Genomic DNA, 56,872 nt, shown 5'->3' with positions numbered 1-56,872 from the left:
GCGGAAGTAGTTCAGTGGTAGAATACAACCTTGCCAAGGTTGGGGTCGCGGGTTCGAATCCCGTCTTCCGCTCCAATAAAATTTAATATGGCGGCATAGCCAAGTGGTAAGGCAGAGGTCTGCAAAACCTTTATCACCGGTTCAAATCCGGTTGCCGCCTTTTCTTTTGTGCCGATGTGGCGGAATTGGCAGACGCGCACGACTCAAAATCGTGTTCCTTCGGGAGTGTCGGTTCGACCCCGACCATCGGTATCATGAACGTCGTAAAAAAACTCTATACAATTAGTATAGAGTTTTTTGTTTTCTTTTCATTACATGACAAAATAAGCACAAAAAGTGTACGGTGAGTAAACTGCGAAACATTAAAAGGATAAAAACAAACATTCAATTTTATCCTTTTAATTGCGGTATTTAGAGAGAATTTCTCCACCCGGTGACATGAGGTTAAATCCGACACCACCAGTAGATATTAGTACATTATCAACGGTTAAGTTTGTAATTTCTAAAAACTTCTTTTTAAACTCTTCTCTGTTGTACTTATACATTGTTGAGTGGCACGCCCACATTTGCGTTGAAGTACTTAACCAGTCCCCTAATTCCTTCAATTCAGGAAACGCCTCAAATTGGATTGGTTCATCTAATTTCATGAATCTTACTTGATAGATAGTTGGGTTTAACTTTTCTCCTATTCCTTTAAAAGCATGTGATTTTTTTTCATTTGAATGTGTCATAATTCTCCCTTCATCTTTTCTTTAAATTTTTTCCTATTTTTATTATACAACAGTAGAAAGTAATTATAGGGATATTATGGAAATAAGTATCAGCAATATAAAAAGACTCTAATAGAAATCTTAGAGTCTTTTTTGTTAAATTATATTATGTGATGCTAAAATTCGTAATAAACTTAGGAATTCATGTATAATATAACTTGTCGAAAGAACAAAATGATAGTGATTTATATTATGTCTGTAATATGAATCAAAAATGAACTTTTTATATTTCTTTTAAAAATGTGTTGAACACACATTATATTTCATATTAATATTTTTATGTAGATTTAAAACGAGAAAGAGAGTGGAAAGTATGGGCCGTAAATGGAACAATATTAAAGACAAAAAAGCATCAAAAGATGCAAATACAAGCCGTATATACGCGAAATTTGGACGTGAAATTTATGTGGCGGCAAAACAAGGCGAGCCAGATCCAGAATCAAACCAAGCGCTTAGAGTCGTATTAGAACGTGCGAAAACATACAATGTACCAAGAACAATTATTGATCGTGCAGTTGAAAAAGCAAAAGGCGGTTCAGAGGAAAATTATGACGAGCTTCGTTATGAAGGATTTGGACCAAATGGAGCTATGGTTATTGTAGATACACTTACAAATAACGTAAACCGTACTGCAGCAGATGTACGAGCTGCATTTAGCAAAAACAGTGGTAACATGGGTGTAAACGGTTCTGTAGCTTACATGTTTGATGCGACAGCTGTTATCGGCCTTGAAGGTAAAACATCAGATGAAGTTCTTGAAATTTTAATGGAAGCAGATGTAGATGCACGTGACATTCTAGAAGAAGAAGATGCTGTTATCGTGTATGCTGAACCAGATCAATTCCATTCAGTACAATCTGCACTTAAAGGTGCTGGTGTTGAAGAATTTACAGTTGCAGAATTAACAATGCTTGCACAAAGTGATGTTACACTTCCTGAAGATGCTCAAGTACAATTTGAGAAAATGGTTGATGCATTAGAAGATTTAGAAGATGTACAACAAGTTTACCACAACGTAGACTTAGGAGAGTAATACGATGAAAGCCCCTTTTCGTTTAACGAATAGGGGCTTTTTTTATGAAGTTAATTAAGGTGATGAATTATTAAAGGTATTTTGGTGTAGATAGGGAATATGCTTATAGGGATATATGAAATAACCATTATTTCTAGGAGGCTTAGTATGGAACATAAGACACCAAAGCATATAGTTGCCGTAGCAGGTTATTTAACAAATGAGAAAAATGAAGTGTTATTAACAAAGGTACACTGGCGAGCTGATACGTGGGAAATGCCAGGAGGACAGGTAGAAGAAGGAGAAGCACTCGATCAAGCTGTCTGTAGGGAAATAAAAGAGGAAACAGGGTTAACGGTGAAGCCTATCGGAATTACTGGGGTTTATTATAATGCCTCTATGCACATTCTAGCTGTTGTTTTTAAAGTAGCATATGTGAGTGGCGAAATAAAAATTCAACCTGAAGAAATACAAGAGGCTAAATTTGTTGATTTAAATGAAGAGAACATAGATGAGTATATAACGCGTCCTCATATGAAATCCAGAACGCTTGATGCAATGAGAGTAACACATTGTATTCCGTATGAAACGTGGGAAGTACAGCCATATAATTTAATAGGAAGATTGTAAAGAAAAGAGTAGCTGATTTGAGATACATTCAAATCACTACTCTTTTTTGTATACTGTTTAAGAAAAAGGTCAAAATAATAATAGTGTTAGTATTGATTTATAGAACGTTCGTTCTTTATAATGTATATGTTATATACATTAAGATTACTAGATAGTCAAAAGTATATATATTTGTAGATGATATAATTAAAGTGTAAAGTGAAAATATAATAGCTTTAAGGCTTACTCTGTTATTGGTTATTCGTGATTGAATATAATCTATATTCAATATTTCAGATGAATAGTAGATAAAAAAGGTCTGTGATACAATACTTTTTTACCCCGCTATTTGCCGGGAACGTGATTGGTGAGGGGTGATTAAAGTTTCACTTTATACCTTACAATGATGTAAGGTACGTGTAAGAGAAATCGATGGGATATTTTTTTACAACAATGTATTCTTAAAGTAAGAGTTATATGCTGTGTGGAAAAGAGGTGTTCAAGATGAAAGAACGAGTATTATCTATGGTGAACTATCATCAAAAAGTTGCATTAAATCCAATGACTAAACTTTTTTATAAAGCCATTATATTATTATTATTGTTAAGTTGTACGTTATTATTCATTGGAAATGTAATGATTGAGAAAAGTGACATTAGTAAATTACATGTACCGGCTAATTTAGAGGTGCCAGAATCATTAACACATGCATTTATTGCGACAGAAGATAAAAGATTTTATCATCATAACGGTTTAGATTATATAGCAATTATTAGGGCCTCTGTTGAGAATATAAAGGCTGGTGGTGTCGTGCAAGGAGGAAGCACGATTACACAGCAGCTATCTAAAAATGCTTTTTTAACTAATGAGCGTACATTTTCTCGTAAGTGGAAAGAGATTTTTTATACGAAAAAAATTGAACGCACATTTACGAAGGATGAAATTTTAAAATTATATGTAAGTAACATTTATTATGGTGAAGGAGCATGGGGAATTGAAAAAGCAGCAAACCTTTACTTCGGTAAAAAGGTGAACCAATTAACGTTGGCTGAAAGTGCAATGATGGCTGCTGTAGTAAAAGCACCTGCTTATTACTCACCTGCCCAAAATTATGATAAAGCAGTAGAGAGACGAAATGTCGTTTTGAGACTAATGGAGAAAGAAGGCTATATAAGCCATGATGAGTATGTTCAAGCAGTTAGTGAGAAATTAGTAATTCGTCATGATATAAAAATAGAGCAGTCGATGTTAAATAGTGCGCGTAAAAAAGCAGTAAGTTAAGAGAAGTTCCTACAGAGGAGCTTCTTTTTTTTGAATAAATTGTGACAAATTGTGACACAATATCGTCACAATTATTGTGTTTTTGTAATTTATGTGAGCGTGTTCATTGCGTGACGTATATAAGTGTTGATATTATGTGTATTGTGTACAATGCTGTATACAGAATATGAAATTAAAGAGGAATGTATATGAAATCAAATAAACTCATGGCTCTTGGTATAGTTTTTTCTATCGCAGTATTGATTGTAATTGGAACAATTGCGTATAGCATCATAAATGACAAAAAAGATAAAGGGAATGAGATGTTTGCTTATTCCACGCAACAATCTTTAGGGAAAGATGATGCTCCAGTTAAGGTAGTTGAATTTGGAGACTTTAAATGTCCTGCTTGTCGTACTTGGGATGTAACAGTATTACCTCGATTAAAAGAAGAGTATATTGATAAAGGCAAAGTGCAGTTATATTTTATTAACTTCCCATTTATCGGAAAAGACTCGGATTTAGGTGCAGCAGCTGGTGAAGCAATTTATAAACAAGATAAAGATTCATTCTGGATTTTCTATGATGAGATTTATCAAAATCAAAAGAAAGATACGGAAGAATGGATTACAGAAGATTTGCTTCTTAGCATTGTGAAAGAGAAACTTCCAAAAGTTGATGTAGAGCAATTTAAGAAAGATTTACACAGTAAAGAAATTACAGAAAAAGTACGTAAAGATTCAGATCGTGCTCAAAAATTAAAAGTTCAAGGTGCTCCTTCAGTATATGTAAACGGAAATCTTGCAAACCCTGATTTCGATAGTATGAAGAAGGCCATTGATAAAGAATTGAAAAAGTGATGAGGTCTCTCATCACTTTTTCGACTTTTTTCGATAAAATTCTTGCCTCTATTTTTTTAACATGCTATACTACTTTACATAAGTTATTCTAATATCTTATATGTAATTCATATTTGCGGGTGTAGTTTAGTGGTAAAACAAGAGCCTTCCAAGCTCTGGTCGAGAGTTCGATTCTCTTCACCCGCTCCAAATTTTATTAAATGTTTTTCTATAAATTGTGATCAACGCAGTGTTTCGTTTCCGAGATAAACGAGGCATTGCGTTTTTTAATGTTTGAAAAATATAATTACATGCGAAAATAGAAGTGAATAATAGTATTCCAAAAGTGAATTACTAACCAATAAAGTCGTTACATAAGGGATGATGGATTCATCTGAGGAGGCGATTAAGAGTGGATTTTGAAAAATTAAAGCAAGATGTAATTGCGTATAGTAAAACAATTGGCATAGATAAAATAGGCTTTGCGAGTGCTTCTCCTTTTGAGGAATTAAAGCAGCGCTTAATCCAGCAACAACAATTAAATTATCAATCTGGATTTGAAGAGCCTGATATAGAGAAGAGAACGAATCCGCAACTTTTATTACCGGGTGCTAAATCAATTATTGCGATTGCTTTAGCATATCCTTCAAAATTAAAAAATGCACCATTAAGTAAGCGTGGAGAACGCCGTGGAATTTTTTGCCGTGCTTCTTGGGGACAAGATTATCATCTTGTTTTACGAGATCGTTTGCAAAAATTAGAAGCATATTTAATTGAAAAACTTCCAGATATAGAAGTGAAGTCCATGGTTGATACAGGTGAATTAAGTGATCGAGCTGTATCAGAGCGTGCAGGCATTGGCTGGAGTGGGAAAAACTGTGCTATTATTACACCTGAATTCGGTTCGTACGTATACTTAGGGGAAATGATTACAAATGTTCCATTCCCGCCAGATAAGCCGATAGAAGATCAATGCGGGGGCTGTACGAAATGTATCGATATTTGTCCTACAGGTGCTTTAATACAGGGGGGACAGTTAGATTCGAAGAAGTGTATTGCGTTTTTAACACAGACGAAAGGATTCCTACCTGAAGAATATCGCGATAAAATAGGAAATCGTATATATGGATGTGATACGTGTCAGACTGTTTGCCCGAAAAACAAAGGAATGGATTTTCATAATCATCCTGAGATGGAGCCGGATCCTGAGCTAGTTAAACCATTATTAACGCCACTTTTAACAATTAGTAATCGTGATTTTAAAGAGAAATATGGGATTATGTCAGGGTCATGGAGAGGGAAAAAGCCACTGCAAAGAAATGCGATTTTAGCATTAGCACATTTTAAAGAAGCATCGGCAATTCCTGATTTAATTGGTGTTATGAAAGATGACCCAAGACCGGTATTGCGCGGAACGGCAGCATGGGCACTTGGGAAAATTGGGGGAGATGGAGTAGGCGAAGCGATTGAGAAAGCGATTGAACGTGAGAAAGATGAAGAAGTACTTCATGAAATGAATCGCGGGCTTGAATTGTTAGCACAGAAAAAAGAGTAGATAATATTTCCCTTTTTCATATTGTAATATGGGAGGGAAACGAAATGGCTGTAAAAATGAATATTGAAAAGCAAGTACAACAGTTTTTAGCATATATCACAGAGAAACGAACAGACGTGGATGGTATTGCTGAGGATTTACTACAAATGGCACAGAGAAAGAAACAATTGTTTCAAAGGCGTAGTGCACATATAGTGAAAGCAATTGCGGATGTTTCTTTCATTAGACAATTAAATAGTAATGACCATCAAGAAATTGATTATCAAATACATTTTAAATATTTAATTAAGCATAAAGAATTATTTTATATTGAAGAGGAACAATTAAAACGAAGAGTTTGTTTAAATAATAGTCGGATTATAGGCGATTATGATATTGAAGTGTCAGAAGAAATTAGAATGGGTGAGACATTAGAAAGGGAAATTACGAAAGAGAAGTACGGTTCTTATCAGTATAATCGTTTAGAGGCAGTGAAATATGCAGAGCGTTGGTGGGATGACCGAAATCCTATGTATCGTAATTTCCCTGATAATTGTACGAATTTCATTTCTCAATGTCTTCATACTGGAGAAGTACCTATGAACGGATATCCTAATATTCGTAAAGGATGGTGGCAAAGGGAGAATCAGTGGAGTTGGAGCTGGGCTGTTGCACATTCTTTTTATTGGTATTTGTCAGGTGCTACAACAGGACTTCGAGCAGAGGCGGTAGAGAGGCCAGAAGAACTTATTCTTGGAGATGTAATTGCTTATGATTTCGAGGATGACGGAAGATGGAATCATACGACGATTGTAGTAGCAAAAGATGCAGATGGTATGCCGCTTGTAAATGCACATTCAGCGAATAGCCGTCGACGTTATTGGAACTATGAAGACTCTAGTAAATATACACCACAAATGAAATATAAATTCTTTCATATTATTAATGGGTAGAGATTTTTCGCTCAAGTGGTATAATACGTAGTAGACAAAAAACAGAGGTGAATATCGCGTGGGAGTACATGTTGTTTTATATCAGCCAGAAATTCCAGCAAATACAGGAAATATTGCTCGTACTTGTGCAGCAACTGGAACAGAATTACATTTGATTAGACCGCTTGGATTTTCAACGGATGATAAAATGTTAAAGCGTGCAGGATTAGATTATTGGCAGCACGTGAAAATTACGTATTATGATTCAATTGAAGAATTTTATGAAAAAAATAAAGACGGTGAATTCTTCTATTTAACAAAGTATGGCGAGAAAGCTCATACAGCGTTTGACTATAGCAAGCGCGAGAAGGATTACTATTTTGTATTTGGAAGAGAAACAAACGGCTTACCAGCTAATGTAATCGAAGAAAACTTTGATCATTGTTTACGTATTCCAATGACAGATAAAGTACGTTCATTAAATTTATCTAATACAGCAGCAATTTTAATTTATGAAGCGTTCCGTCAACAAAATTACCCTGGATTAGATTTAGAAATCGTTTATTAAAAGTCGCCATATGGCGACTTTTTTTTATAAAATAAAAATAATATATAATCATACATTTAAAAGAGAGGACATAATCATATAGAATGGGATATATGATTAAAAATAGATAAGACGGGTTGAGATAAATATGAAGGAAGAATATAGTAATCAAAATACCTTTTTAAGTATGATAGATATGGATTTAATTAGACAAGGATTATTACATGCTATTCAAGATTTAGTATTTATATTGAAAGTTATTGATGATGAAACGTTTAAATATATGTATGTGAATAAAATAGGAATGGATTATGCTAGGTTAAGCGAAGAGTGCTATGGAAAAACTTTTGCAGAAGTATTACCAAAAGATATAGCGGGGATATTGCAAAGGCAATATGAAAAAGTAGTGAGAGAAGCGAAAGCACACACTTTTTGTGATGTAGTCAAATTACCAAAAGGTGAGATACATTATGAATCTTCACTTAATCCTGTCTGCGATGAAGAAGGAATATGTCAATTTGTTATTTGTATTACAAGAGATATTACAGCTCAAATTGAGGAGAAGACAGAGATAGAGGAAAAACAAATGTTATTTAAGTCGTTACTGGAATATAATAATGACTCAATTATATCTATAGATTCTATAGGGAGAGTTACATATGCAAACCCGGCAACGTATGAAATATTTGGATACCGGTATGAGGAATTAAATAATAAATTTATTTTTGAATTCATTAATAAAGAATATGAAAAAGATTTTCAAATTATATTTAAGGGATCGATGCAAGGAAAAGCAAAACAAATTGTTTCAAAGAAATATATTCATAAAGAAGGGTACGAGCTATATATTTCTTTGAGAACTATCCCGATTATTGTGAACGGTGAAATTGTTGGAGTTTATATTGTTACGAGAGATGTTACAAGGCAAGTATTAAACGAAATGCGAACAGAATATTTAGCTTACTATGACCAGTTAACGGGATTAATGAATAGAATTTCATGTGCAAATAAGTTAAATACTTTTTTAAATGAGAGTATAAATTTTGCGCTTGTATTTATAGATTTAGATGAGTTTCATCGTATTAATGATACATTTGGTCATAAAGAGGGAGATAAAGTATTACAAAAAGTTACAGAATGTTTAAGCAATCTAAAAATAGAAGGTATGCACTTATTTAGAGAACACGATGATCAATTTGTTATGTTAATAGAAAATATAACGAAAGAATGTGTAGAGGAAGTTGCAAAAAGCATACTGAAAAATATTAGTGAATATTTTGTAATCGAAGAAGAAGATGTATATTTAAGTGCGTCAATTGGAATTGTAATGGCTCCAGCAGATGGAGAAGATGAAAAAATACTATTTCAGAGGGTCGATGCTGCTTTAGAAAAAGCAAAAGAAAAAGGAAAAGGACATTATCATTTTTATTGTAGTGGATTAGACTGTGAGCGTGAACAAAGGTTTATAATAGAAAACCAGTTACATCGTGCTATAGAAAAAAATGAATTTTTCTTATATTATCAGCCACAAATTAATATTGAGACGAAAAAAATAGCTAGTATGGAAGCTTTAATAAGGTGGGAGAATAAGGAATTAGGATTTGTTTCTCCAAACCAATTTATTCCGTTGGCAGAAAGAACAGGATTTATTATTAAGCTCGATGAATGGGTAGTAAATCAAGTGTGTCAGCAACTGCGCGAATGGTTAAATAAAGGATATGAAGTGGTCCCAATCGCAGTTAATATTTCAGCTAGACACTTTCGCTCTATTACATTAATAGAGATGATTACACGGGCTTTAAATAAGTACAATGTACCAGCTCATTTATTAGCGATAGAGGTTACAGAAGGAGCTCTTATACATAAAGATATATCGAAGAGAGTGTTACTACAATTAAAAGAACAAAATTTAAAGATTCATTTAGATGATTTTGGAACAGGCTATTCATCTTTAAGTTACTTAAAAACATATCCAATTGATACTTTAAAAATTGATCGTTCTTTTATGGAAGGTATACATATAGATGAACGTGATACGAATATTACAGCTGCAATTATTCATTTAGCTCATACTTTAGAATTGAATGTAATTGCAGAGGGAGTAGAAAAAAAGGAGCAAATACAGTTTTTGAAAGAAAAGAATGTGAAGCTTGTACAAGGTTATTATTATAGCCGACCACTATCCAAATATGATATGGAAAATATGTATTATAAATAATGCATAAAAAAATGATGTGCTAAAAGCACATCATTTTTTATGTGTACCTGGTTTGTCATTGTAACCGGATGTAAAAATCGCTGTAAGAAATGTGAGTGATACACCTAAAATTAATAATAATTTCATACTAATATCCTCCTTACTTTTTTCGGTTCACGAGTTTTATTTATTACCCAAAATGTATGTAAGGTTCTTAGAAGAAAAGAATTTATTTATAATGAATAGCAGTGTAAAAACGTTAATACCTATATTATACAGAATTTTCTTTGAATTTTGGAGAGAATTTTAGCGTGCTATTATATATTTCGTTTTGATTTAAAGAATGTTTAAGGACATCCTAGCATACCTTTTATAATAATCCGATTGAACAAGGAGATGGGGGAGGAGCTATAATGGATATTCTAAAAAAGATTGAACAGCATCGAGCAGCAGAAGAACGTTTACAATGGGAAGGTACGTTTGCGGAGTATTTGGAGCTTGTGAAAGAAAGACCATGGGTGGCTCAAACAGCACACTCTCGCATTTACAATATGATAAAAGATGCCGGAATTGAAGAAGTTGATGGTAGAAGAAAGTATAACTTCTTTAGTAATCAGCTCTTTGGATTAGAGGATGCTCTAGAACGTCTTGTAGAGGAATATTTTCATCCATCTGCAAAACGATTAGATGTTAGAAAAAGAATTTTATTATTAATGGGTCCTGTTAGTGGAGGGAAATCAACGTTAGTTACGATGTTGAAACGAGGATTAGAAACATATTCAAGAACAGATCGCGGAGCAATTTTTGCAATTAAAGGATGCCCAATGCATGAGGATCCACTGCATTTAATTCCACATCATTTACGAGATGATTTCTTTGATGAGTATGGAGTTAGAATTGAAGGGAATTTATCACCACTAAATGTCATGCGTTTAGAGCAAGAATACGGATCAAGAATTGAGGATGTAGTTGTAGAGCGTATTTTCTTCTCTGAAGATCGCCGTACAGGGATTGGTACATTTAGCCCGTCTGATCCAAAATCACAGGATATTGCAGATTTAACAGGTAGTCTGGACTTTTCTACGATTGCAGAATATGGTTCAGAATCAGATCCGCGTGCGTATCGATTTGATGGAGAATTAAATAAGGCAAACCGAGGAATGATGGAGTTCCAAGAGATGTTAAAATGCGATGAGAAGTTTTTATGGCACTTATTATCGCTTACGCAAGAAGGGAATTTCAAAGCGGGAAGATTTGCGCTTATTTCAGCAGATGAATTAATTGTAGCGCATACGAATGAAACAGAGTATCGCTCATTTATAGCAAATAAGAAAAATGAAGCATTACACTCAAGAATTATTGTAATGCCAGTTCCTTATAATTTACGAGTAAGTGAAGAAGAACATATTTATGAAAAAATGATTCGTGAAAGTGATGTGTCGAATGTTCACATTGCACCACATACACTTCGCGTTGCAGCAATGTTCACTATTTTAACTCGTTTAAAAGATCCGAAGCGTCCGGATATTGATTTAATTAAAAAGATGCGTTTGTATGATGGAGAAACGGTAGAAGGTTATAATGCGATTGATGTAGAAGAATTACAACGCGAATATCAAGATGAAGGCATGAAGGGTATTGATCCTCGTTATGTCATTAACCGAATTTCGTCTACAATCATTCGAAAAGAGGTACCATCTATTAACGCGTTAGATGTACTTAGATCTTTAAAAGATGGGCTGGATCAGCATCCATCGATTAGTAATGAAGACCGTGAACGTTATATGAATTTCATCTCATTAGCGAGAAAAGAATACGATGAAATCGCGAAGAAAGAAGTACAAAAAGCGTTTGTTTATTCATATGAAGAATCAGCTAAGACGCTTATGGATAATTACTTAGATAACGTCGAGGCGTACTGCAATAAATCGAAATTACGTGATCCGTTAACAGGGGAAGAAATGAGTCCAGATGAAAAACTAATGCGCTCAATTGAAGAGCAAATTGGAATTTCAGAAAATGCTAAGAAAGCATTCCGTGAAGAGATTTTAATTCGCATTTCTGCTTATGCCCGTAAAGGAAAACGCTTTGATTATAATTCACATGAACGTCTTCGTGAAGCGATTCAGAAAAAACTATTTGCTGATTTAAAAGATATAGTGAAAATTACAACATCAACGAAAACACCGGACGAAAATCAGCTTAAGAAAATCAATGATGTTGTTGCGCGTTTAATTGATGAGCATGGCTATAATTCTTCTTCAGCAAATGAATTACTACGCTATGTAGGTAGCTTGTTAAACCGATAGTTTGATAACAAAACGCTGTCTCTTGTATTTTGCGGGACAGCGTTTTATTATCCGTTCATATGTGTGTAAAGTGTCATACCTTGTCCAAATGTAATAAATTAAGATGCAATTTGATGAATTTATTGTCAATTATTTTTACAATATGCATATGATAGAGTAACCAACCATTCATACGAAAAAAGCCAACACAATACAATATGTTGCAAAGTAAAAATGTGTGCAACAATGCATTGTGTTTCTTTCTTATCAGTGGCTGAATATTTCTTTCTATTATGTGAGTGGCAAAATTTTGTTTAGGATGCTCGGGGTATTGTATGAAAAACGTTATAAATGTTTATGGGATGATTTTCTATGGGCAGTTACCTTTCAAATATTCTAGCTTGCACATTACAGAACAAAATTTGTAGCTTGCTGTTCATACAGGAAGACAATTACAGTAAGGAGGGAAAGGAATGGGCGAAGAAAATCAACCAAATTATACGATTTCACAGGAAAACTGGTCCCTCCATCGCAAAGGATATGACGACCAACAGCGCCATCAAGAAAAAGTACAAGAGGCAATTAAGAATAATTTACCCGATCTTGTAACAGAAGAAAGTATAGTTATGTCTAATGGCAAGGATGTTGTAAAAATACCAATTCGTTCTCTAGATGAATATAAGATTAGATACAATTATGATAAAAATAAACATGTAGGGCAAGGAAACGGTGACAGCAAAGTTGGTGATGTCGTTGCGAGAGATGGATCAGGTGGTCAAAAACAAAAAGGGCCAGGAAAAGGGCAAAGAGCAGGAGATGCAGCTGGGGAAGATTACTATGAAGCTGAAGTCTCTATTTTAGAATTAGAGCAAGCGTTTTTCAGAGAGTTAGAACTGCCTAATTTAAAGAGAAAAGAAATAGATGAAAACCGGATTGAACATGTTGAATTTAATGACATTAGAAAAACAGGATTATGGGGAAATATCGATAAGAAACGAACAATGATATCCGCATATAAACGAAATGCGATGCGTGGTAAAGCATCTTTCCATCCAATTCATCAAGAAGATTTAAAGTTCCGCACTTGGAATGAAGTATTAAAGCCAGATTCAAAGGCTGTTGTCTTAGCGATGATGGATACGAGTGGATCGATGGGAATGTGGGAGAAGTATATGGCACGTAGCTTCTTTTTCTGGATGACAAGATTTTTACGCACAAAGTATGAAACAGTTGATATTGAATTTATTGCTCATCATACAGAAGCGAAAGTCGTTACAGAAGAAGAATTTTTCTCAAAAGGAGAAAGTGGCGGAACAATCTGCTCCTCCGTATACAAAAAAGCACTCGAGCTAATCGATAATAAATATTCACCAGACCGCTATAATATTTATCCATTCCATTTTTCAGATGGTGATAATTTAACATCAGATAATGCTAGATGTGTAAAGCTTGTGGAAGAATTAATGAAGAAATGTAATATGTTTGGATATGGGGAAGTGAATCAGTACAACCGCCATAGTACCCTCATGTCAGCCTATAAAAATATTAAAGATGAGAATTTTAGATATTATATTTTAAAGCAAAAAGCAGACGTATTCCATGCGATGAAGAGCTTTTTTAAAGAAGAAACCGGAGAAAAAATGGCATAACCCCCTTAAAAAGGGGTTATTTTTTTGTAAACTTTTTATTTTTCCAGTTGACAATAATAATGAAAATCATTGTCATTTGTTCGAGAGATGATTACATTTCGAATTATATATTTCGGAGGAGATGTAAAGTTGAAACAAAATAAAAGAAAACGTATAAATGCAATAGTTATAGCTGCCTGAAAGAATTTTTATTAAAGGAAAATTAAAATATCTATTTTTTATCTTTAGTCAAGAATGCTTGTAGTTAATTAAAAAAAGAGTCAATCTTTCAATTGATGTTTAGAAGTCGTAATATAAATGATTAAATAGATTTTAGTTAATTATAATAGTTTTTTGCCACTTGTTTGTTGTGCGTAAATAGTTTTTTCGTAATATCTCGTAAAGTAAAAAGGATATAATAAATCTTAAACTCTTTTGGAACAGAGTTGTAATTTTTCATTTAAAATAAGAAAGTATGTTTTTTTCAGGTTATTAACATTGGGGAAATTTTGAAATTAAAAAAGTTCGCCGAATCATCATGGGATAAATTTGGGGTGGTGAGGTTATGAAGAATGTCATTCTATGTATATAGTATTTATACGTGTAAAGAATTACTTTATATAACATGTTCTGTATACAAAAGTGAGGATTGGAATAAAATTTAATTTTTTATATTCCTTTTATAAATGTGAAATCTGTAAGGTATCCATTTTTTTCTGCGTTAGCAAAAGTATATCAATAATAATAATGTATATTTTAATATTGTTGGGAGAATGAATCTACGTTCTATTGCACGCTGCAACTAATAATTTAATAAATGGAGTAGGGCTGCCTTATGATCTATTTCTATTTTCTATAAATTTTAGTTCGATTTAAAGCATAATAAAATCCTTTTTTGGATTTTATTATATAAATAAATGGGTATAACTGGGTTTGCGGAGTTTGACGCTTTCCCCTTTTTCAAAGTAAAATGAAAACACTAAGGAGGGAAAATAGTGGAAATTAAATCTATGCATCTCAATATTAAGATTAGAATAGTTACATCTTTTTTAACTCGTACAGTAGGAATTATGATTTTTCCATTTATGGCGATTTATTTTTCCATAAAATTAGGAGCAGCATTAGCAGGATTTTTATTGTTATTAAATGTAATTACATCACTTATTGTAGGACTATATGGAGGTTATATTTCTGATATATTAGGACGCAAGAAGGTCATGATTATCGGACAAGTGATACAGGTGATTTCTATCGCCTGTATGGGGATTGTGAACTCAAATTATATTGATTCACCTTGGTTTACATTTTTGTTTATGCTTATAAATAGCATTGGTGCCGGATTAATGAATCCGGCAGCAGAAGCAATGTTAATTGATGTGAGTACACCAGAAAATAGAAAAATGATGTACAGTATTAATTACTGGGCAGTCAACTTGTCTATAGCGATTGGTGCTATTCTTGGAGGGATTCTTTTTGAACAATATCGATTTCAATTATTTATGCTATTGACAGGTATTGCATCATTAACATTATATTTGATTACAGTTTATATGGAAGAAGTGTATGTAGTTCAAAAGAAAATAGAAAAGAAAAATGTGTTGCAGGACATGGTAAAGAATTATGGAGTTGTAGTAAAAGATCGAGCATTTATGGTACTGTGCTGTGCAAGTCTATGTACATTGTCATTAGAATTCCAAATCAATAATTATATCGGAGTCCGTCTGCAACAGGAATTTGAAACGATAACATTTTCATTCTGGAATGGGAATCACTTTGATTTAACAGGTATCCGTATGCTCAGTTGGATCTCCGCTGAGAATACAGTATGCATCGTTCTATTTTCAGCTTTTATCGTGAAGTTTATGAAATATTTTCATGACCGAAAAGTACTATTTATTGGGTTATTTTTGTATACAATGGGATTTATGATATTGGGATCAAGTAATAGCTTGTGGATTTTATTACTAGCAGGTCTACTTCAAACGATAGGAGAGATGATGTATGTTCCAGTAAGTCAGTCACTTCGAGCAGATATGGCCCGTGCTGACGCTAGGAGTTCGTATATGGCTATTAACGGAATGATATTTCAAATTGCAAAAATGGTTGGAGCGCTTGGAATTATGATGGGTTCTCTAATTAATTCTTGGGGGAGGAGCATCTTATTTGGGTTAATAGGGATAATTAGTATTCTGTTATTTAAGAAAGCACTTGTTATGTCTCAATATCGATTTGGGAAGGTAGAAAAGATAATGTAATGATATAACGAAGCTACTTGTTTTTACATGACAAGTAGCTTTTAGGAAAATATTAAGGTATCTCTTCCTTTTTTATAATAATTATATAAATAATACATTTTCAATTAATAGTAAGAATATAAAATAATCTAAATGGAAAAGAAGATATTGAATGTGAAATCAACTTAAAGATGGTGCAATAGTCATTATTTTGTATAATGAAAGAATTCGATTTTGGTAAAAAATACGAATAAGAGAATGTATAAGGACACTTGTAAAAACGATTACAATTGTGAAGAATAAAAAATGAATTCGGAGAAGAGCGAAATGGGGATACATACAAAAAAAATGATTAAAAGCTTAGAACAAAAAATGGCGTTTTGCGTAAAGGTAGTATTTAAATCAATACGAAATGATGAAGAAAAAAAAATTAATGAAGTTATTCATAACAGTATAAGCGATATTAATATGATGTTGAGTCTAATTGAGACCTATATGAAGGTTGAAAAAGAATCTACAAAAGAACTAAAACAGCTTCAAAAAAAATTAATACAAACCCGATCCTATATTGAATTTGAATGTAACAAGTTAAAAATTAGTATTTAAAAGATGATCAAAAATGTAATTATATCTTTGCATATAACTATATGGGGTGAATTTAATTGGGGCACTTTTGGATTTGGTATAAATTGTGAGTTGGAAGGCCTTTAGAGGGAAATGTGTATAAAAAAATGTTTAATTTAACCGATATAATAAGAGAGTTTTAAACTTACTATACGAGAATATATATTAGTACAGATAATTATGTTTTCTATACATATAGATTTCAACGCATAAAAAAACAATATAAGGAGATACATGAAACGAGGAAAGTTTATGGAAATATACGCGGTTAAAATAATTGATATAAATAGTGAGCAGTTAGACGAGTTAAGTTTATTAATTGATTCAAGGAAAAGACATAGAATAAAAAAGTATGTGAAAAAAAAGAATAAGCTTCAGACATTAATGGGAGAAATATTGTTAAGATCGATAATTATTCAAAAGCTTAACATTAATAATAAAGATATCATATTTAATAATGATTATTATGGAAAACCGCACTTGAAGAATTATCCAAATGTTTTTTTAATCTGTCTCATTCTGGAGATTTTGTTGTATGTGCATTTGATGAGTATCCAGTAGGAATTGATATAGAAAAAATAAAAGACATTGAATACGAGGATTTAGCTAAAAATTTTTTTACCAACAGAGAGTATGATTATATTATGAAAAATGATTTGGATCAACAATTGAATAAATTTTATGATATATGGACATTAAAAGAGAGTTACATTAAGTGTTGTGGCAAAGGTTTATCCCTTTCTTTGAAATCTTTTTCGATTGAAATAAGTGGATTAAAAGAAATTAATGTAATTATGGGATGTAGTTATACGGATCATAAGTTACAAATTCTAGAATTCGAATTTGGATATAGAATGGCTGTTTGTACATTAAATAAAGAAAATTTTCCTTATATAAAAACAGTAAATCAAAGTGAATTAATTGATACATATAAGAGGCTCTACAATGTATAGTGCCAATGACTTTTGTATACTAATCCTAGAATTAGATAAAATATAAACGGAAGTCTTTATTTTATCACTCTGTATATGAAAATATAATATGATTTAAAAGAAAACTTGTATGATTGGTGTCTGCAAAGGAATTTTAGAATGGAAAACCGCGCTATAAATATTGTGAGAGAAGGATATAAACTTTATCCTCTAAATTTGAACTAGCTTAAATAATCAAATCTTTTATGCAATAAAAGACTTGATGCTAGAACGTCAGGATAATAAAGGTAGAAAGGAGTAGAAACAACTTGTATGAAAGGTTATTAATTATGAAAAAAGCAGAGGTTCACAATAATGGAATATTCATCGAAAAAATTATAAAGTATTTTGCTTTTTATTCTATATTCAGTTCAATATTCAAGATATATCCAATAAATATAAAACAAGCGGTTTTTGTGTCCATTATTACAGTGCTTTTAATAGTAAATGACTATGCTAGAGTTAAATTTCAAAATAAACTTAATTCATTTTGGTATTCTCTCTCTTTTATTGGGAGTAATGTTCTTGCTGGTGTTTTACTATATGAAGTCTATTGTATTGGATCACAAATTTATATAATCATTTTACTTATTGAAATTATTGTTACAACTAAAGAAATACCAAGATTTATATTAGGGTTGCATTTTATTATCTATTTAATCGCCCTTAAAATTGCTAATACGAATATAAAAGATATACTAACTTCTTATTTGGTCATTATGTCAATCCTCTATCTTTTTAGAAATATTTTGTTGGAAAAAGAAAAAATACAAATATTAAATCAAGAATTAAAGGTGGCAAACACAACTCTTAAAGAATACTCGGAAAAAATAAAAGAATTAACCATTTCTAAGGAAAGAACAAGAATAGCTCAGGAACTTCACGATTCTCTTGGTCATTATCTAGTTGCACTGACGATGAATCTGGAATATGCTGCAAAAGTTGTAGATATAGAGCCGGAGAAAGTGAAGAATGTAATAAAAAAATCGCAAAATTTGTCAAGGGATTGTATCCTAAATCTGAGACAAGCCGTGGCGTTGTTAAATGCTAATCCTGTCCAAAAAGGATTGCGTAAATCGATTGAAGAGATTTTTGGGAATTTCCGTGAAACTAGCGGAATAGAATTCGAATTAGAAATAAATGAAGCAGTTGAATTTGTTAATCCGGATATTAAAAATTGTCTTTATAAAACAGTACAAGAAGCAATAACGAATGGAATAAAGCATGGTAATGCAAAAAAATTCTCCATAAAGATACATAAAAATTATGATCAGATTTTACTAATTATAATGAATGAAGGTGCAAGATGTACAAATGTTGTCAAATCGAATGGGATTAACGGCATAGAAAGCAGAATTATTGCGCTTGGTGGGGAGGTTCATTTTTATTCAGATGATCACTCAGGGTTTATTGTAAAAGCTAGTATACCTGAGATTATCGACCTTTAATCATGTGAGATGAATATCCACTTTCTCAAAATATTAAGGAGGCAATCACATGGATGTTGTTATAGTAGATGACCAGCAAATTGTTAGAGAAGGATTGAAAATGATTTTGAGTCTTCATGAGGAAATTAATATTGTCGGTGAGGCTTCTAATGGTGAGGAATTGTTAGAGCTTCTCTCATATATATGCCCTGAAATTATTTTAATGGATATAAGAATGCCGATAATGGACGGTATAATAGCAACAAAGTTGGTTAAAGAAAAGTATCCTAAAATTAAAGTTATTATTCTTACAACGTTTAATGATAGTGAATATATTTTTACGGGGCTTAAAAATGGAGCAGATGGCTATATCCTTAAAGATTCAGATTCACAAGAGATAATTGATTCAATTAAAACAGCTTTTGAAGGGAATATTCTTTTGAATCCTAAGATTACACTGAAAGTTGTAAAAGCATTAAATTCAGTGAATTATAAAGAGGCAGTTAAAGCAGAATTTAATGAGAATAAACAACTTTCGAACTTGCTTACACCAAGAGAACTGGAAGTCGCAAAACATATTATGGAAGGGAAGAGTAATAAAGCAATTAGTAATGAGTTATTTATAACTGAAGGTACCGTTAAGAATTATGTTTCAAGAATACTCGAAAAATTGGACTTAAATAACAGAACAGAGTTGACTTTGTATTTACAGAAATTCATTTGATTAAGATTAATCTTCTTAGAGTTTTTATAATATCAAGATAATCTTTACACATATTTGATGAGCATGTATAAATGTTATTATTTTATTAACTAGCATTCTTTTAAAGTCATAAGCCAGAGTCTATATAACACATATTATTATAATGTAGCGAAAAAGGGATTAATCTTATGATTCATCCCTTTTTTACTATACATATTGACATAGTGAAAAAATATTCAGTAAATAAGCGCAAGGAGCACTCTCACTTTATGCTAAACACTTCATATTTTATTGTCATATATCTTTAGTCTATTTAAAGAAAATAATCGAGAAATTTCTAACACTATCTTAATTATTCCTAATAAATAAGTTCATATATGACTAAAGTAATGGATTAATTAACATCTAAAGTAATACGTTAATTGAGTACTATAGTAAATAGCAAAGAAATTCATACAGAGATAAAATATAAGAACAGAGATAAAATATAAGAACACAGATATTCAAAGGAGTGTGTGACATATGCTCGAATTAAAAAATTTAACAAAAAAATATAACGAATTCATTGCTGTTAATAATATTTCACTAAATGTAGAAAAGGGAGAGATATTTGGTTTGCTAGGCCCTAATGGTGCGGGGAAATCTACAATGGTTTCCATGATAAGCACTGTACTTTCACCGACTAGTGGAATAATAAAGATTGATAATAAATCTCTTAAAGAAGAGCCTATAGAAATTAAAAAAATAATGGGAATTGTACCACAGGATTTAGCATTGTATGAAACTTTAAGTGCTAAGGAAAATTTAAATTTCTTTGGGAGTTTGTATGGACTTTCAGGGAAGAGACTAAAGGAAAGAACTAATGAAGTATTAGAAATCATTGAGTTAACAGATAAACAGAATCAGAATGTATCTGAATTTTCTGGAGGTATGAAACGTCGAGTTAATATTGGTGCTGCTCTTATGAATAATCCCAAATTGTTAATTTTGGATGAGCCTACAGTAGGGATCGATCCACAGTCAAGAAATCATATCCTTGAAACAGTAAAAAAACTAAATAAAGAAAAAGGAATGACAGTTATTTACACTAGCCATTATATGGAAGAGGTAGAGTATTTATGTGAAAAAGTGGCAATAGTGGATCACGGATCTCTTATTGCTTTAGGAACAAAAGAAGAACTTAAAGAAAATTTAGATGCATGTGATACCTTAACCGTAAATTACAGAGACGCAAGTAAAGAGGCTCTCAGACAGTTAAATAATATCCATGGTATTAGAAACGTAACAATAGAAAAACAACAAATTTCTATGCTTATATCATCTAAAGAACGAACTGTCATGGATATTTTAGATGATATTAAGGATTTAGGAATTAAACTTACAAGCTTCAAGTATGAAGAAGTAAATTTAGAAAGTATTTTCCTTCAGATAACAGGTAAAAACTTAAGAGAGTAGTAGGGGGAAGCGATTTTGAAAAAGTTATTGAACTTATTTTTTTCTGGACTTCAGATTATTAACAAAAAATAAGTTATTCTATTTAAAGCTAATACTGTTTCCATCAATACTTATTCTCATTTTAGGTACAGTATTTAGTGATTCGGATTCGAAAATCGAAGCTTTTGATGTAGCATTTTATAATGCCGATGCCGGCGATCAAGTTTCGCTAGGGGATGTTTTGAAAGAAAAGGCTTTTAAACAAGATAATCTTAAAGAAATCATTAATTTAAAAGAAGTAAAAAATTATGATGATGGAAAAAGGTTGGTAAAAGAAGGAGAGGTAGCAGCTTTTGTGTATGTGCCGAAGGGATTCACAAAAGCCGTCATGAATGATGAAAAAACAAGTATTGACCTAATAGGAAATAACAATAAAACAATGAATAAAAATGTAGTTGAAACAGTTTTGGATAGCTTTAGTAGAAGTGTTAAAACAATGAGTGTTGAGCAAAAAGAGATTGTAAAACAAATACACGATGCCAATAATACTCCAAAAGATAAAGTTGAGAAAGTAATTAATCATTTATTAAATAATAATGGTATTTCAGTTAAAATCGATAAAACTGCTACAAACAAGAATGCAGTTTCAATTGATTCAATGCAGTACTATTCAATAGCTATGGTTGTCATGTTTTCAATTATGACAGCATTTGTACTTGTTCATGGTATAGTGGATGAGAGACAGAATCATACTTTATTCAGAATAAAATCTACACCTACGCTTAATATACAGTATGTGTTAGGTAAACTTATTGGAATTATTTTTGCAATTTTAATGCAAATGGCCGCAGTAATCTTTATAAGCCGAATTATATTCCAAATGAATTGGGGTAACCTTTTTGATATTTTTATCATTACAATCGTTTATGCTTTTGCTATAGGCAGTGTCATTCTATTTTGGGGATTCACCGCAAAGGATCATGTCTCAGTTTCGAGTATGGCTTCTCCTATTCTTTATATTTTTAGCTTTTTAGGAGGAAGTTTTATCTCAAAAAATAGTTTACCTGATAGTCTACGTGTTATTCAGGAAATTATCCCGAATGGGAAAGCTATAAATTGTTATTTGAAAGTTAAACAGGGTCTAGGTTTTGAAGATATATATATTGATTTACTCCAGCTTATGGGTATAGGAATAATTTTTGTATTTATTAACATTATGGTGTACAAACGGAAGGAGGTGGCATAGTAGTGCAAATGATTGCAATGATAAAACATCAGCTGAAGTTAATGTTTAGAAATAGACTAGCGATTTTTGCAACTATTACAGTCCCTTTAATTCTTACATTCTTATTTTCTTTTTCACAGAGTAGTGATAAACAAGAAAAATTATATTTAGTTGATGCAGATAACAGTGTTTACTCAAATCAATTGATTGAAATGATTCAGGAACATAAAAACGTTAAGACGATAAATGTGACTGAAAATAATTTAAAAAAGAAAATTGATGATCAGGATATTCCTTTTGGACTAGTAATAGAAAAAGATTTTGGGAATAATATATCGCCAGGGGAAGATTTGAAAATTAAATTTATAGAAAATTACGAAAATGGGAGCGGAGTTTTATTAAAACAGCTCATAACGAATGAAGTTGGCACACTAAAAAAAGTGATAGGGGATTCTAAATATGTGTCAGAGCAATTAGGTTTGGATGATGAAGAGATAGCAAAAAATATATTTAGGGGAATAAAAGACAGTTCGCAGATAACGCTAAATGATAAAACACTAAGTAATGGTCAAAAAGAACAAGATAATACAACTGCAAGATTAATAGGGTTCTTAGTCATGTTTATCTGGTTTGTTGTAATTCAAGGATTAAGAACATTAATTGATGAAAAAGAAAATAATACATTTAGCAGGTTATTAAGTACACCTGTTAATTATCACAAGTATATTGTATCAAAAATGGCTGCAACTTATATAGTTGGGATTGTCCACGTTATAGTAATTATACTCGCAGGTAAATATCTGTTGAAAATCGGTATTGGTCATAATGTATTTGCTATAGGTTTAATATTATCTGTTTATTTATTTGCTCTTATTAGTATAACCATGATAATGATTCCGTTTATGAAAAGTCAAAAACAGTTTACATCATCTGCTTCAATTATTATAGCTGTGAGCGGTATGGTTGGAGGATCCTTTTATTCTTTAGAAATTGCTCCAAAATACATGCAGAGTATTTCAAAATTTACTCCTGAGGCGTGGGCAATTCAATCTTTAAATGATGTTATTTTTAATAAAAGTCCTATAGGATCAGAATTAATACCAATTGGTATTTTTATAGGAATTGGATTATTAAGCTTAATCGTATCTACTTATAAGTAGGGAAATGAAAACACTGAATAGTTGAATTTTTAGGAAGTAATACATGGTGTGTAATTAAGTACTTTAAATTAAAATCTATATTTAATAAGGACGTGATTAATGTGGGGATGGTAGAAATATTAGGAATGGTAGAGTTAATTGTGGGGGTTCTGATGAATGCGTATATCGGAAAAATCGGATTAACTGTTTTTGGGAAAGACGACACATATTCAAGAGCCCTTCTGAGAGTAATCGGTATTTTTTTAATTATAAATGGGGTTTCAAGAGCCTTCCATATCTAATTATTAAGAATATGAATTAGTTATAAAAAAGCTTTTAAATATACCCTTTTCTAAAATGGTTGTTTTATTTTCAAATAATTAGTTTCAGAAGTAAGAAAATTTACCATAAGGGTAGATGTTATTTCAAAATTCCATTAGATTTTAAGAGGTGAATAATGAAAACACTGTTTTGTTTACCGTATGCGGGAGGATCAAGCTCAATCTATTATAAGTGGAATAAACTTATGAATGATTCATTGGAATTATATCCAATTGAGTTAAAGGGAAGAGGAGCAAGAATAAATGAAGCTTTTTATGAAGATATAAATGAGGCTGTAGATGACATTTACGATTTGATAAAGGATAAAATCAGTGAAGGTGAATATGCTTTATTTGGTCATAGTATGGGGGGAAGATTAGCTTATAAACTTTACTATAAAATTGAACAAATGAGAAATAAAAAACCTGAACATATATTTTTTTCAGGATGTGGGGTACCGAGCATTAAAAAGAAAACAGGTATGATTCATACCTTGCCAGATGATGATTTTTTGAAAGAAATTATGCGTCTGGGAGGTACTTCAGAAGAATTACTATATAATAAAGAATTAAGGGATTTATATATACCCATTATAAGGAATGATTTCAGAATATTAGAAAAAATAAAGAGGTGAAAAGATCTAGTAAAATTGATTGTGATATAACTGTGCTTTCTGGAGATGAAGATAATACAATAAGCCCGGAAGCTATAAGGTTATGGGGAGATTATACTAATGGGGAATGTAAGATAATTAGATTTAAAGGAGACCATTTTTTTATTAACCATCATGGGTTAGAAATTACAGAGATTATAAAAAAAATGGTGAATTAAATAAAGTAAATTTATAAGATTAGTATCTTATATGGAAATAGCCCGTATGTTCGAAAAAGGAATAAGGGCTTTTTTTGACGGGAAAGCTTAATAGCGTAGGTATGTATTTTCGGGAAACTTAAATTTTTTTATCAGCGCCAAATAAACTTAGTGATTAAAGAAGTGAGATGATAAATGTTACCAAGCTGAATAAATGTTTTTAGAGTATATTTTAATTTTTGTTTATTAAATCTAATAATATAAAAAAACTTAGATAATATCATATGGTTTATTTTTTCAATTGTTTTCTGTGGTGAGTAATTATTATAAGGATATGTATATATACTGATAACTTTATAAAATAATTTTCGGTTGACAAGTTTGAAATATTCACATAATATATTTGTATAATATTTCTTTAATTTGTATAATATTTCTTTATGTACTTAAATATGGATTGTTTTCTGTGGTTATATATAAAATTTATTTAATCACATTAAATAAATTTTATATATATCTTTGTGGAGAGAATTGTGAGTTTCTTTTTCATTATTGATAGGATGAGTCTATAAAAATTGAGGCTTACGATTTTGATACATTTTAAACTGCAACGTATAAAAATATCAGTTGAAAAATAAAATCATTTGCATCTTTATTACAATTCCAAAACTAGTTTATAAAATCGCCCAAGAAATATTTTGTATTTTGATTTTTGAAGTGAAGGAGTTTTCTTATGTCAATATTTATAAAGGAAGATACAAAAAGTAGGAATATTCAGTCGGATAAAGAAGAGTTAATTGAGTTAACGGAGTTTTCAGACGGTAATATCAAGAGTTACTTTCCATTTGATTTTATAATACCTAGTAATCTTGAAATGAAAAAAGGGAATGTTAAATTTCAAATTACAAGTAGACTAAATTACAAATTAAATGAAATTATTAAAGAATCGGATGAAAAATTACATAGTGTTTTTTCGACAGTACTGATGTTGTTAATAAATAAGTATACAAGAAGTAATGATATTATAATTAGCACTCCTTCTTATAAAAAAAATAATGAGGATGAATATGGTAATAAGGCTTTAGTATTAAGAAACCAAATAAATGATGATGATTTGATTAAAGAGTTATTACATAAGGTAGAGCAAACAATAAATAAAGCAATTGAACAACCTAATTATAAAGTGTTCTCTTATTTAGAACAAGAATGTAGTAAGGGGGTTCTACCATTTGATGTAATGATTGTGCTTGAAAATATTCAAGAAAGCGTTTGTATAGAACAGTCTGTATATAATACTATTTTTTCGTTTATGAAAACGGAACATCATATAGAAGCTAGCATTCACTACAATGAGTCTTTATATAGGAAAGAAACTATAAATAAACTATCTTTACATTTTTTGGATATACTGGAATTATTGTTAAATCATATCGATATGGCAGTGAAAGATGTAAATATATTTTCGAACGAAAAAATGCAATTTACGAAGTTACCCTATAGAAAAAAACAATATCCGCAAAATCAAACGATTCATGAGCTATTTGAGCAGCAGGTTAAAAGAACACCAGAAAAAACGGCGTTAATATTAGAGGATTATCAACTTTGCTATGCAGAACTTAATCATCGTGCGAACCAACTTGCACGTTATCTCAGCGAATGTGGAGTGAGAAAGGGAGATCTCATTGGTATATCAATGGAACGTTCCGTTGACTTATATATTGGCATTCTCGCGATTCTGAAATTAGGTGGAGCTTATGTACCACTAGACTCTCATTATCCAGAGCAAAGGCTGTCATATTTATTAGAGGATTCTGATGTATCCTTGCTTCTTACTCATGAGGAATTATTATCGGTGCTTCCTGAAGTACCGGTAACAGTTATATGTGTAGATAAAGTTAGAGAGCAGATTGATAGCATGAGTGGTTCAAACCTTAACCATTCTGGTTCAGGAGATGACTTGGCTTATGTTATGTATACCTCAGGTTCAACTGGAAAACCAAAAGGAGTCAGTATTATTCACCGAGGTGTTGTGCGACTAGTAAAAGGAAATGATTTTGCTGAATTGGATGAAGATAAAACGTTCTTACAGCTGGCACCAGTTGCTTTTGATGCTTCTACATTTGAAATATGGGGCAGTTTGTTAAATGGAGGATGTTTAGCAGTAATGTCAGCAGAAACACCAACAGTTGAAGATATTGCTAAAGCTATTAAAAAGTACCGGGTCACTACCCTATGGTTAACGGCTGGACTTTTCTCGTTGGTTGTTGATCAGCAACTAAAAGCGTTAACTGAATTACACCAATTATTAGTTGGGGGAGATGTGGTTTCGGTTCCACATGTGCGAAAAGTATTGGAATTAGGTAATGTTCAAGTAATCAATGGATACGGCCCAACTGAAGGAACGACATTTACTTGTTGTTTCTCGGTTCCTCAGGGGTGGAATGGTGGTACACTTCCAATTGGGCGTCCAATTGCCAATACAGAGGTTTTCATTTTAGATTCTCATTTAAATCCTGTGCCTCCAGGTGTTCCAGGAGAGATGTATATTGGAGGAGATGGATTGGCACGTGAGTATTGGCGCCTTCCAGATTTAACAAGAGAGCGTTTTATACCACATCCATTCAATAAAGAGCCTAAAGCACGGCTTTATAAAACAGGGGATTTAGTACGTTATTTGCCAGACGGTAATATTGAATTTATTGGTCGTTTAGATCATCAAGTAAAAATTCGCGGCTTTAGAATTGAACTTGGAGAAATTGAAAATAAATTGCAGAAATATAAAGAAATTAAAGAAACTGTTGTTATTACTAGGAATGATGAGAATGGTGATAAATATATTTGTGCTTATTATACTTCAGAAAAGGAAATTCTAAAAAATAAATTAAGGGAATTTTTAAGGAGTTCACTTCCAGAATATATGATTCCTACATATTTTTTCAATTTGGATAAATTCCCACTTACAGAAAACGGGAAAATAGATAAAAGAGCACTACCTACACCAGATATAAGCCATAATACGAACTTACAATATGAGGCCCCAAAAAATGATACGGAAAAAAAGCTTGTCGCTATATGGGAAACCGCATTGGGGAGAGAGCGGATAGGAACAAATGATGATTTCTTTGACTTAGGGGGACACTCTTTAAAAGTATCGATGGTAATTTCGCGTATTAGAAAAGGGTTGGGTGTAGAAGTAAGAATTAAAGAAGTGTTTGAAAATTCTACAATTAAACAGTTAAGTGAACTTATACAAAAGAAAGATAAAAAACATTATACGGTAATAAATAAAGCGGAAAATAAAAAATATTATAAAGTATCTTCGGCAGAAAAAAGAATGTTTGCCCTTTGGGAAACAGATAAACATAGTATAGTTTATAATTTGCCGATTATGATTGAACTGACTGAAGAATTAGATATATGTAAAGTCGAAGAAGTATTAAATGAAATCGTTAGAAGACACGAAGCGTTAAGAACAAGTTTTCATGTAGTGGATGGGGAACTAGTACAACGAGTTCATGATAAATGGAATCTAGAATTTAATTATAAAAAATTACAGAAAAAAGAAGCTTTGTTGTATATGAAAAGGTTTATTAAACCATTTGATTTAACACGAGCACCATTGATTAGATGCAGTCTTATAACATATGAAAATAAGAATATAATACTATTAGATGTTCATCACATAGCGGCAGATGGAGTATCTGTAGGGTTAATAAGGAAAGAATTTAAGAAGCTTTACAAAGGGGAAAAACTAGAAAAACCAGTACTGCAATATAAGGATTATTCAGAATGGCAAACTGATCCCCTTAACCAAGAGACAAGCATAAAACAAGAGCAATATTGGTTAAATCGATTAAATGGTGAACTTCCTATATTAAATATTGAAACAGATTATGAAAGACCGAGAGTAAAAAGTTTCGAGGGAAGTAGAATAAACTTTACTATAGACAAGATGTTAACAGCAAAACTTAGAACAATAGCAAAAGAAACGGGAACAACATTATATATGGTATTACTGGCGGTATACAATGTGATGTTGTCAAAATACAGTAATCAAGAAGATATTATTGTAGGAACAGCAGAGTCTGGGAGATCCTATGCAGATCTTGAGAACACTGTGGGAATGTTTGTTAATACGGTTGCTTTAAGGAATTTTCCGGAATCCTATAAAACATTCAGAGAGTTCTTAGAAGAAGTTAAATATAATACTCTAAAGGACTTTGATAATACGGATTATCAATTTGAAAATTTAACTCAAAAACTGGCATTAAAAAGAGATGCAAGTAGGAATCCATTAATTGATGTTATGTTTACATTTGAAAGTATGGATTATGGATTTGGTGGAAATGAAGAAATTGGTGAGTTGAAATTACTGGAATCAGAAATCAATATATCAAAATTTGATTTAACATTAACTGCCGTAGAGGTCAATGAACATATTACATTTAATTTAGAATACTGTAGTAAATTATTTAAAAGAGAAACGGCTGAAAGAATGGGAGAGCATTATACTAATCTCCTGCATAATGTAGCATCAAAATTAGAAGTGGCTTTATATAGGTTAGAAATGATTAGTGAGAAGGAGAAATACAAATTACTTAATGTATTTAACGATTCGGCTGTTGAATATCCGAAGGATAAGACTATACATCAATTATTTGAGGAACAGGTGGAAAAGACACCGGAGCATATAGCTGTAGTATGTGATAGTGAAAAATTGACATACAGGGAATTGAATGAAAAATCGAATAGTTTAGCTAGAGTATTAAGGAAGGAAGGAGTAACAGAAAAAGATATAGTAGCAATTATGGTAGATCGGTCTTTGGAAATGATTATAGGGATTTTAGGAATACTAAAGGCAGGGGGAGCATATTTACCCGTAGATCCGGAGTATCCAAATGACAGAATAAGTTACATGTTAGATGATAGTAGAGCTTCTATACTTTTAGTGAAAAATCAATTAGCAAAAGACGTTATGTACAGTGGTAAGGTGATAAATTTAAAAAATCGTTCATTATATGAACAAGAAAAGAGCAATTTACTGAATAGTAATCAGCCAAATCAATTAGCCTATGTAATTTATACTTCTGGAACTACGGGAGCCCCAAAGGGAGTGATGGTTAAACATAAGGGAGTTGTTAATTATATTTATTGGGCAAAAAAGAGCTATGTAAATGATGGTAAATTTGATTTTCCATTATATTCTTCAATAGCGTTTGACTTAACAGTAACTTCTCTGTACACGCCGCTTGTTACAGGAAACAAGATTGTTGTGTATGAGGGGACAGATAAAGCGCTACTGATAAGAAGAATAATAGAGGAAAATAAAATTGATATTATAAAATTAACACCAACGCATTTAAGATTGTTGGAAAATATGGATTTATCAAAATCAAAAATAAAGAAATTAATAGTTGGTGGGGAAGAGCTAAAAGTAGAACAGGCCGAAAAGATATATCGAGCATTCAATGAGAATATAGATATATACAATGAGTATGGACCGACAGAGGCAACGGTAGGATGTATGATCTATAAATATAATGTTGAAAAAGATAAGGGAATTTCAGTTTCGATTGGTGTGCCCGCAGATAACACAAAACTATATGTTTTAGGGAAGAACATGGAGCTACTTCCAATTGGCGTAGCCGGAGAATTATGTGTAAGCGGTGATGGGCTTGCAAGCGGATATATAAATAGAGAAGAGTTAACAGCGGCGAAATTCTTGGATAACCCATTTGAACCCGATAGTAAAATATACAAAACTGGAGATGTAGTGAAGTGGGTACCAGATGGTAATATGGAATACCTAGGGAGAATGGACAATCAAGTTAAAATAAGGGGTTATAGAATAGAAATCGGAGAAATAGAAAATCAGCTTTTAAAGATCAAAGATGTTAAAGAAGCTGTAGTTATGGCAAAAAAAGATCAAAATAAGAATATGTTTCTCTGTAGTTATATAACGTCTAATAAAAAAGTGGAAGCTTCAAAGATTAAAGAAAAATTAACCAGGGAACTTCCAATGTACATGGTACCAAGTTACATTATTCAAATTGACAAGATGCCTTTAAGTTCAAATGGAAAAATAGATACAAAGGCGCTTCCTGTCATTGACGTAGCAGAATTAATAGAATCAAAATACGAAGAACCAAGAGATAAAATAGAAGAAATTTTAGTGAAAGTTTGGGAGAAAGTTCTAGGAATAGATCCGATAGGTATTAACTATAATTATTATGAAATCGGAGGAGATTCAATAAAGTCAATATTAATCGTATCGGAACTTCGGAAATATCACTTGAGACTCGAGGTAAAAGACTTAATGCAATTTCCTCGAATTAAAGAATTACGTGAACATATTAAATTAGATGATATCCAGGTTGATCAGTCGGCAATTGAAGGTAAAGCTGAATTGGTTCCGATTCAAAAATGGTTTATTGAACAAGAATTTTCACAAAAAAATCATTATAATCAAGCTTTTATGTTTTACAAGCAAGATGGCATCAATGAAAAAATATTAAGAAAGTCATTCTTGGAAATAGTAAAACACCATGATGCCTTAAGAATGATGTATATAAAAGAAAATGATGAATTTAAGCAATGGAATAGAGGTATTGAGCAAGCTGAAGATGCATTTAGCTTAGAGTTATATGATGTAAGAGGAGATGAAAATCCTGAAAGAAGTATTGAAATGTTATCTAGTGAAATTCAAAAAGGAATGAGTTTAGAAGATGGCATCTTAATAAAACTAGGTTTATTTAAGACTAAAACAGGAGATCACTTACTTGTAGCAATTCATCATATGGTTATTGATGGGCTATCGTGGAGAATATTGTTGGAAGATTTAGAAACACTGTATTTAAAAATAGAAAATGAGGAAGAGGTAAAATTACCTCAAAAAACTACAGCCTTTAAAGAATGGACTCAAAAGCTCAATGAATTTGCAAAGGGCAAAGAAATTCAGAAAGAATTAGACTATTGGAAAGCGTTGGAGAGCATACCATTTGAGACGCTACCAAAAGATTTTTCTGAATGTGAAAGCTTATATGAAGAGAGTCAAGAGATTAGCATAAACTTTACAAAAGAACAAACAGAGAAACTCTTGAGGAAAACAAATGCAGCATATAATACACATATTAATGATATACTGCTTTGCTCATTAGGATTGGCTGTAAATAAATGGTGTGGAATGGACAAAGTGTGTGTGAGTCTTGAAGGACATGGGAGAGAGGATATTTTAAAAGATGTTTCGATAAATAGAACAATAGGCTGGTTCACTTCAGTATATCCAGTTACTTTGGATATGAGCTATAGCGATAACCTCTCGTATTCAATTAAACTAACAAAGGAGACATTAAGACATATTCCTAACAAAGGAATAGGGTATGGAATTCTTAAATATTTATCAAACGTTGAAAAAGGTATCTATTTTAAGTCAAAACCAGAAATTAGTTTTAATTATCTTGGTGAATTTAGTCAGGAAGAAAGCGATGGTCTGTTTCGCTATTCTAATATCCCAACTGGTATTAGCATTTCAAGGGAAAATAAAAAATCACATAGTATTGAGATCAATGGTCTCGTTATTGAAGGACAGTTAAGATTCATATTTAGCTACAATACGAAGGAATATAAGTGGGAAACAATAGAAGAATTAACAAATGTTTATAAAACTAGCTTAAGTGAAGTGATAGAGCATTGTGAGAACAAGAAAGTAGCTGAAAAAACTCCATGGGATTATGGCGATCCAGATTTAGATTTAGTGAATTTGAAAAAAATAACTGCATGTGGTAAGGCAATTGAGAAGATCCATTCTCTTTCCCCAATGCAGGAAGGTATGTTGTATAACTCTATTATTGAAAAAGATTCAAGTGCCTATTTGGAGCAGAGTGAACTGACTATTGAAGGAATAGTTGATGTGGAAATTCTTAATAGCATATTAAATAAAATTATAGAGAAATATGAAATATTAAGAACGGTATTTTTCTATGAGGATATTAGTGTGTTTAAGCAAGCGGTTTTAAGAAAAAGGAAGATTAAAATACATTATGAGGATATAAGTCACTGGGATATCGAAACAAAAGAAAATTATATAGAGCAATTTAAAATAAGGGATCGAAACACTCGCTTTCAATTGACAAAAGACTCTCTAATTCGAGTATCAGTGATAAAGGTTCAAAACAACATATTTAAAATAATATATAGTTTTCACCATATCATTATGGATGGCTGGAGTATTGGAATCATACTTAAAGAAATAATGGATAATTATAAAGCATTTGTTAAAGGAAAAGAAATTCCGATAGAAAAAACTGTATCATATAGCAGGTACTTACAATGGCTTGATCAACAGGATAAAGTAGTCGCATTAGAGTATTGGAAAAATTATCTTCATGCATACGAACAAGAGATAGTGTTTCCAGAACACCGCTTAAAGGTTGATAAATATAAACGTAGACAAGAGCGAATATCGCTTACTGAAACAATAACAGCCAAATTAAAAAATTTAGCAGAAACAAATAGTATTACCTTAAGTTCAATTATACAAACAGCTTGGGGTGTGTTGTTGCAAAAGTATAATAATACAAATGATGTTGTATTTGGTTCAGTTGTTTCGGGTAGACCAAGTGAGATTAATGGTATTGAAAATATGGTTGGCTTATTTATTAATGCTGTGCCTATAAGGCTAAGAATAAAAGATACTACATCTTTTATTGAACTTGCTAAAAAAATAAATAAAGATTTTATTGAAGCTAATACATACAGTTATTGTTCATTAGCAGAGGTACAGGCGCTGACCAATATGAAGAATAAACTTATCAATCATGTAGTGGTATATGAGAATTATCCACTTGATATGAATCTAGCAAGTTTTCATAGCAATTATGAATCAGAATTAAAAATAACTGCTACTTCGGGGTTTGAACAAACGAATTATAATTTAGAGCTTCTAATCATACCTGGCAATGAGTTAAATATGAAAATAACATATAATAACAATATTTATAGTAAAGAAGTAATAAGTGCGATACTTCAGAATCTAGTGAATGTTTTAAATCATTTAGCTTTTAATCAAGAAGTGAAAGTATCAGATATTGATATGGTAAGTGGTGTAGAACGGAATAAGTTATTGCGGGAATTTAATGATACAGAAGTAATATATTCAAAAGAAAAGACTATTCAAGAGTTATTTGAAGAACAAGTTGAAAGAACGCCGACAGCAATTGCTTTAGAATTTAATGGAGAATCCCTGACTTACAATGAGTTAAATAAAAAGGCGAATAAATTAGCACGAATTTTGCGAAGAAATGATGTGAAGGAAAATACTGTTGTTCCTATCTTAGTAAGAAGATCTTTTAATCTTATTATAGGGATTTTAGGGATATTAAAAGCTGGAGGGTGTTACTTACCGTTAGATCCAGAATATCCTGTAGACAGAATTGACTATATGTTGGAAGACAGTAAAGGAAGTTTACTTTTAACAGAAGAGAACCTTTCGAATCATTTGAGCTTTACTGGATCAATTATTAGTATTGATTCACAGGAGTTAGAATATCAAATGGATTCTAATGTAGATAAAATAAATAAAGCTGAGGATTTAGCTTATGTAATTTATACTTCAGGATCTACTGGGAAGCCCAAAGGAGTAGCCATCGAGCATCGAGCGTTTCATAATTTTATTAAGGGAATAACAGAACGAATTGACTTTACCTATAATAATGTAATCCTTGCGGTGACTACATGTTCTTTTGATATTTTTGGTTTAGAGACGATTTTGCCTTTAATCAAGGGGGGGGAAGTAGTCATTGCCAATGAGACGGAGCAAAAAGATCCTTATCTATTAAATAAAGTTATTGTTGATTCGGAAGTAAATACAATCCAACTTACTCCTTCTAGATTAAAATTAATGTTAAACAGTAGTAATAGCAAAGAATGTTTTGAAAAATTGAATTTGATAATGGTAGGAGGAGAGGCTTTTCCTCATGATTTACTTTATCAACTTAAAGAGTGTACAAACTCCAAAATTTATAATATGTACGGCCCAACTGAAACTACTATATGGTCGACTATAAAAGATTTAACCAAAGAAAATAGTATAAATATAGGGAAACCTATTGCGAATACGCAGGTTTATATTATTGATGACGTTGGGAATACAGTGCCTATGGGAAGTGTAGGTGAATTATGTATTGCTGGAGACGGTCTGGCCAGAGGTTATTTAAATAAAGAAGAATTAACTGTAAAAAAATTTGTGGAAAACTCATTTGTTAATGTAGGAAAAATGTATAAAACGGGAGATCTGGCTAGGTGGTTACCTAATGAAGAACTAGATATTATCGGAAGAATAGACAATCAAGTGAAAATTAGAGGATATCGAATAGAATTAGGTGAAATTGAAAATGTCGCAAATCAATATGGAAAGATCAAGGAATGCATAGCAGTTGGCAAAACAAATTCATTTGAGGTACAAGAATTAGTGCTGTATTATGTAGCGAAAGAAAAAATCAATACATCAGAATTAATTAAATATTTATCGTCTATGCTGCCTACGTATATGATTCCGCAGATATACATGGAGATTGATGAAATTCCGTTGACCACAAATGGAAAATTAAATCGAAAAGCGTTGCCTGAACCTACTCGTAATCGTCCAGAGTTAAATAGTAATTACGAAGAAGTGGTGACTGATATTCAGAGGGATATTAGGAATATATGGATTGGTATTTTGAATATTAAAAAAGTTGGAATCCATGATAATTTCTTTGAGGCAGGAGGCAATTCTATCAAAATTGTAGCTATGCATAATGAAATTAAAAAACTGTATCCTAAAAAAATTCAAATTACTGATATTTTTGCACATCCAACTATATACAGATTGGCACAATTCATTGAATCTATTGAGAAGTTTGAAGAAATATCGACTTCAGTAGCCAAAGATATAACGCCAATTGAATTACCTTTAGAATATTTTTGGTTGGAAGATTGTTTAAACGAAGAACCTCTTTTGAAATTTAAATTAACAGAAGATGAGTATTCAGGATTACTGGGGATTTGTGGTGATAATTATGAAATATACCATCTGTTATTAGCATGTTATGTGTTCCTATTAGCTGATACGTGTGGAAAAAACCTTGTTACTATTCAGCTGGATAATCAAGGGGAAGAACAAATAAGTCAAATATCTGTTGATGTATCAGGGGTAGAAAATTTTTATGACATTATAAGAACTATCAAAGATAAAATTGGAAATGTAGCAAAACCTCAACAGTATTCTATCGATTCTCCAAGTGAATTATTTGATTCAGTAATTGATCATTGTATTTTTCCATTGTTTAGAGTATCGAACAATTCAAATGTTAATTATTTAAGGACTTACGATTTAGTGTTTGAAATTCATGAGGGACATAGTGAAGTAGAAATTATATGTATATATAATGACCAAAAACTGAATCAAAGTAAAATTAAGGATTTATTTTACAACTATATTAAGCTGATTCAAGTTATAACACAAAGTACAGTAAGTGGTTCAATATAAATGTAAGAATGAGGCAAAGTTAATCTTGCATTTTTATATGAGAGGTAATCAAAGTGTAAGGTTAACTTCGCTAAGTTAAATTAATTATTAAAAATAAGATAGATGGAGGCTTTAACATGCCAAAATTAGGTTTTTTATTTTCAGGACAAGGATCTCAATATATAGGAATGGGCAAAAATTTATATAATAATTTCGCTATTGCAAAGGAAACTTATGATGAGGCAAGTGAAGTATTAGGGTTCGACCTTGGAAAATTATGTTTTGAAGGCAACGCTAATGAACTTTCTCAGACTGAAAATACACAACCTGCAATACTTACAACTAGTATGGCTCAATTCCGAGTTTACATGGAAGAGATAGGGGAAGAACCTCATTATTTAGCGGGACATAGCTTGGGAGAATATACTGCTTTGGTATGTGCGGGTGTCATTGATTTTTCAGATGCTGTAAAGCTTGTAAGAGCCAGAGGTATGTTTATGAAAGAAACCGCAAATGATGGATTAGGAGCTATGGCTGTTATTAGAAATATAGATGAAAAAATTGTAGAAGAAGAAAGTTATAAAATTTCTTCAAGTGGAAGGGTTATCGGTATATCAAATTACAATGGAGAAAAAGATGTTGTGGTATCAGGGGAAGCAGAGGCTGTTGCACAGGTTTGTGAAGAGCTGAAGAGTAAAGGTGCAGAAATTTTCAAATTAAATGTTAGTGCTGCCTTCCACTCACCGATAATGGAATTAGCGGCTGGTAAATTTAAAAATGAGTTGAATAGATACGCCTTTAAAGATCCTAAATATAAGGTCTTATCAAATGTTACGGCGTTGCCTTATGAAGATAAGGATCAAATATTGGACATTTTAGGGAAACAGATTGTAAAACCTGTGAATTGGTATGCAATAATGAAATACTTGGAGCAACAACAATTAGATAACGTGATTGAATTTGGCCCTAAGGCCACGCTAAGGAATCTTGTAAGAAACAATATATCAAATATTGGAGCATACAGTTATGACAAAGAAGAAGATATAAAAGAAATGAAGGAAGAAATCTTTGCAAAAGAAGTCTCTCATCGAAAAAACAGGTATTCTATTATTTCAAGAAGTTTGGGGATAGCGGTGGCTACTAAAAATAATAATTGGAATAATGAAGAATACACTAGAGGTGTTATTGAGCCTTATGAAAAAATTGCGATGCTTCAAACTGAACTAGAGGCAACTAACAAAATGCCTACAATAGATCAAATGCAAATGGCTGTAGAAATGCTAAAATCAGTATTTCAAACTAAAGGAACTCCTAAAGATGAACAACAGGAAAGATTTAATCAATTGTTTGACGAAACAAATACAAAACACTATTTTGAGAACTTTGAAATTTAATTTAAGATACCAAATTTTGCTTACTATTAGTGAGGTGAGAAGATGAAAACAGATTTTATAAGTTTAAGTGATTTAAAGGCTGCTGCTTTTAAAAATGATAAATTAGGAATTAAAGAGAAGCAGAGGAAAGAAGTTATTGGAATTAATAATATTTCTGAAAATGATGTTGCAATTATAGGGATTTCTGGTAAATTTGGCAAGGCTAATAATTTAAATGCTTATTGGGATCTATTAATAAACGGAGAAGAATTAATCAGGGATATTCCGATAAACAGAAAAGAAGACGCTGATAATTATTTAGAATACAGTGGTGCTAAAAATAAAAATAAAGATGTGAACTACACAAAAATAGCCTATTTAGATGAAATTAATAAATTTGATTGTGATTTTTTTGAAATAATTCCTAATGAGGCTAAGTTAATTGATCCTAGACAAAGATTATTTGTCGAAACAGCATGGAATGCTTTGGAAGACGCGGGCTATGGAGGCGGCAAATTATGTGGAACCAAGACAGGAATATATGTAGGGCTAAGTAGTGATGGATCAAATGAGTATTTTAAGCTAATTGAAAAGGGAGATCAATCATTATTAGGTTTAGCAACTGCGGGTAATATTAAGTCGGTTATTGCAAGTAGATTAGCATATATATTGGATTTTAAAGGCCCTACTATGGTAATTGATACAGCTTGTTCTTCATCACTTGTTACACTCCATACCGCATGTCAGGCTTTAAGAAATCGTGATTGTGATACAGCTTTAGTTGGAGGAGTAAATATAAAGATTTTTCCTAAAACAGAAAAAGAGAATGAATGGAATATTGGTATTACATCGTCTGATTCACTTGTAAAAACATTCGATGATAAGGCTGATGGAACAAATAGTGGCGAGGGTGTGGCTGCAATTCTGCTTAAACCGCTGAATAAGGCAATTCTTGATAAAGATCAAATTTATGCAGTTATTAAAGGAAGTGCAATTAATCAGGATGGTAGTTCAGTGGGAATCACAGCTCCTAATGTAGCTGCACAGGAGAATGTTATTTTAGATGCCTGGAAGGATGCACATATAGATCCTAAAACGATTACATATATAGAGGCTCATGGTACAGGCACTAAATTGGGTGATCCAATAGAAGTAAGTGCGATACAACAGGCTTTCAGCAAATTTACAGATCGTAAACAGTTTTGCGCGATTAGTTCTGTAAAAACCAATATTGGTCACTTGGATAGTTTGGCAGGATTAGCAGGTTTAATTAAAGCAGTCATGGCATTAAAACATAAAAAAATTCCCCCAAGCTTAAATTTTAAAGTTCCAAATAGAAATATTAATTTTCATGAGTCGCCTGTTTATGTAAATGATAGAGTGCTGGATTGGACTAATAATGATGGAGTATATCGATGTGGTGTTAGTAGTTTTGGTTTAAGCGGAACCAACTGTCATGTCATTTTAGAAGAACCACCTAAAATTGAACAACGTGAAGAAACTGTTTTTTCTGAAAATATTTTTACAGTATCAGCAAGAACAAAAAAGTCATTATTCAATTTACTAAACAGTTATATCGAATTTTTAGGGGAAGAAAAAGAAGTTAAATTACATGACATTTGTTATACGATGAATACTGGAAGGCTAGCTAATAAATTTAGAATTGCCCTTATTATAAAAACAAAAGAAGAATTGTTAGAAAAACTAGAATTATTAGTTCGATCGGAATGGAAAACATATTTGGATAAAGATATTTATTTTCAAATTATTGAAAAAAATACCAGGTTTATAGGGAGGAACATTTTTTCAACTCATATTAATGAGTCGCATACAAGCCATGAGATAAAGAGGATAATTAATAGAATAAGAAAAGATGTCACTCATATTAACAAATCTGATTTACAGTTTTTAAGTGAATTGTATTGTAATGGAGCAGATGTTAATTTTGAAGAACTATATCGGAAATTTAATTTCCGAAAAGTGAGCTTACCTACTTATTCTTTTGATGGAAAAAGAATGTGGATAGATTTAAAAGAAAAGAGTAATTCAATATCTAACAAGAAAGATAAACATCCTTTAATAAATAATCTTGCTTTACAATCATTTAATATGGAAGTCTATGTGTCACATTTAAATGTTAAAGATTATTGGATTTTGAATGAGCATAAAGTGGACAATTATTATGTTGTTCCTGGTACTACATATATAGACACAGCAAGAGAAATTGGAAAAAGATATTTTGGTGATTCATGGAACATTGTTTTAAAGAACGTAATGTTTCCATACCTTTTGCAAGTAAAAGATGTGGAAACAAGAGAAGTCCATACAATTATAAATATAAAAGAGGATATGTTAGAATTTAGTGTTGTAAGTAAGTTAGGAGAAGGGGAATGGGTCAAGCATGCAGAAGCGTTAATTGTTAAGGAAGTAAAAGAGAGGCCCAAAAAATATGATATTGAAGTTTTAAAAAAGAACTATGAATCTGTTTACATCATTCAGAAAAATAATCGTAGTTTAGTAGATGTAAACCAAAAAGACTATGAATCTGTTTATTTTATAGAAGATACAAACAGGTCAGAAAGTATAGTAAGCGTTGGTGATAGGTGGAAATGCACCAATGCAATCTACAGGAATAATGAAGGAGTGTTATGCGAACTAGAAATTAAGAAAGAGTATCAGAACGATTTTGATTACTATAGTTTGCATCCTGCCATGATGGATTGTGCTGTAAATGCAGCTACTTTTACGATAAATGATGAAAGCTATTTGCCTTATTATTATAAAAACTTTCGAATCTTTGGATCTACGCCTAAAAAGTTTTATAGCTATATAACAAAGAAAACTAACGATAATGAGGAAACTGGTAAATTTGATATATTGCTATTAAATGAGGTTGGAGAGGTATTTGGGGAAATAAGTAATTATATTGTAAAGAAAGTTCATGGTTCCACAGAAAAAATAGATAAAAGCAAGCAAATGTATCATAAGTTAGCATGGGTAAGTAAGAAAGACTACACATTTGAAAAGAAATATGATAATCGTAATATTTTATTATTTAAAAATGAAGGGGAATTATCTAACAAGATTGCAAAGCAATTAAGAGTGGATGGGAAATCTGTTATTGAAGTAGAGCCAGGGAAGCGCTTTTCTAAGATTAGTAATTGGAAGTATACAATTCGTGGAGAACAAGAGGATTACGACAAATTATTTGAAGCTATAGCAAATGAAAATATTACTCAAATTATTCATTTAATGACAATCAATAATGAAACAGATGAAGAGCTACTACAACTTCAGAAAAAACTATCTATAGGATTAGACAGCTTATTTTATTTAACTAAGTCAATAATTAAGAATACGAAAAATAGTATAGAACTATTGTTATTCACCGATTTCGCGCATCGGGTTAATGGTGAAGAATTTAAAATAAAACCACATAATGCAGCTTTCTTTGGTTTTGGAAAGGTCATAGAAAAGGAATATCCAAAACTAAGTGTGAGATGTATTGATATAGATGATAAGATTTGCGTGGAGGATTGTATTACTGAAATAAACTCAAAAAAACAAGTAGAACTGGTTGCATACAGAGATAAAGATAAATATGTTCAAGAATTGCAAAATGTTGATATAAAAGCTCTTCCAGAAGAGAAAGTGGAATTTAAGAAAGATGGCGTCTATGTTATTACTGGTGGCATGGGTGGAATAGGCTTAGAAATGGCCAAATATATATCGTCCAAGGAAAATGTTAATTTAATTTTAATTGGGCGTTCTGGTTTGTCAGCAAAGGCGATTGAGGAAAGTAAGATTGCTTATAAAATCAAAGCTATTAATGAAATACAAGAGAGTGGTTCGAGAGTTGAATGTTATAAAGCGAATGTTGCGAATGAAAATGAAATAAAAGAAGTATTTAGAGAGATAAGGAAAAAATTCAATAAAATAGACGGTGTTATACATGGGGCTGGTGTTTCTGGAGAGGGGTTTATTTTTAGAAAAGAGAAAGAAGTATTTGATAATGTAATTAAACCCAAAATTCATGGAACATGGATAATGAATCAACTTACAAAAGATGATCAATTGGACTTTTTTATTATGTTTTCATCCATCACGTCATTGGGAGGCAGTGTGGGACAAGCTGATTATGTGGCAGCCAATGCTTACATGGATTCATTTGAGGAATTTAGGAGTCTAGTAGCCCCTGAACAAAAGACATTGACTATTAATTGGTGTGGTTGGAATGATGTAGGGATGCTCGCTGAATATATTGATAAGCGTAAAGAAGAGCATAAGGATAATAATGGGTTTAAGACTATTAACTCTATTGAAGCAATATATACATTTGATGAAATCATACAAAAGGAAATTTCAAAAGTTATTATTGGAGAAATTGATTATAAAGTACTTGGTGTTCATAAAGGCTTGATTAAATTTCAGATATCTTCAGATATTTTACAACGCATAGATCAAACAGTCTCAAAAGATAAAATCAGTGAAGAAATGAATTTTGTACAGGTTAATCATATTGATTATAACAGTATAGAAAATAAGATTTTAAAGGTTTGGATAAAAGTTTTAGGATTAGAGCAAATCGGTATCGATGATAAATTTTACGATTTAGGAGGGGATTCAATATCGGCTATCTATTTGATGAAGGAAATAGAAAAAGAATTCCCATCACTGATCGATGTATCAGATATTTTTACCTACCCATCAATTCGTGAAATGGCATCTTATATTGAATCTGAATTAAAAAATGATGATGATTGTGTACCTAGCCAAATTTTTGAGGATAATCATAAAGAAGATGATATTGATGCTATTTTGAGTAAATTAGCTTCCGGTGAGTTGGAAGTAGGTGAGGCAAATAAACTGATATATTCAGGACAAAAATCATAGAAAGACGTCTTGGTTGTGAAAAAAAGAAGGTTCTTTTTTTCACAACCAAGACAGCCATAAAAAGGGTTTATTTTTTGGAATAATATTCGGAAGTGTGAAGGCAGATGAAGTGCCATTTCTTAGCACTGCTCAAAGAAATATTTGCTTTGGGATTTTATGTAATTGAATATTAAGAACCACAGAAATATAGTGGTTCTATTCGCCGCAAAGGTCAGAATCGACGGTTTGCCCCTAATAACAAAAATGAATTAATACAAAAAATTTATGTAGGAGTGATTAAAAAATGAGTGTAATTCAAACCTATATATTAGAACAGGTAAAGCAGCGCAAGATAACACAGGAACAAGCAAAAAAGATGCTTCAAGAATTAAATAGTGAAAGTATGCAGAGTGAGGATATTGCTATTATTGGGATATCTTGTAAACTACCTAAAGCTAATAATACAGAAGAATATTGGAATAACTTAATAAATTCTTTAGATTGTAAGGTGAATTATCAGGAAGAAATGATTAAATATATTAAACCTATTGTAAATAATAAGGGATTTACAGATTTTCTTGGATCTGGATTTTTGACAGAAGAGCAGGCAGATGACTGGAAGCTTGGTGGTTACTTAGAGGATGTGGATAAATTTGATGCTGAATTTTTCAGTATCTCTCCTAAAGAAGCAAAGGCAATTGATCCTTCTCATAGAGTATTGCTGGAGACCGTATGGACCGCGATTGAGGATGCTGGGTATGGTGGGGATAAAATTTACGGAAGTAATACTTCTTTATTTGTCGGAAAAGATCATGTGAATAATACTCTGTATCGTTACATTACGGAATTAGAATCTGCAAGTATGACAGGGAATTGGCCTGGTTTGATGGCGGGAAGAATAAATTATTTATTGAATTTAAAAGGAAATTCTATGGTTTTAGATTCCGCATGTAGTTCAGGTTTACTAGGGGTGCATTTAGCTTGTAATGCTTTAAAAAGCAAGGAATGTGAAATGGCAATTGTTAGTGGGATTTCATTAGGGTTCTTTCCACGTTTCGAAACATCTCGAAAATCTATGATGGAATCTAAAAGCGATAAAGTAAATGCTTTTGATAAAAATGCAGATGGTACATTTTTTAGTGATGGAGTAGCTGCTGTTATATTGAAGCCCTTAAATAAAGCTAGACAGGATGGCGATAATATTTACGCTGTCATTAAAGGGAGTGCAATCAATAATGATGGAGCTTCTAATGGCTTAACCGCACCTAATGCAATAGCGCAGGAAGAAGTTCTAATTAAAGCTTGGGAAAATGCACAGGTTAATCCAGAAACTATTCAGTATATTGAGGCGCATGGTACAGGTACAAAATTAGGTGATCCTATAGAAGTTAAGGGGATTACTAACGCATTTTCGAAATATACAGATAAAATACAGTTTTGTGGAATAGGATCTGTCAAATCTAATATAGGTCATACTGTTGCTGTTTCGGGTTTAGCGTCTTTAATTAAAATTGTTTTGTCAATGAAACATAATATAATACCTCCAAGTATTAATTTTAAAGAACCTAATTCATTGATCAATTTTGTTAAGTCACCGGTATTTGTATCTGATAAGCCGCATAAGTGGCCAAGAGGTAGTGTACCGAGAAGAGCGGGAATCAGTTCATTTGGATTTGTAGGAACTAATGCTCATGTTGTTGTAGAAGAACCGGTTATTCAATCAAATGATGAGTTAAGTTCAAAATTAACGTTTGAAGTATTCACGTTATCAGCTAAGACAGAAAAATCTTTAATTCAATTGCTCAAAAAATATAATGAATTTTTCAAACAGGGAACTCAAAAAAGTCTAAAGAATATCTGTTATACCGCAAATACCGGCCGAGGTCATTATGGCTATAGGTTAGCTATCATAGTCAAAAGCTATGAAGAACTTATACAAAAAATTGATTTGCTCTGTAATCAAAATTTAAATGATATATCAGAGAAAGGAGCATATTTCGGCTATCATAAAATTGGCTCTGATCGAAAGCAAATTATGGATGAAGGTGAAATTACGTTATCGGAACATCGAAAAATGAATACGAAAGTAGATAATTTATTGTTAGATATTTCAAACGAGAGTAATGAATATTTAGTGTTAAATCTTACAGAAATATGTGATTTATATATTAAAGGAGCTAAGGTTAATTGGAAAAAGATATACGTAGATGAAAAAAGAAATACTGTTAGTTTGCCTACGTATCAATTTGAAAGAATACAGTGTTGGGGAGAGGTGAAAGATAGACGAGATGAAACACCGATTCAAAAAAATATTAGTCATCCTCTGATTGATCAGTGTTTGGCAGATTCAATGAATGAAACTATTTATTCTACAACATTTAATGTGGATAAAGATTGGGTGTTAAGTGATCATAAAATTATGGGAGTTAGTGTAATCCCTGGAACAACTTATTTAGAGATGGGGCGAAAGGCAAGTTCTGAATTTTTCGGGAATAACAATTTGGAATTAAGAGATGTTATCTTTTTTACCCCATTACTGGTACATCAAGATGAAAATAAAGTTGTTCATACCATTATAAAGAAAGAAAAAGAGGGTGTCCGATTCACCATAGCTAGTAAGGAAGGAGAGAAATGGATCACTCATGCGGAAGGGAAAGCTTATGAATTAAAGGAAATGAAATCAATAATATTTGATTTGAATTTAATGAAAAAGGATGCCAGCAGAGAAAAAATTAAAGTTGAATACAAAGATGATACGCAATTGACCAGCAATGTATTTACGTTTGGACCTAGGTGGCTAAATTTTAAAGAAGTAATCTTGGATCATGATGAACAATTGGTGGAATTGAAACTATCTGATGAATTTAAAGGGGACTTAAAAGATTTATTGTTACATCCATCTTTACTGGATAATGCAGCCAATGTATTTATTGGAGAAGATGACGATGACAGTACATTCCTCCCACTTTCTTATAAAAGTGTGAAGATATATTCAGCGATGCCTCAGCATTTTTATGCACATGTCATAAAGAAATCAAGCAATAAAGAGACGAAGGTTTGTAATATACAATTAATTGATACTGCGGGTGTTGTTTTTGCGGAGATTACGGACTATGTATTAAAGAAGGCTAATCGCTTAAACACTATTTTTGATGAAAATTTAGAAAAAGAAAGTTCGTTTTATCATCTAAAGTGGGTTCAGGGATCAACCCCAGTTAAAGTTAATGTCACTACTAATGAAACGATATTAGTATTCAAAGATAAACAGGAGATTTATAAAAAAGTTCTCAAAGAGCTACAATACGATAATCATAATATTATCCAAGTAGAATTTGGGAACCGCTTTGAAAAGATTAATGATCAACAATTTATTATTAATGGAATGGCAGACGATTATATTAATTTAATAAACGAAGTAAAGGGACGAAATATTACTAAAATCATTCACTTATCTTCAATGACTAATGGTGAAGCAATTCATTTTAGTGACTTAAAAGAATTACAACATAACGGATTGTATAGTCTATTTTATTTAGTTAGGGGTATAAGTGTTAATAAAGTCAAAAGAAATATTGATTTGATTTTAATTTCTAACAACGTGACAGAAGTAACTGGGAATGAGAAGACAATTAATCCTTTGGGGGCTGCAATGTTTGGGTTAGGCAGTGTAATTTCACAAGAGTTTTCAAATATAAAATGTAGAGCGATAGATATAGATGATCACACCGCTATTACCTCCATCATTGAAGAAATAAAGAGTGAAGACAAACATTATCAAATTGCCTTTAGGCATAACATCCGTTATATAAGTGAGCTAGATATATTTGAACATAATCATGATAAACAAGGTACTGGACTAGAGATTAAGGAAAATGGAGTTTATATGATTACAGGTGGAACTGGTGGAATAGGACTTGAAATCGCAAAATATTTGGCTGGAAAAAATAAAGTGAATATAGTATTGCTAAATCGTTCTAAGTTACCAGAGATGGAATTATGGGAAGATATTATTAATGATGGCTCAAATCAAAAGCTTTCAAGAAAGTTAGAGACAATTAGAAGTATTCAGGGAATGGGATCAGAAGTAAAGTGCTATAGCTGTGAAGTTTCCGATTTTAGTAGTATGAGCAAAGTTATTAGAGAAATAAAAGAAAAATACGGAAAAATAAACGGTATATTCCACTGCGCAGGAGTCGCAGGTGAAGGATTTATATTTAGAAAACAGGAGGCTGTTTTTGAAGAAGTTATAAATCCAAAGATAAGTGGAACTTGGTTAATTGATTACTTAACCAAAGACGAAAATATAGATTTTAGTATCTTGTTCTCTTCAATCAATTCGATTTTTGGTGGAGCTGGACAAGGTGATTATACAGCTGCGAATGCATATTTAGATTCTTTCTCTTATTATAGAAACAAAAAAGGAAAAAAGACTATTTCTATAAATTGGCCAGCGTGGGATGAAGTTGGTATAGCTGTAGATTATGGAGTTACTGATGAATTTTCCATTTTTAAATTATTAACGGTTAATAAAGCCCTTAGTATATTAGATACAATGGCAGATAATGACCTAACAAATGTTATACCAGGTAAATTAAATATGGATATATTAGAAGTTGCTACAGATGAATTACCTTTCGAACTGTCAATAAGTGTAAAAAATAAACTAAAAGAATCTAAAAAAACTAAGGTTGAGACAGAAAAAAGTTCTCTAAAGAATAGTGCTAGTGATGTTGTAATAAAAGGTAAAGGAGAATACTATTCTGAAACAGAAAAAAACATTGCACAAATGTACTCTATGGTTTTAGATATTCCAGAATTAGACTTATATGAGAGTTTTAGTGCCATGGGTGGAGACTCAATTATGGCAACACAGTTATTAAACCTCATTAATCAAAAATATCCTAATCTGGTTGACATTTCTGATATCTTTACGTACCCTTCTGTTGTTGAGTTATCGGAATATATTGATAGAGAAATTAGTAATAATGATAATTTGAAAAACGGAGAAACGAATGTAAGTAACGATAATAATTTAGAGAAAGAACTTAGGGATTTATTTGATGATCTTCAAAAAGGAAATATAGATATACAAGATGGATTGAAAATATTAGGAAATTAAGTGCGTTTTAAAAATGTGATGAAAGGGAGAGTAAATATGGGAAATAAAACAGCTATTATTATTGGAGCGGGTGTTGCAGGAATGGCTGCAGGATGTTATCTACAGATGAATGGTTATAAAACAAAGATTTATGAAATGGGATTATTACCTGGAGGGCTTTGCACTGGTTGGAGTAGGAAAGGCTATTATTTTGATGGATGTATTAGTTGGCTTGTCGGTTCAGGACCTAATAATACATTCCATAAATTTTGGAAGGAACTAAACATTATACAAAATATGGAGTTTATTAATGATGAAGAGTTTGCAGTTGTTAATTTTAAAGATGGATCAACATTTACACTGTATTCTGATGTAGATAAATTAGAACAAGAGTTTCTTAGAGTTGCTCCGGAAGATGAAGAAACAATTAAAGTTTTAACAGATGCTATTCGAGTGATTTCTAGTGTTGATTTGGATTTAGATAAGGCACCAGAGTTGTTCGATCTTTCAGATTTTGAAAGGTTTAAAGCCAAAGCGGGCCCTTATATGAAAGTTATGAAAGAGTGGGGAAAGGTTACAATTGAGGAATTTTCCAAACGCTTTAAAAGTCCCTTGGTGCGAGAAAACTTTAGCCGAATTTTTTGGTTTAATATCGATACATCCATATCTTATTTTATAGCAACTATGGGGTGGGCCAATAGTAAATCTGCGGGCCATCCTGTAGAAGGATCATTACAATTTGCGAAGATAATAGAGAAAAGATATGTTGATTTGGGTGGGGAAATACATTATAAATCAAAAGTTGCTAATATTTTAGTTGAAGATAATAGAGCAATAGGAATAAAGTTGAAAAATGGTCAAACATATAAAGGGGATTTAGTTATCTCCGCAGCAGATGGATATAATACGATTTATGAAATGTTAGAGGGAAAATATGTGAATGAAGATTTGAAATATTGTTATGATAATTTTAAAACAAGTGCGCCACAAATTTATGTAGGATTAGGGGTATCAAAAGCATTTGAGAATGTCCCACACTATATGAGTTTGGAATTAGAGCGTCCTCTTAATGATCACGGTTGTAAGGATGTAAACAATATATTTGTAAAAATATATAATAAAAACCCTTCTTTTGCTCCAAAAGGAAAAACCAGCATTGTGGTATATGCAAAGACCTCAAGTGAATATTGGGAGGCTTTGCAGAAAAATAATCGTGTAAAGTATGAGAATGAGAAGAAAGCAATAGCTAATGAAATCATTGATTTATTAGATAAAAGGTTCGGAGATATTAAATCAAATATTGATGTAGTAGATGTTTCTACGCCATATACAATCAGAAGATATACAAATAATAGAAATGGAAGTTGGCAGGGCTGGGAGAAACAAATGGCTGCCATTATACATGAAAAAAAATTAAAAAGAACACTTCATGGTTTAGAGGATTTTTATATGGTAGGGCATTGGAGTCAAGTTGGAGGCGGATTGCCAAGTGTTGTATTACAAGCGAGAAATTTGGTTCAGGTATTGTGTAAAGAAGATGGGAAAATATTTAATACAAAAATAGATGAACCTCATTATGCCAATTTACTTTAAGGGGGGAGTTCTGTAATAAACCATAATACTACATGTATCTCAATAAAGAAGACAGTATAAGGGTGATAAAATCGTGGATGATATTTCTATAATAAATAAATATATCTTAGAGCAAGTAAAAGAGAAAAAAATGGATAGTGAAATGGCTCTACGTATTTTAAAGGAGCTATCAAATAAATCGCAAAAAAGTAATAGAGATATAGCCGTTATTGGTATTTCTGGCAGATTTGCTGAATCCAATAATATAAAGGAGTATTGGAATAATATTTTGAATCGTACTTGTTGCATTAGGGATTTGCCGCAGCAGAGAAGAATGGATATTGATCCATTATTAAATAACCCTAATAAGAATTCATATTTTAAAGCCGGATTTTTAGATGAGATTGATAAGTTTGATTCAGCATTTTTTAGAATTTCACCAAGAGAAGCTATGCTTATGGATCCGAAACAAAGAATATTTTTAGAGACAGTATATCAAGCCATTGAAGATTCAGGATATGCTGGGAATAAAATATATGGATCAAATACTGGTATTTTTGTTGGCCATGATCACAGTGGGGATCTAAAGTTTTCGTATGATTCATTGGTAAAAAATGCGGATATGATTGCAATGACAGGGACATATCCTGGAATACTTGCCAGCAGAACTTCTTATATTTTCAATCTTAAAGGACCGAGCCTTGTTATTGATACTGCATGTTCTTCTGGATTAGTTTCAGTCCATTTGGCATGTGAGGCTCTTAAAAATGGAGAATGTAATATGGCTATTGCAGGGGGGGTGAATTTATTTTTACGACCTGAAAACATAGGTACGATGAATGAGATAGAAGCAGAAAATGCACATATAAGTATTTTTGATAAAAATGCGAAGGGAACAGCATGGGGAGAAGGTATCTCTGCCATAATATTAAAGCCACTAAATAAAGCTATTGAAGATAGGGACAATATATATGCTGTTATTAAAGGGAGCGCTATTAATAATGATGGAGCTTCAAATGGAATTACAGCTCCGAATGCGGATGCACAAGAAAAACTAATTTCTCGGGCTTGGGAGAACGCTAAAATCAGTCCAGATACTATATCATATATTGAAACTCATGGAACTGGAACAATTTTAGGGGATCCAATTGAGATTAAAGGGATAACAAATGCCTTTAAAAAGTACACTGATAAAAAGCAGTTTTGTGGTATTGGTTCAGTAAAACCTAATATTGGGCATACTGTAGGAGCATCAGGAATGGCTTCCTTGATTAAAGCTGTTATGGCATTAAAAGAGCAGGTACTTCCTCCTAGTATCAATTTTAATGAACCTAATCCTTTAATTAATTTTACGACTTCACCTGTGTATGTGAACGATAGAATACGTAAATGGAAGAAAAATGAAACGCCTAGAAGAGCGGGGGTCAGTTCGTTTGGCTTCAGTGGAACAAATTGTCACATTGTTTTAGAAGAAGCTCCAATAATAGATGAGAAAATAGGCCAAGAACAGGTTATGGAAGTATTCACTCTTTCAGCTAAAAATAAAGAATCGTTATACAATTTAATAGAAAAATATACGGATTTTGTTATTGAAGAAACTGATTTAAATCTTTCAAATCTTTGTTATACAGCTAACACAGGTAGAAAGCACTGGGAGTACAGGATATGCTTAATGGTAAAAGATAAGGAAGATTTAAAAAGAAAAATTGAAAAGTTACGAAATGTGTCGCTTGATTTTCAAAATGTAATAAAGCTTTCATATATGGAAGAGCGTAAACTTAAAAACATTGCGAATCAAAAGATTGAGTATTATAAACAAAGTGGTAAGAAAGATATGACGGTATTACATGAAATATGCGAACTTTATAAAAGAGGTATTGATATTGATTGGGAAAGTTTATATGAGGGGGAAGAGAGAACGAAAATTAGTATGCCTGTATATGCTTTCTTACGTGAAAGACATTGGGTAAATCTACACAAAAAATTACCAGTGCAACAAAAACAGAACATTAATATTGAAAATAGAGTTGAAAAGATTTGTCTTAATGGTAGACAGGATCATCAGTATTCAGAGATAGAGACGATGGTCGGACGAGTATGGGGAGAAGCTCTTGGAATAAATCCAATAAATGTAACATCAGATTTCTATGAAATGGGTGGCGACTCAATTATAGCAATTGAAATTATTAATAGAATTAATAAAAGAATGAACATCAATATTTCAGTAGCAAATTTATTTGAATATCCTGATATAGAGAAATTTTCTAGTTATATTAAAAGACATTATAAGAGTAGTCATACGGAACTCAATGATTATATGGCTATTCCAAAGGTAGAAGAGGCAGAGTATTATGAAGTGTCTTCAGCACAAAAGAGAATCTTTATTTTAAATAAGTTGAATCATAATAGTACATCATATAATATACCATTTTTTCTAATGATAGAAGGACAGTTAGATGAAAAACGCTTAGAATTAGCATTCAGGAAACTTATTAAAAGGCACGAAGTTCTAAGAACTTCTTTTGGTTTTGTGGATGAGAAGCTTATACAAGTGATAGAGGAAAATGTTCATTTTCACTTAGAGAGATATAGTGCTAGGGAAACTGAACTAGAACATGTAATCAATAATTTTGTACGACCTTTTAATTTAGAAAAAGCGCCTTTAATACGTGGAGGATTAGTGGAAGTTAGTAGTGATAAGCATCTTTTAATGATAGATGTACAGCATATTATAGCGGACGGAGCATCTATACCGATATTACAGAAGGAATTAATCTATTTATATGAGGATCAATCATTACCGCGATTAAAAATTCAATTTAAAGATTTCGCAAAATGGCAAAATAAATTATTTGAAACGAATGATATGAAAAAGCAAAAAGAATATTGGTTAAATGAATTTAAAGGAGAGCTTCCGATTCTCGATTTACCAGGAGATTTTTCAAAAGGTTCTGATGAGAGTGATCAGGGAGCGCGACTCTCATTTTTTGCAGGAAAAGAGCTTACATCTAAACTAAATCAATTTAATTTAAAAGAAAAAGTCACTTTATTTATGACTTTAATGGCATCATTTAATGTGCTTTTATTTAAACACTCGGGTCAAGAGGATATAATTATTGGTTCACCTATAGCTGGGAGAAAGCATAAAGAACTTGAAAATATGATAGGTATGTTTGTAAATACAATTGCACTAAGAAATCACCCTTCGGCAGAAAAAAACTTTAAAGAACTACTTGAACAGGTGAAAGATAGTGCATTAAAAGCATATGAAAATCAGGATTATCCATTTGAAGAGCTTGTTAATGCATTAAACATTGACAGAGACTTAGATAGAAATGCCTTATTCAATGTAATGTTTGTACTCCAGCTAATGGACAATCCGACAATTGAAATTAATAAATTGAAATATACACCATATAATTATGAGAATAAAACAGCTAAATTCGATCTGTTGCTTCAGGCTTTTCCTGGTCAGGAGGATATTAAATTTGAATTCACTTATTCTTCGAAAATATTTAAAAGAAATACTATAGAAAAGTTTTCTCAGCGATTCCTTATGATTCTTGAGAGTATTGTTTCGCAAGAGAATATTTTAATTGGTGATATAAATATATTGGATGAAAATGAGAAAAAAGAAATTACTAGTCATAGTAATATATTAATACCAAGTAACCGAAACAATGGAACAATCTGTGATATTTTTGAGAAACAGGCAGAACTGATGCCAAATCATGTTGCAGTTATGGGATTAGATGGAACATTAACTTATAGAGAATTAAATAAGAAAGCAAATCAAATTGCCAGATTACTCATTAAAAAAGGGCTTCAAAAAGAAGACGTTGTTGGAATAATAGCAAATCGTAACACGAACTTTGTAGCAGGAATAATGGGGATTATAAAAGCTGGTGCAGCTTATTTACCACTAGATCTAAATTATCCTGAAAAAAGAATTAAGTATATGCTAGAAGATAGTGGTGCCCGCATGTTGCTTACTGAAAGTGAAAAAAGAAATCTAGTTAAGCATAGTATAGAGGAACTATATTTAGAAGATATAGATTCAGAAAGTAGTGATAATCTGAGCGATAGAGTAGTACCAGAAAGCCTTGCATATGTGATATATACTTCGGGATCAACTGGATATCCTAAAGGAGTTATGATTGAGCACAAAAGTATAGTGAATTTAGTTAATGCGCTTGATGAAAGAATTTATAACATGCATGGTTCAAATTTGAATGTTGCTTTGCTAGCTCCTTTTGCATTTGATGCGTCGGTAAAACAAATTTTTTCAGCACTGCTTCTCGGACATTCTCTTCACATTATACCTGAAGATGCCAGACAAGATGTTACAAAGCTTGCAGTATATTATAAGGAACATAAGATTGATATATCAGATGGTACACCAGCCTATATCAGCTTATTCTCTGAGACATTATCTTATAGTGATATAGGGGTAAAGCATTTTATCATAGGTGGGGAAACGTTATTAATAGAAGAAATTAAAAATTTTTATAATAATTTCAAACTGACTAAACCGCCGTATATTACGAATGTGTATGGACCTACTGAATGTTGTGTTGATGCCACGACATATATGATTGACCCGGAAGCAATTGACTTTATTAAAGAAATATCAATTGGCAAGCCAATAAAAAATTGCTCAATCTATATACTTGATGAAAAGAAAAAACTAGTACCTAAAGGAATCGTTGGAGAAATATATATAGGAGGAGAAGGGGTAGGAAGAGGATATCGTAATAATGAAAAGTTAACTGATTTCAAGTTTATTCCAGATGTATTTAATCCAGAAGTGAAAATGTATAAAACCGGAGATTTAGGGAAATGGACAGAGAATGGTAATATTCAATTCATGGGAAGGAGCGATCGTCAAGTAAAAATAAGAGGGTTTAGGATTGAGCTAGATGAGATTAAAAATAGGATTCTATCTTTTCAAGGAGTAAAAGAAGCTGTTGTGATTGTAAGACAGGATTCTATTTACGCATATGTTGTATGTAAGGATGAGGATTTACTTTTTCATTTGAAAGAATATCTAAAGCAATATCTGCCGGATTATATGATTCCTTCAGGTATTATGGCTATCGAAGAAATCCCAATTACAAACAATGGGAAAGTGGATATAAGTGTATTGTCGAATTTTGAGAAATCGATAAATGATGAAACCCAATATATTGCTCCTAGAAATCATATCGAGGAAATAATAAGTACAGTTTGGGCTGAAATACTCAATATTCCTAAAATTGGTATAAGAGATAACTTTTTTGTTTCAGGTGGTGATTCAATAAAGGCAATTAAAGCTGCTAACAGAATGGAAAAGTATAACGTGAAACTAGAAGTGAAGGATATATTCCAATATCAAACAATCGAGGGGATAGCTAGTAAGATAAAAGATAGAAATTGGGTAGTTGATAACAGTGTAGTTACTAGTGAAGCTGGACTTGTACCTATACAAAATTGGTTAATGGAACATCATAAAGAAACATTAAATCATAGAAATCTTTCTTTTATTTTATATAGAAAAGAAGGGTTTGGAGAAGAAAACATTAGGAAGATTTTTACTAAGATTATTCAACATCATGATGCTCTAAGAATAATGTTCAAAGATAAAAGCGGAGAACTAGTGCAAATAAATAGGGGATTGGAGGGGGAATTATTTGATTTTCATATTATCGATGTAGTGGATTCGTCAAACATTAATCTGGAAGTAAAAGTAAACCAAATACAATCGAGTATGGAATTAGGTAAGGGACCGCTCGTGAAACTAGCTTTAATCAAGGCGATGGATGGTGAGCATTTGTTAATAATTATTCATCAAATGATTATTGACCACGTGTCCTGGAGAATTATATTGGAAGATTTCAATATTGCATATACTCAATTAAAAAATAATAAAGATATTAAGTTGCCGAATAAAACAGATTCATTTTTAAAGTGGTCAAAATATCTTTATAAATATGCGGATAGTGAAAAATTGTTACGCGAGAAAGAATATTGGAGCAAAGTTGAAAGTATTCATATGTTGCCAATACCTACTGATTTTGATTCTAATCTTAATAGAGTAAAAGATAATCAGTTGATATATAGACAGTTTGGTCAACAAGAAACTAAAAACGCAATAAAAATAATTAAAGCCAACAGAAATCTAAAAATCGAAAGTATATTTTTGACTGCCTTGGGATTAACAATGAAAAAATGGATAGGAAGAGATGAACTTGTTGTTAATTTAGGAAATCATGGGCGCAATTATTATGGTGAAGATATTGATGTTTTCAGAACAGTAGGAAGATTATCTGTGATCTATCCTGTAGCTTTGCAACTGGTCGAAACCGAAAATATCGGCTCATCTTTAAATTATGTTAATGATTACTTGGATAATATCCCTAATAAAGGGATAGGACATGGGATTTTAAAATATTTGAGCAGCAATAAATCGGAGATGACTTTTACGTTAAAACCGGAGATTTCATTTAACTACATGGGTGAATTTGATACGGACATAAATACGGAAAACTTTACTGTATCCTCATTACCAAGTGGGAAAGACATAAGTAATGAGGAGGTTTGGAACTATAAATTGAAATTTATTGCTTTGGTAAGAGAGAATAAATTAAATATTAGGGTTGAATACAATCAAAAGCAGTATAACAGAGCAACAATTGAAACACTGTTAGATCAATACATGGAAAATTTAAATAAAGTGATAAAAGACATAGAAATCATAAATGCATAAACTTAATTTAATCGGGGGTTAGCGATATGACTAATACAATTAAAGATAATTCTCAAGAGCAAAAAAAATATCCTCAGGCCGTGGTCATGCAAATGGTATCAGGGTTAGGGTTTTCTCTTGCAGTTAGAACAGCGGTAGAACTAGGAATCTTTTCTGCATTTAAAAATGGGAAGGTTTCAATTGAAGTTTTAGCTGACTCATTACATTTGAACGCTTCGGCACTAAGTAGGCTATTAAAAGTGTTAGAATCTATTGGGCTAGTAATTCAGGAGGAAAGTTCCCACTATGATGTTACAGAGTATGGTGCTACTCTTGTACCTGGTAAAACACCAAAGTCTATTGAACCATTGGTAGAATATTTGTTACATGAAACAGTGGTACAGTCTATGTTCAAAATGGATTACAGTATTCGTACTGGAAAATCTTCTTTTGAAGCAGTGTACGGTGAAAAATGGTATGAATATAATAAGCATGATCAAGAATATTTGAAAATAATGGATAAAGCTATGGAGATTTATTCTAAAATGAGTTTACCAGCCCTAGTGTCTTCATATCCTTTTGAACAATTTGATGTTATTGTTGATGTTGCGGGAGGAATGGGGCAACTAATAACAGGGATATTAGATTCAGTTCCTGAAGCAAGAGGCGTATTATTTGATTTGCCAAAGACGATATCAAGTGCGAAAGATCGTTTTGCATCTACAGAAATTGGTAAACGTTGTGAATTTGTAGCTGGCAGTATGTTTGAACAAATTCCTTCAGGCGGTAGCTTATATATTATAAGTAAAGTATTAAATGATTGGGATGATGAAAATGTGGTAAGAATCCTTAAAAATATATCTGATGTTATGTCTGATGATTCAAGGCTTATTATTATTGAGAACGTACCAAACAATGAGAAGCTTTCACCAGAAGAAGCTTTTCGTGATTTGTTATTTTTAGTTTGTTCCGATGGTGGAAGGGTTAGAAAGGAAAATGAATTTGCCAAGTTAATTGAAAATGCAGGGTTAAATTTATTGAATGTTATACAAACCCCAAGTAAGTTTTCGATTTTGGAATGCAGAAAAAAATAATAGTTTCATTTTACCAGTGGGCTGATATATTTGAATGATAAATTTTTAACAGCCTAAGAACCTGTTTAAAATCTTTTTAATAAAATCGCTACACCTGCCAATAAGCAACTCTGTCTGCTATTTTCAAGT

General features: G+C 31.9%; 28 protein-coding genes, 4 tRNA genes and 1 pseudogene. 32 read left to right on the top strand and 1 reads right to left on the bottom strand.

The genetic code is table 11. The features are described 5' to 3' along the window. The 3 genes from ACQRBL_RS02765 (at nt 1) to ACQRBL_RS02755 (ending at nt 252) form a co-directional block, all read left to right on the top strand. Nucleotides 1-75, top strand: a tRNA-Gly gene (locus ACQRBL_RS02765). Between the two features lie 14 nt (nt 76-89). Then, nucleotides 90-160, top strand: a tRNA-Cys gene (locus tag ACQRBL_RS02760). A 10-nt stretch (nt 161-170) separates the two neighbouring features. Then, a tRNA-Leu gene (locus ACQRBL_RS02755) sits at nt 171-252 on the top strand. Between the two features lie 159 nt (nt 253-411). Here ACQRBL_RS02755 and ACQRBL_RS02750 read toward each other — a convergent pair. Beyond that, nucleotides 412-731: pseudogene (locus ACQRBL_RS02750) on the bottom strand (DUF3884 family protein). A 352-nt stretch (nt 732-1,083) separates the two neighbouring features. Here ACQRBL_RS02750 and ACQRBL_RS02745 point away from each other — a divergent pair. The 29 genes from ACQRBL_RS02745 (at nt 1,084) to ACQRBL_RS02605 (ending at nt 56,743) form a co-directional block, all read left to right on the top strand. After that, the gene (locus ACQRBL_RS02745; protein ID WP_000532949.1) at nt 1,084-1,803 is read left to right on the top strand and encodes a YebC/PmpR family DNA-binding transcriptional regulator; all 720 of its coding nucleotides are present in this window, start codon (nt 1,084-1,086) and stop codon (nt 1,801-1,803) included. Between the two features lie 147 nt (nt 1,804-1,950). Beyond that, on the top strand, nt 1,951-2,412 hold the full coding sequence (locus ACQRBL_RS02740) for an NUDIX hydrolase (RefSeq protein ID WP_023521008.1): 462 nt from the start codon (nt 1,951-1,953) through the stop codon (nt 2,410-2,412). A 483-nt stretch (nt 2,413-2,895) separates the two neighbouring features. Next, the gene (locus ACQRBL_RS02735) at nt 2,896-3,672 is read left to right on the top strand and encodes a transglycosylase domain-containing protein (RefSeq protein WP_411996369.1); all 777 of its coding nucleotides are present in this window, start codon (nt 2,896-2,898) and stop codon (nt 3,670-3,672) included. Between the two features lie 188 nt (nt 3,673-3,860). Next, nucleotides 3,861-4,511, top strand: a complete 651-nt coding sequence (locus ACQRBL_RS02730) for a DsbA family protein (RefSeq protein WP_000841308.1) — start codon at nt 3,861-3,863, stop codon at nt 4,509-4,511. A gap of 115 nt (nt 4,512-4,626) precedes the next feature. Further along, nucleotides 4,627-4,700: transfer RNA gene (locus ACQRBL_RS02725), tRNA-Gly, on the top strand. A 202-nt stretch (nt 4,701-4,902) separates the two neighbouring features. Continuing rightward, complete coding sequence (gene queG / locus ACQRBL_RS02720) at nt 4,903-6,045, top strand: tRNA epoxyqueuosine(34) reductase QueG (RefSeq protein ID WP_089170377.1); 1,143 nt, start codon at nt 4,903-4,905, stop codon at nt 6,043-6,045. Nucleotides 6,046-6,089: 44 nt separating this feature from the next. Then, nucleotides 6,090-6,977, top strand: coding sequence for an amidase domain-containing protein (locus ACQRBL_RS02715; RefSeq protein ID WP_000279322.1), 888 nt, complete (start codon nt 6,090-6,092; stop codon nt 6,975-6,977). A gap of 58 nt (nt 6,978-7,035) precedes the next feature. Next, the gene (gene trmL / locus ACQRBL_RS02710; RefSeq protein WP_000538147.1) at nt 7,036-7,524 is read left to right on the top strand and encodes a tRNA (uridine(34)/cytosine(34)/5-carboxymethylaminomethyluridine(34)-2'-O)-methyltransferase TrmL; all 489 of its coding nucleotides are present in this window, start codon (nt 7,036-7,038) and stop codon (nt 7,522-7,524) included. Between the two features lie 127 nt (nt 7,525-7,651). Continuing rightward, on the top strand, nt 7,652-9,721 hold the full coding sequence (locus tag ACQRBL_RS02705; RefSeq protein WP_088021006.1) for a sensor domain-containing protein: 2,070 nt from the start codon (nt 7,652-7,654) through the stop codon (nt 9,719-9,721). Between the two features lie 392 nt (nt 9,722-10,113). Next, on the top strand, nt 10,114-12,009 hold the full coding sequence (locus ACQRBL_RS02700; RefSeq protein WP_000353273.1) for a PrkA family serine protein kinase: 1,896 nt from the start codon (nt 10,114-10,116) through the stop codon (nt 12,007-12,009). Nucleotides 12,010-12,461: 452 nt separating this feature from the next. Next, on the top strand, nt 12,462-13,637 hold the full coding sequence (yhbH, locus tag ACQRBL_RS02695) for a sporulation protein YhbH (protein WP_411996370.1): 1,176 nt from the start codon (nt 12,462-12,464) through the stop codon (nt 13,635-13,637). A 989-nt stretch (nt 13,638-14,626) separates the two neighbouring features. Further along, entirely contained in the window at nt 14,627-15,871 is a 1,245-nt protein-coding gene (locus ACQRBL_RS02690; RefSeq protein WP_411996379.1) for an MDR family MFS transporter, read from the top strand. Nucleotides 15,872-16,177: 306 nt separating this feature from the next. Beyond that, complete coding sequence (locus tag ACQRBL_RS02685) at nt 16,178-16,456, top strand: hypothetical protein (RefSeq protein WP_065229712.1); 279 nt, start codon at nt 16,178-16,180, stop codon at nt 16,454-16,456. Nucleotides 16,457-16,708: 252 nt separating this feature from the next. Further along, entirely contained in the window at nt 16,709-17,035 is a 327-nt protein-coding gene (locus ACQRBL_RS02680; RefSeq protein WP_427733842.1) for a hypothetical protein, read from the top strand. Further along, entirely contained in the window at nt 16,984-17,427 is a 444-nt protein-coding gene (locus tag ACQRBL_RS02675) for a 4'-phosphopantetheinyl transferase family protein (protein WP_427733851.1), read from the top strand. The genes ACQRBL_RS02680 and ACQRBL_RS02675 overlap by 52 nt, the downstream gene beginning before the upstream one ends. A gap of 308 nt (nt 17,428-17,735) precedes the next feature. Continuing rightward, nucleotides 17,736-18,893 carry a sensor histidine kinase gene (locus ACQRBL_RS02670; protein WP_411996372.1) on the top strand — a complete coding sequence of 386 codons (1,158 nt, stop codon included), beginning with the start codon at nt 17,736-17,738 and terminating at the stop codon, nt 18,891-18,893. A 49-nt stretch (nt 18,894-18,942) separates the two neighbouring features. Beyond that, nucleotides 18,943-19,596, top strand: coding sequence for a response regulator transcription factor (locus tag ACQRBL_RS02665; protein WP_065229714.1), 654 nt, complete (start codon nt 18,943-18,945; stop codon nt 19,594-19,596). Between the two features lie 501 nt (nt 19,597-20,097). Then, on the top strand, nt 20,098-21,030 hold the full coding sequence (locus ACQRBL_RS02660) for an ABC transporter ATP-binding protein (RefSeq protein ID WP_065229715.1): 933 nt from the start codon (nt 20,098-20,100) through the stop codon (nt 21,028-21,030). A 43-nt stretch (nt 21,031-21,073) separates the two neighbouring features. Beyond that, complete coding sequence (locus ACQRBL_RS02655) at nt 21,074-22,255, top strand: ABC transporter permease (RefSeq protein WP_411996381.1); 1,182 nt, start codon at nt 21,074-21,076, stop codon at nt 22,253-22,255. A gap of 8 nt (nt 22,256-22,263) precedes the next feature. Continuing rightward, nucleotides 22,264-23,394 (top strand): ABC transporter permease, encoded by a 1,131-nt coding sequence (locus ACQRBL_RS02650; RefSeq protein ID WP_411996382.1) that lies wholly within the window; start codon nt 22,264-22,266, stop codon nt 23,392-23,394. A 101-nt stretch (nt 23,395-23,495) separates the two neighbouring features. Further along, on the top strand, nt 23,496-23,675 hold the full coding sequence (locus tag ACQRBL_RS02645) for a hypothetical protein (protein ID WP_065229718.1): 180 nt from the start codon (nt 23,496-23,498) through the stop codon (nt 23,673-23,675). A 155-nt stretch (nt 23,676-23,830) separates the two neighbouring features. After that, complete coding sequence (locus ACQRBL_RS02640) at nt 23,831-24,328, top strand: thioesterase II family protein (protein ID WP_411996373.1); 498 nt, start codon at nt 23,831-23,833, stop codon at nt 24,326-24,328. 909 nt (nt 24,329-25,237) lie between these two features. After that, nucleotides 25,238-36,031, top strand: a complete 10,794-nt coding sequence (locus ACQRBL_RS02635) for an amino acid adenylation domain-containing protein (protein ID WP_411996374.1) — start codon at nt 25,238-25,240, stop codon at nt 36,029-36,031. A gap of 116 nt (nt 36,032-36,147) precedes the next feature. After that, a complete protein-coding gene (gene fabD, locus ACQRBL_RS02630) occupies nt 36,148-37,404 on the top strand; it encodes an ACP S-malonyltransferase (protein ID WP_411996375.1) in 1,257 nt (418 codons plus the stop codon). A 42-nt stretch (nt 37,405-37,446) separates the two neighbouring features. After that, nucleotides 37,447-42,276 carry an SDR family NAD(P)-dependent oxidoreductase gene (locus ACQRBL_RS02625; protein ID WP_411996376.1) on the top strand — a complete coding sequence of 1,610 codons (4,830 nt, stop codon included), beginning with the start codon at nt 37,447-37,449 and terminating at the stop codon, nt 42,274-42,276. 283 nt (nt 42,277-42,559) lie between these two features. After that, entirely contained in the window at nt 42,560-47,374 is a 4,815-nt protein-coding gene (locus ACQRBL_RS02620) for an SDR family NAD(P)-dependent oxidoreductase (RefSeq protein ID WP_411996377.1), read from the top strand. 36 nt (nt 47,375-47,410) lie between these two features. Further along, entirely contained in the window at nt 47,411-48,946 is a 1,536-nt protein-coding gene (locus ACQRBL_RS02615; protein WP_065229723.1) for a phytoene desaturase family protein, read from the top strand. A gap of 73 nt (nt 48,947-49,019) precedes the next feature. Next, a complete protein-coding gene (locus tag ACQRBL_RS02610) occupies nt 49,020-55,670 on the top strand; it encodes a type I polyketide synthase (protein WP_411996378.1) in 6,651 nt (2,216 codons plus the stop codon). A 26-nt stretch (nt 55,671-55,696) separates the two neighbouring features. Continuing rightward, a complete protein-coding gene (locus ACQRBL_RS02605; protein ID WP_065229725.1) occupies nt 55,697-56,743 on the top strand; it encodes a methyltransferase in 1,047 nt (348 codons plus the stop codon). Nucleotides 56,744-56,872 lie beyond the last annotated feature (129 nt).

The organism is Bacillus sp. AF62 (assembly GCF_050312695.1).
GTDB lineage: Bacteria > Bacillota > Bacilli > Bacillales > Bacillaceae_G > Bacillus_A > Bacillus_A cereus.
This window is presented reverse-complemented; position numbering and strand designations above follow the sequence as displayed.

Excerpts from the sequence above, each read along its gene's own strand:
- ACQRBL_RS02745 (WP_000532949.1), top strand. The coding sequence starts at position 1,084 with ATGGGCCGTAAATGGAACAATATTAAAGACAAAAAAGCATCAAAAGAT.
- ACQRBL_RS02740 (WP_023521008.1), top strand. The coding sequence starts at position 1,951 with ATGGAACATAAGACACCAAAGCATATAGTTGCCGTAGCAGGTTATTTA.
- ACQRBL_RS02735 (WP_411996369.1), top strand. The coding sequence starts at position 2,896 with ATGAAAGAACGAGTATTATCTATGGTGAACTATCATCAAAAAGTTGCA.
- ACQRBL_RS02730 (WP_000841308.1), top strand. The coding sequence starts at position 3,861 with ATGAAATCAAATAAACTCATGGCTCTTGGTATAGTTTTTTCTATCGCA.
- ACQRBL_RS02715 (WP_000279322.1), top strand. The coding sequence starts at position 6,090 with ATGGCTGTAAAAATGAATATTGAAAAGCAAGTACAACAGTTTTTAGCA.
- ACQRBL_RS02705 (WP_088021006.1), top strand. The coding sequence starts at position 7,652 with ATGAAGGAAGAATATAGTAATCAAAATACCTTTTTAAGTATGATAGAT.
- ACQRBL_RS02700 (WP_000353273.1), top strand. The coding sequence starts at position 10,114 with ATGGATATTCTAAAAAAGATTGAACAGCATCGAGCAGCAGAAGAACGT.
- yhbH (WP_411996370.1), top strand. The coding sequence starts at position 12,462 with ATGGGCGAAGAAAATCAACCAAATTATACGATTTCACAGGAAAACTGG.
- ACQRBL_RS02690 (WP_411996379.1), top strand. The coding sequence starts at position 14,627 with ATGCATCTCAATATTAAGATTAGAATAGTTACATCTTTTTTAACTCGT.
- ACQRBL_RS02685 (WP_065229712.1), top strand. The coding sequence starts at position 16,178 with ATGGGGATACATACAAAAAAAATGATTAAAAGCTTAGAACAAAAAATG.
- ACQRBL_RS02680 (WP_427733842.1), top strand. The coding sequence starts at position 16,709 with ATGAAACGAGGAAAGTTTATGGAAATATACGCGGTTAAAATAATTGAT.
- ACQRBL_RS02670 (WP_411996372.1), top strand. The coding sequence starts at position 17,736 with ATGAAAAAAGCAGAGGTTCACAATAATGGAATATTCATCGAAAAAATT.
- ACQRBL_RS02665 (WP_065229714.1), top strand. The coding sequence starts at position 18,943 with ATGGATGTTGTTATAGTAGATGACCAGCAAATTGTTAGAGAAGGATTG.
- ACQRBL_RS02660 (WP_065229715.1), top strand. The coding sequence starts at position 20,098 with ATGCTCGAATTAAAAAATTTAACAAAAAAATATAACGAATTCATTGCT.
- ACQRBL_RS02650 (WP_411996382.1), top strand. The coding sequence starts at position 22,264 with ATGATTGCAATGATAAAACATCAGCTGAAGTTAATGTTTAGAAATAGA.
- ACQRBL_RS02640 (WP_411996373.1), top strand. The coding sequence starts at position 23,831 with ATGAAAACACTGTTTTGTTTACCGTATGCGGGAGGATCAAGCTCAATC.
- ACQRBL_RS02635 (WP_411996374.1), top strand. The coding sequence starts at position 25,238 with ATGTCAATATTTATAAAGGAAGATACAAAAAGTAGGAATATTCAGTCG.
- fabD (WP_411996375.1), top strand. The coding sequence starts at position 36,148 with ATGCCAAAATTAGGTTTTTTATTTTCAGGACAAGGATCTCAATATATA.
- ACQRBL_RS02625 (WP_411996376.1), top strand. The coding sequence starts at position 37,447 with ATGAAAACAGATTTTATAAGTTTAAGTGATTTAAAGGCTGCTGCTTTT.
- ACQRBL_RS02620 (WP_411996377.1), top strand. The coding sequence starts at position 42,560 with ATGAGTGTAATTCAAACCTATATATTAGAACAGGTAAAGCAGCGCAAG.
- ACQRBL_RS02615 (WP_065229723.1), top strand. The coding sequence starts at position 47,411 with ATGGGAAATAAAACAGCTATTATTATTGGAGCGGGTGTTGCAGGAATG.
- ACQRBL_RS02605 (WP_065229725.1), top strand. The coding sequence starts at position 55,697 with ATGACTAATACAATTAAAGATAATTCTCAAGAGCAAAAAAAATATCCT.